The organism is Salibacterium salarium, from assembly GCF_030813635.1.
GTDB lineage: Bacteria > Bacillota > Bacilli > Bacillales > Marinococcaceae > Salibacterium > Salibacterium salarium.
The window spans coordinates 288,358-346,028 of sequence record NZ_JAUSUM010000003.1 but is presented as its reverse complement, the minus strand read 5'-3'; the positions used below and the strand labels follow the sequence as shown (position 1 = coordinate 346,028).

Genomic DNA, 57,671 nt, shown 5'->3' with positions numbered 1-57,671 from the left:
TTGCGGAAACGTACTACGGATGGCAAACAAAAGATGATAAACAAGCAAAAATTGAGGCTGGGAAGGAGCTTTGGGAAGAGGTCGGACCAAGTTTGATAGCTGCAACGGATTATGAAATGTTCCAACTTAATAAAGGATATGGGCCGGTCTTGTTTGTTGGCTTGTTTATTGGAATTGTCTTTTTTGTAGCAGCGGGAAGCTTTTTGTATTTCAGGTTGTATAGTGATCTGGACGATGATAAAGAAAAATTCCAAGCCATTGCAAAATTAGGTCTATCGGAGAAAGAATTGAAAAAAGTTTTGACAAGACAGGTTGCCATTCTCTTTTTCACACCGATGGCCGTGGCTTTGCTTCATGGTGCTGTTGCGCTCACTGCGTTATCGCATCTATTTATGTACAATCTTTTCATCGAAGCTGTTACGGTTCTAGGGATTTTCTTTGTGATACAAGTCATCTACTTTTTTATCGTCCGCTTTTTCTATATAAAACAAATAAAATCAGGAATATAACAAAAACAGCTTCGTGAGGTTAACTATCCTAACCCGTGAAGCTGTTTTTTCATAATTTAGAGAGCATAGCGTTTAAAAAGCAATATCTGTCTAAAGTTACGGTGAGGCTAGAAAGGAAACATCAATCTTCATTTGAGCTTTCACTATAGATTACCCTGTCGTCATGTGTACCTGTTTGTTCTGAGGATATATTTATCGCTGTAATGACAAGAAGAACAACAATTACTAAGAAACTGATAAAAATTTTTGGTGCGGTTCTCACTATCCATCGCTCCTTTTCGTTTTTGCTGACTTAAGTGTAAAAAAGAGCTATTACATCGTCGATCGATTTCACTTACAGTAATCTTACAAAAATGTAAGTCCGAACCTATAGTATCATTTACAGCGGCATTTGTAAGCAAGGAAATGTAATTCACGATGTAAACCGTAAAGCATAAATGGAACCAATGGATAAGTGAAAGACAATGGCTGAAGCAGCAATCAGTCATTTCTTTCATGTTCTTATTATGAGCGTATATAAAAATCATTTCAGGAATTTCTACCTTGTCCTAAGGATAATTAACGAAGGGAGGGCACATACTACACCCACATATGTAGTGAACTTTTGGAGGATACAGATGGAACAGACGAAGAGATGGGACTTGTTAGCATTAGCATCTATTCCTTTAATGATGACACTTGGAAATTCGATGTTAATTCCTGTGTTGCCGTTAATAGAAAAAGAAATCAATATTACACCGTTTCAATCAAGTTTAATTATATCGATTTATTCATTTATTGCTATAGTACTTATTCCAATTTCAGGATACATTTCGGATAAAATCGGAAGAAAAAAAGTAATCATCCCCAGCCTCCTAATTGTGGCAGTAGGTGGAGCGATATCAGCTATTGCGGCTTGGCAGATGGAAACGCCATATGTGGTTATCATGATTGGACGTTTTTTACAGGGGATTGGAGCGGCGGGTGCCTTTCCCGTAGTATTACCGACGGTAGGAGACATGTTTAAAGAAGAAGAACAGGTCAGCCAGGGTCTCGGAATTATTGAAACGGCGAACACTCTGGGAAAAGTATTGAGTCCAATAGTAGGAGCGTTACTTGCGGTCGTTCTTTGGTACATGCCTTTTATTGCAATACCCATTTTATCAATTTTGTCTGTCTTATTGGTTTTTTTTCTAGTGAAAGTACCTAAAACAAAGGAACAGGACGAGCAGGCTAACAAGAATAACACATCGTTTCGCAGCTTTTTGAAAGGCCTGAAAGAAACATTCCAACAAAACGGGCGCTGGCTTTTTGCGACTTTTTTTATCGGGTGTATTTTGATGTTGATTTTATTCGGATTCCTGTTTCATTTTTCAGCATTATTAGAAGAAAAGTATCAAATAGACGGTTATGTTAAAGGGTTAATACTAGCGATTCCGTTGTTGTTTTTGTGCGGTGCTTCCTTTTCAAGCGGAAAGATTATTGGAAAAGAAAAAGGGCGGATGAAATGGTTTATTTTAATTGGTAATGCAATAGCAGCGGTTTCGTTATTTTTTGTGAATACCGAATTCGGATTATTTATGTTCACCTTCCTTTTAACCATAGCTGGTATTGGCATTGGCTTATCACTCCCGTGTCTGGATGCATTAATAACAGAAGGAATAGCAAAAGAAGAGCGTGGATCTATTACATCTTTCTACAGTAGCATGCGTTTTGTAGGAGTAGCTTTCGGACCACCAATTATCGCACTAATGATGAAACATGCGCCTGGCTTTATTTACTTTAGTCTTGGAGGAATTGCTATCATTGCCGCTTTACTCACCTTTTTTGCCATAAAACCGTCAGATGATGAAGAAAAGAAAGAATACGTAACATAATATAACAAATTCAGAAAGGTAAAAGGTTGAGATTGTTATGAAGAGGACAAATAGGATTTCTCGTTATTTTCACGTACCAATAAAGAAGTTAGAACGTTCATCTATGGAAGATACAAATGATTCTTTACTTTTAAATACAATAAATACGTTCTCCGATTGTGATGATCTTACGCGGTATAGCTTAAAGAACAAACAGCTGCAATTTCTTTATTTTAAAAGTCTTATTGACAAGAAAACATATGAACAAGAAGTATTGTATCCTTTCGAAGCTCTAAAGGATGATAACAAAACGGTCAGCGCTTATTTAGAAAATGAACAATTTGAGAACGTGCGTACAAGTGAAGACATTACGGAAAGAATTTTGAATGGTTATATAGCTATATTTCTGAATCAGAGCGAAGCTTATGTCATTAATGCATTTGGTCCAAAAACGAGGTCTATTGAGGAATCGGAGACAGAAACAACGATAGTAGGAAGCCATGAATCATTTATTGAATCTTTAGCTATGAATCTTTCACTGGTAAGAAGAAGGGTGCGGTCTCCAAAATTAAAGGTTGTCTATGTATCTGTAGGAGAAATCTCGCGGAACACCGTAGCCCTTCTTTATATAGAAGGATTAGTTGATATGGAATTGCTGGATCAAGTAAAACAAAAAATTAATGATGTGGAAGTGGATATCGCAGTTGATACTCCGGTATTTGTCCAAATGATTGATGATTTTCCTTATTCTTTTATGCCTCAATATATTACGACAGAAAGGCCTGATGTTGTAGTCAGCAACTTGGCTAACGGAAAAATAGCTGGAATCATGGATAATAGCCCGACAGCTTTTCTTGCTCCTACGAACTTTTTTGATTTTTTTCACTCCCCAGATGATCGTAACCAACGGTGGGCAGTAGGTTCTGCAACAAGGGTATTGAGAATGCTTGCTTTTTTTATAACGTTAACCTTCACTGCATTTTATGTGGCAGTTACGACGTTTCATTATGAAATGATTCCCGAAGCTTTACTTATGTCATTGGCTGAGTCACGAAACAATGTCCCTTTTTCCCCATTATTTGAAGCATTAATCATGGAGGTAACGATTGAATTACTAAGGGAAGCAGGAGCAAGACTCCCTACTAAAATCGGGCAGACCATTGGTATTGTTGGAGGTATTGTAATTGGGCAGTCAGCTGTTCAGGCAGGTTTAGTGAGCAATACGTTAATTATCGTAGTTGCAATATCTGCGATTGCGTCCTTTGTCATGCCAAGTTATATGATAAGTGCAGCACTACGGATTGCGAGGTTTGGATTAATTTTGCTTTCTGGTTTATTAGGGAATTATGGTTTGTTGATTGGCATTATCCTTTTATTGGCTCACTTGAGTACCTTAAGCAATTTATCGACGCCGTATTTCAACCCAGCTTCTCCCTTCCATCCGAAAGAATTAATTAATGCGGTATTAAGAGTTCCTTATGGAAAGAATAGCAGACGACCTACACAAACGCGTACGCAAAACAAAGAGGACGTCAAATCACTGGGGACGGGTGAATATGAATAATGGATTAGGTGCGATTCATCCTATTCAACTGTTTTTCTTAACGTATATGATGCAAACATCTGTTGCTATTTTTATCTTACCGCGTAGCATATCGGAGGCTTTTGGCACGAATAGCTGGATAATGCTGATTGTTCTTTCAGGAATCGTTATGGTGAACATTTTTTTGTTTCAATTGGTATATAAAAAAGGGGATGGTATGTCTGTATTTGAAATAATGAATGTCACCCTTCCTCGAATGATAACGTTCCCTATCTACATTGTGTTTGCTGTCAGTTGGTCTATTTCAGCTTCGCTCATACTAAAAGAATATATTTATATCATTCAACTTGTCGCTTTTCCGACAACATCTTTCATTTATTTATTGAGTGTACTGATTATTGTGGTGCTATTTTTTATGCAGTATCCTATTTATAAAATGATACGCGCCGCAGGAGTATTATTTGGTTTAGCCTCTGTTACGATCATCTTGACTGTTTTTATCTGGCCTGATTTTTCTATTGATAGGTTAACACCATTTATCTTTAAAGGGACGAATGTCTCCTTTGACTGGTTGACAATAATTGATCAATACCGTCCATTTCTCGGGTTTGAACTATGTCTGTTTTTGTTTCCTTATGTAACCAAAGACTCACATTTGTTTCGATCATTTTATCTAGGAAATGCTTTCACTACGTTTATTTATGTTTACACCGTTGTATTGTGTCTTGGCTTTTACAGTTTTGATCAACTGCAACATATCATATATCCTACCTTACATTTTTTCAGCTTTATTGAATTTCCTTTCTTAATTAGGATAGAAAACCTTGTTTACAGCATCTTTTTAGTAAAAGCATTGGTTACGGCTGTCTTTTATTATTGGATTAGTAAACAAGCCATTCAACAAATAATAAAGAGAGAAAGTAAATTTTGGCTCCCGTTATGTATTATTGCTTTTTCTGTTTTTATTACCTACCCTTTTACGACAAAGCAAGAATTAGAATTATCTTTGCGCTTTGCTGGAAGGTTTCATAGTGTGTTGATATTCATTTTGCCCCTGTTACTGCTCCTGTTGCTGTATATACAAAAGAAGGTGAGAAAATGAAAAAGGGATTGTCGTTTGTATTTATGCTTTTGTTAGTTGGTTGTAATGACAAGTACATTATTGAAGAAGTTGGATTTTTACATTCGCTTGGATTAGATGTAGAAAAAGGTTCGGATATGGATGAATATCTCGTGACGGGTGTTATTCCTCAAATTGCTCCCGATGCTAAAAATAATCGAGAACTTCTTACTTCCGTATCGAGCAGTGATAAAGAAGCGTTGTTAGATCTCGCTCGTCAGTCTAATCGGGATGTGGCCAATGGGCAGCTCAGAAATGTTTTATTTGGAAAAGAACTGGCTGAGGAAGGAATTCAAGAAAATATTAGAACCATGAACCGTGATCCGAAATTTGGAACGAGGGTGCAAGTAGTGGTAGTAAACGGGCAGGCAAATGATTTATTAAGTCAGCCTTACACGCAGCATCCAGAAGCTAGTCAGTATATTGATGCACTACTTGAAAAAGAAGCCCGCTTGAATAATATACCGGAAACGAGAATGCATCAATTTACACGTGACTTATATGATGACGGGATTGATCCGGTGACTCCGATATTGAGAAGGGGGGAAGATACAGTAGTGTTGGATGGAATTGCTTTATTTGATAATGCTAAATATGTAGAAAAAATTGATCCAAAGAGTTCTCGGATTTTCTTTTTCTTATTAGGGAACTATAGTTCTGGATCGTTGCATTTGGAATTAGGAAAAGGCGAAGATGATAAAACGATTCAATTATTATTTGACTCCATCCAAAATACTCGAGAAATGACAATCACAAATGTTGACGAAACAGAAAAAATGAAAATAGATATTCAGGTATCTATTAAAGGTTCACTGGTAGAATATAATGGACCATTAGATATAACAAAGCAAAAAGACCTTCGAACACTGGAAACGGAATTAGAGAATAGGGTAGAAAACAGAGCTCGTCATTTGTTATCTGTGCTGCAGGCACAAGGGGTAGATAGCATTGGTGTTGGGAAAAGAGTGCGTAATAGTTTATCCTATGAGGATTGGGAGAGTTTGAATTGGAAAGAGACCTTTCAAAATATCGAAATTAACCCCCATGTGGAAGCTGAAATAATAAATATTGGCATATTCAGTTAGAGGAGTGTCGTTTGCTAAGACGATGTCCATTGTCCGCCGTTGATATGAAAAGTCTGCCCCGTCACAAAACGGGAGTCGTCGGAGGCAAGGTAAACATACGTTGGAGCTAGTTCAAATGGCTGTCCTTGTCTTTCCATTGGATTCCCTGACAGTGTGACTTCGTCTGCTGAAAAGCTTGCTGGAATAAGTGGTGTCCAAATGCGGCCAGGCGCAACAGCGTTCACCCGAATCCCCTTATCCACCAAATTATTAGCCAATGCTCTTGTGAACCCTACATTGGCACCTTTCGTTGCTGTATAATCAATTAGCTGCTTGTTGCCATCGTACGCCACAACAGAGGAAGTGTTAATAATCGAACTGCCTGCTTCTAAATAAGGAAGGGCAGCACGTGTTGTGTAAAAGTGAGAATATATGTTTACTTTAAATGTGTCATCAAACTGTTCATCGCTAATATCAAGCAGACTTAACTGTTGAAATTGAATACCAACATGATTACAAAGAATATCGAGCTGTCCTAATACTTGAACGGTTTCTTCTACAATTTTAATGCATTGCTGTTTTTCTCTTACATCACCAGGTAGTATAAGACAACGTTGACCTAATTCTTCAATCCTATTTTTGGTACGCTCTGCATCTTCGTGTTCATCTAAATAGGAAATCGCGACATTGGCTCCCTCTTTTGCAAAAGCAATAGCAACAGCAGCACCAATTCCGCTATCACCTCCTGTAATGAGAGCAACTTTGCCCGATAATTTCTCACTGCCTTTAACATTTGAATTTTCAATAATTGGTGGGGGGACCATTAACTGTTCTACACCTGGCTGCCGCAATTGCCGTTGTTCTGGTACGGTAATCGGTACATCTGTGTATTGCGTGACCTTTCCGTAGTTAGGATACATAGGGTACTTTTGATTCGCTGTTTTCTTTTTATCAGACGACATAAAGGAACCTCCCGATAATTGTTTTCCATTACCGTATGTCTTTTGGGCAGATGTCGTGCGAAATATTATCTGCAAGAAGAGGACGTGCTCACTGTATGGAAATGCTGAATAAGGTGAAGGGAAAGGTAGGAGGATTTGTTTATGTCGTATGATTATTATGGTACACTCCGTCCGGAAGTACAGTTACTATTAGTCAACCATTCAAATAAACGAGTTGAGTTGTTATATGATGATAACCGTGACACGTTTAAGCTGCCAAAAATAGGACCACGACCGCCGTATTACTGTTATCCACGGTATGAGCCATATTATCCCGTAATATAAAAAAGAAAAAGGACAGCCGGTGAACTGTCCTTTTTACGAAAGATTTTGTTATCCATCTTGTCTAGCCTGCAGCATGTCAATGGCTGAATCCAAATAAAACAAATAAGATGTTTCTTCTTCTGGTTCCACATTTTCTGGGATGAGGCGTAGAAGCCGTTCAAAATTATCAATAGTAATGTAAGTCTCGACTTGTTGTCGGGAAAGGACGCTGTCTACCCAGTCGGTATAATCGAGGAAAAAGTTTATATCATCCATATCATACGTTGTTTGAAGATGCTCTAAATGCAGAAAATTAAATTCGATTGCTTTTTCATAGCCGGTTTCTTCAAATTGATCCCATAGATCAGGGTGAGCGGTATATATTTCTTCTACGACTTCGCGTACTATAAGTTCTTTTGCTCTATCATTCATTGTGAATATCTCCTTTTTGAACCGTACCGTAATCCTGCTCATTTTAACATATGAACAGAAACCAGTGACAACAGATTACAGATTTGCTCCCATGGCCCAATATTTTTCACATACAGGTGGGTTCTTCATGAAATGGATTTATTGTTGTTCATTGTGTACGATGAAGAAAAGGAGGATGGGGGATGGAACAGTCTTGGAATGCAGAGTTATACGATAAAAAACATGGATTTGTATCTAACTATGGTAATGAAGTTTTAGAATGGTTGGACCCAAATAAAGAAGAGCAAATTCTTGATCTTGGGTGTGGTACGGGGGATATCGTGAAAGAACTGCATGATGCCGGTGTGAAAAAGATAAAGGGAATCGATGCCTCAGAGAATATGATCATGCAAGCTAGAGAGAAATATCCTGACTTATCGTTTGATGTGAAAGATGCAACGATGATGACGTTTGAGGAAGAGTTTGATGCAGTTTTTTCTAATGCAGTTCTTCATTGGGTCAAAGAACCGGATAAAGCTTTAGACAGCATTTATCGTTCGTTAAAATCAGGCGGACGTTTTGTTGCGGAATTTGGGGGAAAGGGCAATGTCCAAACGATAGTAGAGGAGATAAAAAAAGAATTTGTGAAAAATTCCATACCATATGACCAAGCACAATTTCCGTGGTTTTTCCCAAGCATTGGTGAGTATACAACATTAATGGAGAAAGCAGGTTTTCGAGTGATTGCTGCGCTTCATTTTGACCGACCTACCAAACTAGAAGGAGAATCAGGACTCCAAAACTGGCTGGATATGTTCGGGCAGTTCATGTTTCAAAACCTAGATGATGATACCATTACACGTATTATGAATAATGTAGAACAGAATCTGAAGTCTGACCTTTGGATTCAAGGAGAGTGGGTGGCCGATTATAAAAGAATAAGGGTGAAAGGGTTAAAAGAATAAAAATATACGAAATGCTGATATTAATGGAGACAGGAAATCCGTATTTAACTATATAGATAAAAAATGTTATTATATAAGAAATAGTACAATGATTAATTGTGAAATTCGAAAGGGGAACAACGATGGCTATTGAAGTACAAGCGGCACCGACACCAAATCCGAATGCAATGAAATTTACTGCCAATCAAACACTTTTTGAAAAAAGCACTTCTCTTAAACAAGGAGACGAGACGGACAATGCGTTAGCTCAAGCATTGATTCAGCTTGACGGTGTAGATAACATTTTCGGAGTGAATGATTTTGTTACGGTAAATAAAACAATGGATGCCGACTGGGATGAACTTATCCCTAAAGTCGAAAAAGTGTTTGCAGAAGCAGAATAATGATTAATACATGAAAAATTGCCCACTTTACATAAGTTGGGCAATTTTTTATAAGTTCGATGTTCACCTGCAGTGCAGCGCAGGACGTTGCTTAAAATCTATTTACAATTATAACCGCTTGTTTATGTTGAAATTATCTTCTAAAAGCAGCCAATTTTGTGGAAATTCCCACCCTAACACCCAATAAAATAAACCGCGAAGGTCAAACTCTTTTACCAAATCAAACTTAGCTTGGATACTTCTCGCATCTTCAAACCAAACTTCATGCTCTGTCCCTTCTTCGTCGTAATAAGTGAAATAGGGGGACTGAGCTGTTGTATCATATTCAATTGCTGCGTTGTACTGAAGGGCGAGTTCTAACGCCTGTTGTGGATCTATAGCCTCAGCCTGAGTCTCCCCTTCTACATAAGGCAATGTCCAGTCATAACCATAAAGAGGAATACCCATCATGATTTTATCTGCCGGTACAACGGAGACGGCGTATTCGATGACCCGCCTCACTTGATCGATAGGAGCAACAGCTTGCGGAGGACTTCCGGTATACCCCCATTCATAAGTCATGAGAAATAAAAAGTCAGCGATTTCGCCTTGAGTCTCGTAATCGTGCCCTGCGTATAAGTCTCCTTCCATACCAGGTTCAACTTGAGGGGCAAGAGCACTTGAGAGAAAGTATCCCCGTTCGTCTAATCTTTCTTTTGCATTTCTCATCAAATTATTATAAGCTTCCCGGTTTTGCGCGCCTACGTATTCTAAATCAAAATCTATTCCTAGAAAGTCTTTTTCATCCATGATAGCAAGAGCCTCATCAAGCATACGATTTTGCAAGGATTCATCCTGTAACACGGTTGTTGCAAGCTCTGTGCTGAACTGACCGTCTTCAATATTTGTAATCACCATTAAGGGAACAATTTGATTCTCCAGTGCTGTATTAATAATGGCTTGATCGTCAATAGGGGTTAGTGTTCCGTCTGGATTCATTTGATAACTGAAGACTTGCAAGTATGTTAAATATTCACCAACATCGTTTATTATATCTTGGGAGTCTTCTCCGGTTATGTTCAAATCCATATAAGCAGCTACCTCTATAACTGGTTTCATTTGTGGAGATGTTGAAATATATAATGGATAACCAACGGGAAGATAGGCGGACATGGGCAAGTTATTTATTCGTAAAATTTGTTCGAAAGGAATCCCATATTGTTGGCTAACTCCCCAAACGCTTTCTCCTGGCATGAGCCAGTGATAGCGGCCTTCAAAAGGGATAACAAGAGATTGACCGACGATAAGACGTTCGGGATTGGGAAGTTGATTGGCATCACTAATCGTTTGGATCGGAACATTGTACATTTGCCCGATATTCCATAACGATTCGCCTGGCCGGACAACATGAATTTGCATAATGACTGCCTCCTTTCTATTTTCTCCTTATGCTATTTTATTTATCATATAGGAAAAAAATGAATGGCAATTTGCAAAATGCAAAACTATTATTCATGCTGTTCGTTTTGTTTATGTACTTCTCGTGCCATCGTTTCTAAAATATAAACAACTGGAACCTGGGTTGTAATGTTTGATCCTTCTAACTTTTCTTCTGTTACATAATATGGAATATTCACATCAGAAATTTTCGATATGGTAGAGTGCTTTGTATTAGTAATACTGATTATTTGACTGCCTTTTTGCTTTAGTTGATGAATATGAGTAGTCGTGTAATTGTTCTCCCCTGACACTGATAAGGCAATCGTAACGCTGTTTTGCAGAATATTAGTATGAATAGGAAAGTGAGGGTCTTTAATATATACAGAAAACTTCCCTAGGCTTGAGAAGTATCGTGCTCCATATTCAGCTAAAATACCAGAACTGCCGATGCCGATAAATATAACATGATCAGCTTTGGTGACAATGTCGGCGGCTGTTTTTATTTTTTCCTCTACATTTCCCGCCAATGTCCTCTCGAAAAATTCCGTCACCGAATGATGGGAACCTTTCAATACCGTTGTTTTATTATTTTCCAAATGTAGTTTCAACTTCACTTTAAACTCGGAAAAACCTTCACAATTCATTTTTCTACAAAAACGTAATATCGTCGTCGTTGACACGTGGGTTGCTTGCGCCAGCTCACGAATCCGCATATATGCCACTTTTTCAGTGTTTTGAGTAATATAGTCGTACAAAGAGGTCTCCAATTCATTGAAGGAAGCTATTTCTTCATTTGTAAACATCAAGCCTTCCCCTTTCGTATTCCATCTATTTCAAATCATAACATAGCCATTCAGAGAAACACACTGTTACATAAAAGAAACTACTAATTTTGGAAAAACACTTTACTACTCAAACTGTATTATTTAAAATAATACAAGTGATACAAATAATGCAATGGTGGAGGGTATACATGACATATTCTGTAGTGGATGTACGTAACGTTGACAAGGTTTATGGAAAAAAGAATGAAAATAAATATCGAGCATTACAAGATATATCTTTTTCGATTCACGAAGGCGAATTCATTGGAATCATGGGGGCATCAGGCTCTGGGAAAACAACGCTTTTGAATGTTATTTCGACTCTGGATAAGGTGACACAGGGGGATATAGAGATTGCTGGGACCAATATTACAGCTATGAATCAAGATGCTTTGGCCGAATTTCGTGCGCAGAAATTAGGTTTTATTTTTCAGGATTTCAACCTATTGGAGAGTATGACCGTGTACGAAAATATCGCACTACCTCTCTTTCTTCAGAATATAACGGGAAAGAAAGGGAAAGAACGTGTAGAAAACGTAGCAGACATATTGGATATCAAAGATATATTAGATAAATACCCCGCCATTATCTCCGGTGGTCAAAAACAACGAACAGCAGCGGCACGAGCACTTGTTCACGATCCGAATATTATCTTAGCGGATGAACCAACGGGAGCGTTGGATTCGAATAATGCTGCGAGTTTACTAGAAACACTTAAGCAATTAAATGAGGACCATAATGTTTCTATTATGATGGTAACTCATGATGCGCTTAGTGCAAGCTATTGTCAGCGAATTTTGTTTTTAGAGGATGGGGATTTGTATAAAGAAATACAACGAACCGGGACAAGAGAAGAATTTTTTAAAGAAATACTCGATGAGTTGGCGGAAGCAGGGAAGAAAAAACTGTAATGAAAAGGGGGGATTTCTATGTTGGTGAAATTAGCTTGGAATGGGATGAAAAGTAAACGAAAAGATTACATTGTACTTTTGACAGGGTTAGTAATGGCAATTGCGATTTTTTATATGTTTCAAACGCTTGCCTTAAATAAAGGATTCACCAGTGATTATGCGATGATTAATTCGATGCAGCTTATCTTTAATGTAGGATCCGTTTTACTTGCTGCGGTTACATTTTTCTATATTTTGTATACAAATACTTTTTTGCTTTCTTTGCGTCAGAAAGAATATGGAGTGTTTATGCTTTTAGGAGCGAAAAAGCGTTACATTAAGAATCTCATGTTCGTCGAAAATATGCTTATCGGTATTATTGCCCTAATCATTGGAGTCGCAGTGGGGATTGGACTTTCTGCACTTGTGGCGCGCTTAATCATGGGACAGATGAATGTATCACTGGATGGGTATCAATCTTTTTATACTCCTTCTATGTTGGTTACATTTGGCTTCTTTTTGTTCCTATTTTTTGTGACCTCTATTTGGAACCACGTTAGACTTTCGAAAATAGAAGTGCTGGATCTTGTTAACGCCGACGCAAAGGCAGATAAAACAGTTATGAAAGAGAAGGCAAATATTATAACGATTATTGCCGGTATCATTTCCTTAATGATAGGCTATGTTTCTCTCATTTTTATGGAACAGTTGCGGGAAATCGGAGTGTTTTCATCAGCTATTATGACAACACTTGGAACCTATTTGATCTTTTCTTCGTTCATACCGATGATTGTGAAATGTCTTAAGTATAATCGCAAATGGAATGAAAAAGGGATACAGTCTTTTACGTTTTCGCAGTTGATGTTTCGAGTACATAGCTTGAAAAAATTACTGGCTACGGTTGCGATGCTGATTGCTTTAGGTGCTGGAGCAATATCTGGCGGGTTGGCTTTTAAAAACAACGGGGAAATAACTGTCGATAGAACAATGGTGTATGATACAACGATACATACCCCAAGTGCAGAAGAGGAAAATATAATCGATAAGATTCCCTTTATCGAAGAGAGTGAGTATCGCTATAAAGCGGATGGTGAATTCGATTATTTTCTAAAGGAAGACTTGGAAGATCAGCGTCCACTTATTAATACGGAAATGGTCAGAGAAAGTACGGAAGTGAAACGTTTAGAAGCGGCATTGCCGGATGAAAAAGATTCCTTAAGAGATGTTCAAGACAAGGCAAGAAATGGTTCGTTTGAAATGGAACATGAATGGTCGCTTTTTTTGAATACTCTCCAAGACACCTACACGAATCAGCCCTTAATTGTTTCTCAGAATGTATATGAAGACATAGAATCAGAAGAACAGACTGTTTTTGTCGGTAAAACAGATGATTTTATGGCCTATACCGATCAATGGGCAGCACTAGATGAGATTAAACAAGAACAGATGGATACGGAAACAGCCGAGGAATCTTATGGGGTGACAAGTAAATACGCCATGTATAAAAGTTACGACACAGTGGCTACGGGAACTGTTTTTATGGGATTTTTCTTAGGTGTTGCGTTTTTGGCTATGATGGCAAGTTGTCTTATGTTTAAAGTGTTGTCTGGAGCAAATCAAGATATTTCAAGATATGAAATGCTGCGGAAAATCGGAGTGAAAAAGAAGCTTTTGGAACGTTCGGTGTATAAAGAATTATTTCTTGTTTTCTTGTTTCCGGCAATTTTAGGTGTCACACATGTTCTCATCGGAATGAATATGTTTTCGTTTATTATTTATGAACCATATTATCGTATTTGGGTATCTATAGCGTTATTTATCCTAATTTACGCACTTTACTATCTACTTACGGTAAAAATGTATAAAGAAATGGTTCTTCCAGACAAGGATGTCTAGTTAACGAGAATCTTTAGTAGTTTTCTAACCTTATGAACTGGGATATGCAAATTTTCTGGCGAATTATGATATTTTAGTGAATAAAGCTGATGATAATGCATGGCTAGAAGCATGGACACAAGTTACTCTTTTTTATGGGATAATCTTTCTCCCAATATCTTCAGGACTTTTTGCTGCATTTGTCTGTCGAACCGAACATCTAAGTGGAGGATGGAAACTTCAATTCTCCCTCCCAATTCCCAAAAAAACGATCTACTTATCTAAGCTGTTTATAGTACTGGCTTTCATATTAATGATGCAAATAATTCTTATAGCTTTTTTTCTCATAGGAGGATTAATTAATATTGATAGTACGATACCATGGTCTTTTCTCTTATCCGCCGTTATCTTAAGTTGGGTGGGGACATTTACATTGGCTACTGTCCAATTATGGTTATCTTTTAAAATCAAAAGTTTCGGTATTCCATTGGGGATTAATGTAATATTGTCTCTATTGGTATTTGCTGCTTATTCATTTCGTGCTGGAATGTTTTACCCGTGGGCTCAACTAGCGTTTGCTATTTCCTCAACAGATGAAAGTCCCGTAGATTCAATGCCAATCTTTACTCTTGTGATAACGATAACTTTTCTTTTGTCTTTCGTTGTCTCCACTTATACATTTAGTAAGAGTGAATTAAAATGTTAATAAGATTAGAAGGAAAACAATGTGTTACATTTTTGAAACAAATCACTATCTACGTTATATGGCACAAGAAACCAGAAAGTGTATGTATTTTTATCATACATCATTACAATATAAGGTGGAGGTGTTATTAAATTATGGGAATTAAAATTGCGACAATAGGCGGAGGGTCTAGTTACACTCCTGAATTAGTAGAAGGTTTTATTAGAAGATATGAAGAGTTACCAGTGCAAGAGCTGTGGCTCGTAGACGTAGAAGAAGGTAAAGAAAAACTTGAAATCGTTGGCAATCTGGCAAAACGAATGATTGAAAAAGCAGGTCTTCCTATTGAAGTTCACTTAACCTTAGATAGAAAAGAGGCACTGCAAGATGCAGACTTTGTGACAACCCAGTTTCGAGTGGGTTTGCTTGATGCCCGTGCGAAGGATGAAAGTATTCCAATGAAGTATGGGGTATTAGGGCAGGAAACGAATGGCCCGGGCGGACTGTTTAAAGGACTGCGTACCATTCCAGTCATTTTGGATATATGCAAGGACATGGAAGAGTTGTGCCCAAATGCATGGCTCATCAACTTCACAAATCCAGCGGGTATGGTGACAGAGGCAGTATTACGTTATTCCTCTATCCAAAAAGTAATCGGGCTTTGTAATGTCCCTATTGGAATGGAAATGGGCATTGCTGAATTAATGGATGTCGATCATTCTCGCGTTCGTATTGATTTCGCTGGGTTAAATCATATGGTGTATGGTTTGGACGTTTATGTGGATGGAGTGAGTGTGAAGGAAAAAGTAATGGAATTACTGTCTGAGCCAGAACATAGCAGTTTTGTAAAAAATATTGAAGGAATGGGGTGGGATCCGGACTTTTTGAAATCCTTAAATGTGATGACCTGCCCGTATCACATGTATTATTACAAAACGGATGAAATGATTGAAAAAAATAATAAGAGTGCAAAAGAAGAAGGAACACGGGCAGAAGTTGTTCAAAAGTTGGAACAAGAATTGTTCGAGTTATACAAGGATCCAGATCTTACAATAAAGCCACCTCAACTAGAAGAGCGTGGTGGAGCCTATTATTCGGATGCAGCCGTTCGGCTAATTACTTCTATTTATACGGATAAGGGCGATATTCAACCGGTTAATACGGTGAATAATGGAGCTATTGCAAGTATTCCTGACGAATCTGCGGTAGAAGTAAGTTGTGTTATTACAAAAGAAGGACCTAAGCCCATTGCTGTTGGAGATTTACCTGTGCAAGTACGAGGACTTGTTCAAGAAATCAAATCGTTTGAAAGAATATCTGCAGAGGCGGCGGTCACAGGTGATTACGGGAAAGCCGTACTTGCTTTAACGATTAACCCGTTGACCCCTTCAGATACGATTGCCAAAGAAATTGTGGACGAGATGCTTGAGGCACATAAACCTTACTTACCGCAATTTTTTCAAAAAACAGAAGCGTAATTCAGTGTTGTCCTAGTGACTAGTGTCGCTAGGACAATTTTTTGTATGTTCGGTAATGAATACTCGAAAAAAGTAGCATAAGAGATATTAGATTTGGTACAGTGAAAAGGTGGAAAATGGGGGAGAAATAGCAAGGTAAGATTTTTAATGTTTAAGTACGAAAGGGCGTTGAAGCCGTGGAGGATTATGTATATTCAGGTTTTTGGATTCGATTATTGGCATTTCTTTTAGATAGCGTTATTTTGACGGTGCCATTTCAATTATTTAGTTATATTATATATGGAACGACTAGTTTACTGGAAAATCAATGGTTATACGTTTTATTCGCGTTAATCGGTACTTTGTATATGGTTGTTTTTCCTGTGACCGGTCTTCAAGCAACACCAGGTAAAGTGATATTAAAGATGAAAATTGTAAATAAAAAGGGGGATAAAATATCGATTTTGGCTGCAACCGGAAGGTACATATTTCAGTTCTTATCTTTTTTTATGCTCGGTATTGGTTTTATTATGATTGCATTTCGTAAAAACTCTACAGGGCTGCATGACTTGTTAGCTCGTACGTATGTTATAAATAGGAGTCAACATTCAAATCGATGATACATGTGTAAGGAAATAAAAGGAGGAGACGCAATTGGAACGATTAGCAGTATTTTGTGGTTCGAGTGAGGGGGCATCATCTGTTTATAAGGAAGGAGCCGTTCTTCTAGGGAAAGAACTAGCTAGACGAAATATCACTCTTGTTTATGGAGGAGCAAGTGTTGGGCTGATGGGAGCTGTAGCAGACGCTGCGATGGAAGAAGGCGGTGACGTTATTGGGGTCATTCCGAAAAAGTTGAAGGACCGAGAAATAGCTCATCCGAATGTGACGGAGTTAATAGTTGTTGAAACGATGCATGAGCGCAAAGCGAAAATGGCAGATTATGCAGATGGGTTTATTGCATTGCCTGGGGGACCTGGTACGTTAGAAGAATTTATTGAAATTTTTACATGGGCACAGCTCGGGTTGCATCAGAAACCATGCGGGCTGTTAAATATTAATCACTATTATGATCCACTTGTTTCGTTATTTTACCATATGACAGATGAACAATTCTTGTCAGAGACGTATCGTAATATGGCGTTGGTCGATGAATCTCCGGTCCGTTTAATAGAGCAGTTTGAAACATATACAGCCCCTGCTGTGAAAACGTATAATAACCGTTAAGCCCGAGCTTAAACAAACGTTTGATTGACCGGCGGGGTTATAAAAAATAAGATATTGAACCAGATTTGGTATCACCCAAAGTCTGGTTCATTTTTTGATAATGTAGTTTCCTTTATTTAAATATAGTAAAATTGTAGGTATTAATAACTATACAATCATGAATTACAGGGGGAATACAGGATAAAATGAGCAGTCAACGGAAGATAGAAACGGTGGAAAGAAAACAACAACTGACGGATGTAGCGTTGAGTCAATTTGCTTTGAATGGTTATCATAAGACGGCTGTTTCTGATGTAGTAAAGGAGGCAGGAGTGTCTCAAGGAACGTTTTATTGGTATTTTAGGAGTAAAGAGGAATCAGCCTTGTACATCATTGAAGAAGGTAAAAAAGAACTGTTGAAAGTATTAGAACAAGGCTATCGAAACGAAGAAGCAACCGTGGAAGAAATGTTGCTGGAGACCAATCGTTTATTTTACGATTTTTTCACTTTTGCCGAGGAAAACCGGAACTTGATGATTCTTCTTTTGATCAAGGGAGTTGGGGCAGATACTCCTATACATAAGGCTGCATCGGAAACGTTTACCGCTATAGAAAAGGCATCTCAACGCAATTTAGTACGAGCGAGAGAGTTAAATCTGCTTCCCCAAAACATGGATGTGTCTATACAATCGACGCTCATTACAAATATGGTTATTGGGACAATTTCAAGCTGGTTATTCGGCCCAAATCTAGATATTAATTATAAACCGGATGTGTCTGCTGAAAAGATGGCAACCAGCGCTGCGATGTTAGGATTTTATGGTATTACAGGGTACTAATTTCTAGTTGTTATCATTTTCATTGGCACGTATAGTAATCGTTTCGTTCAGGGGTTCTCCCTGGTTTGACCCGCCGTTCAAAGACGGAGAGACAGTATAATCGATAACTATTTTATCTTCATGGCGATTCATGGTGTTTTGGGTAATTGTGAACTGTTCTTGATTTTCTTCGAGAGTGATGGTTTTCTCATATCCATTCAATGAAGAGTTTTCTATATAAGTATAAAACATCAACTCCACATCATCGTCGTCTTCCATTTTTTCCATGTTTTCAATCGAAGTTTTCGTTTGTTCTTTTATCCTTTCTGCTTCTTTTGCGAAATGAAATGCCCCCATTTCGGCGAGTTTGTTTAATTGAATATCTTCCTCTGTTTCACTATATTGAGTAGAACTATTCATTATATTAGACATAACTACAGGTACCATAATTCCTATTATTGTTATGGTTAGAAGAACAACTAACATCGCGTAGCCTTTTTGATTTCTTATGTATGAGTTCATTGCTCCACCTCGATATAACCATAGAGTTCGGACTGTGGTTCAGAATCAGGGTTAAAATTTGAATCAGTATAAATTTTTACGTGAACGAGATGAAGTCCTAATTCGTTTGCTTCATTCGTTAATTCGTTATTATCTGTCGAAAGCTCGACACACGAATAATATTGCTTGTCATTTACGTCAAGGACATTTCCGGGACATTCGCTTTCTTCTGGTGGATTGTATTTGATTCTCGTCATTTCTTTTTCTGCCGCATTGACAGCCGTTAGGTTATCTTCGGTTTGTTGAGAAAAGATCATAGACTGAGAAAAGAAACTTAAAAATGTCAGAATGACGATACTTAAAATGGTAATGGAAGCAAGTACTTCAACAAGTGTTAATCCGTTTTGATTTTTCATATATTCACCTTTTTATATATTTTACGTAGTACATGGCGGGGGTTGAAAGATGAAACTATTTTTGCAAAAAGAATCCGGTGTGACATTGATAGAATTATTGCTGACATTAGTTATTTCGTCTATTGTGATAGGAATTGTAACAAATGTGATAGTATCTAGTATAAATTTTAATGAAAAAACCCAGTCTCACGTCGATTTGCGGCAAGAAGCTAATATTATTATTACAGAGTTGAGACAGCAACATCAAGTAGAAGAAGACTATTCTATATGCCCTGAAGAATTAGTTTCGGGTGATCGTTTTCATGCAGAACAACTTAGTATACAAAATAATGAGCAGATGATTACAAATTGTGAAGATACAATCAACCCTCAATATCCGTTGGAAGTCCAGTTCACCTTGGGAGATAATGAGAATAATGAATTTACCATCGATACTATTATTGAAGGGGAAAGAGAAGGAGATATAAACGTAACTATCAATCCGCCAGAAATAGGCGATGATTATCCAGATTATATCATCGAAGAGAATTTGTTTTTATATGGCGGTGAATACAAATTTCAAGGGACTAATCTTAATGGGCCTAATGCGACTATGGTAGTCAAAGGACCGTTGGATATGAGGGAATTCAATGGGGGATCCAACACGAATGTCTCTAATATTTATGTTGATGGATTATTAGATTTTGAAGGCGGGGGACAAAACCTTGGCTCAAAAAATAATCCTGGAGAGATTCACGTAAATGGGGATTTTGACACCGGTGGAGGCAGTCATCATATATACGGCGATGTATATGTGGCAGAAGATTTTAATCTGGAAGGTGCTAATATTCACGGGAATGTCTATGTCGATGGTGATGTGACATTAAGTGACTACTATTCTATGGATGAAGATGCCAATATTTATTATACAGGGTCGTTGTCTTACCCTGATTACTTTGATGAAGCGGATATAGATTCTATTTTTAAAGAAGATTCCGTTGCTGAAGCAAAGATTCCTGAACATGAGATTCCTTCATCAAAATCAAATGGATGGTATGAAGAAAATGGATACACAGAAGAAATCCAAGAAGATGGTATGAGATTGTATGATGATGATGTTTTAATCGAAGACAATATAAACGGGCGTTATCAAGATACATTCACGGATTCGGTTGTTGTAAGCGAAGGCGATATAACCATAAGCGGGGGTAATTTATCAATGACCGGAGTGTTATTTGCTCCTAACGGTAAGGTGACTTTCAAGGGAGCTTCCTTTGATGGAACAGTCATTGCTGAAGAAGGATTTAATGTGGAAAGTGGAGGCACTGATGTTAATTTTGTTTCAGTAGAAGAATATATTAATAATAAAGAGGATTATCCCTTTTAATACATAATTGCTAGAAAAGATGGTGGGAATATGAAAGCATGGAGATATTTTATACATTTTGGCTATCAACAGGCGATGTCGTGTATTTTTCCGGTAGCCATATTTGCCACGCTGGCTGTTTCTAATGTTATAGATATACCATTTTTATATCGGTATGACTTTATTCTGCTCATTTGTCTCATTGTGCAGCTTCTAATGTTTCGTACAGGGATGGAGACTGTAGATGAGTTAAAGGTCATCGGTGTATTTCATATAATCGGATTGACGCTTGAGTTATATAAAGTGCATATGGGGTCGTGGGCCTATCCGGAAGAGGCGTGGACGAAAGTGTTTGGAGTTCCGTTATATAGCGGCTTTATGTATGCCAGTGTGGCGAGTTACATGTGTCAGGCATGGAGACGTCTACATTTGAACTTGCGGGGATGGCCAGTATTTTTAATCACTGTGCCCCTTGGAGCAATGATTTACTTCAATTTTTTCACACATCATTTTATTTTTGATATTAGATGGATATTAATGATTATTTTGGTAATTGTTTTCATACGTACTTATGTCGAATTTCAGGTAGACAATCTCAAGCTGAAGATGCCGCTTGTCTTGTCCTTTTTTCTGATTGGTTTTTTTGTTTGGATTGCTGAAAACATCTCGACGTTATTTGGCGCTTGGCAATATCCAAATCAAGGTGAAGCATGGGAGATTGTACATATTGGTAAAATTAGCTCATGGTTCCTTCTTGTAATTGTCAGTTTTATCATTGTTGCTCAATTGAAACATATAAAGGAACGAAAAGTATAAATTTTTATACCGGTAAACTGAAAGAATATGTTGTTGAGATAATGAATGAAAGGAAGAGAGATTATGCCTTGTGCAGTAGTGACGGGAAGCAATGGTGGATTTGGCCGGATTATGGTACAACAATTATTGGAAATGGAGTATGAAGTCATTGCCGGCGTTCGAAATCTTCAATATGGAAATGCTCTAGTAGAGCGAGCAGAAGCATTGGGCAAAAAAGAATGCTTACACCTTTTTGAGCTTGATATTACCGACACGCAGCAGATTGAAAAACTAGCAGATTTCGTGCAATCAAATATGAAAACATTAGATGTCCTCGTAAATAATGCAGGATACTGTCAAGGAGGCATTGTAGAAGCACTGTCAGAGGAAGAATGGAGGCATCAGTTTGATGTGAATTTTTTTGGGACAGTTAAGTTGACGACGGCAATGCTGCCGATTTTTCGTAAACAGCGTTTTGGCTCCATTATTAATGTTAGTAGTATCAGCGGCTACATGGGTATGCCGGGAATGAGTGCTTACGCTAGCAGTAAGTTTGCATTAGAAGGTTTTAGTGAATCGTTACGTTACGAAATGCTCCCTTTTCACGTTTATGTTTCTTTAATTGAGCCTTCTAGCTATAAAACAGACATTTGGGAAAAAGCACTAACAGATATAAAACTAGCGAGTGTTGATTATAAAACAATGGTGGAAAATCTAGTAGGTGAGGCTCGTCAATCTGTAGAAGGAGCTGGTGATCCTTATGAAATTGCAACATTGTTAAGGGTGATTCTTCAGGCGAAACGTCCAAAGCTGCGTTATCCATTAGGTAAGACAGCAAAATACGCTTATCGTTGGAGGCATTTTCTGCCGAAACAATGGTTGGAAAATATGATTGTAAAACGATTAAACCGTTAGTGAAGTGTTTGATTCAATATATCACGTGGTAAAAACGAATAAGTGTAAAGATAAAAGTTTATAGAAATTGCTTATAGACATTTGGCTGACACATAAGTCCTATAAAGTATGATATAGAAATTAAGTAAGTCTATTACTATTCACATACCAATACTAAAATAGGGAGGAATCCAAATGGATAACTATGAAAATAATCAAAACCACGAAAACCATGTCGAAGAGGAACAAAAGCGTCATAAAAAAGATAGAAAAAGAGCAGGATTTACTGGTTTTATAGGTGCCCTTATAGGAGCTGTCATTGTAGCTGCAGCGATGCCGTTGGTATATAGCGACAATATGTTTTCTACAGATGCCGCAAATGATACAGAAGAAAATCAATCAGCTACCGAAACCGAAAACCAAACATCAGAACCTGTTGCAGAAGAAATGTCGACAGAAAGTGTTAATGTATCGAGTGAAGTAACTTCTGCTGTTGACGAAGTATCAGACGCCGTTGTAGGCATATTCAGTCTGCAGCAGGGAGGGTTTATGCAAGAAGAAGGAGAGGCGCAGGCACAAGGGTCTGGCTCCGGTGTTATTTATAAAACAGAAGGGGATTCTGCCTTTGTGGTTACGAACAATCACGTCATAGATGGAGCCAGCCAAGTTGAAGTTGGATTATCTAACGATAAAAGGGTGGAGGCTGAAATCGTTGGGACTGATGCATTAACGGATTTAGCAGTTCTTCGCATAAGTTCGGAAAATGTTGAAACGGTTGCGGAGTTTGGTGATTCAGACGCCCTTTCAACTGGTGAGCCGGCGATTGCGATAGGAAACCCTCTTGGTGAAAATTTAAACGGTACCGTTACACAAGGCATTATCAGCTCGGTTGATAGAAGTATTCCGGTTGATACGAATGGTGACGGTCAAACAGATTGGACTTCCGATGTGTTGCAAACAGACGCAGCTATTAACCCGGGAAACAGCGGGGGAGCGTTAATCAATATTGAAGGACAATTAATTGGCATAAACTCTATGAAAATTGCACAATCATCGGTGGAGGGGATTGGATTTGCTATCCCGTCTAACACTGTTGTGCCAATTCTTGAAGATCTAGAAGAGAATGGACAGGTCGAACGGCCGCAACTTGGTGTCACTATTGGCTCACTCTCTGAAGTGCCCAGCTATCACTGGCAGGAAACTTTAAACCTTCCTGAGGATGTAGAACAAGGCGTATTTATTAACAGCGTACAAGCAGGATCCGCTGCAGAGAACGCGGGATTACAGCAATATGATGTAATTACAGCAATTAACGGTGAAGAAATAGCGGACGGTCATGCATTGCGTAGTTTTCTTTATAATGATGCTGAAATCGGGGACACTATTACTATTACTTTTTATCGAAATGGTGAACAGCAAACAACAGAGCTAACATTAGATCAAACGGGAACAGAAGCCGGTTAAAAAACAGCACTACCATTTGAAGGGACTGTCCTAAAAAGGGAAGTTCCTTCTTTTTGTATAAAACGAGAAGACGGAATCTCTAGCTGCCAGATTCCGTTTTTCTTATGTTCAAGAGTGAATGAGGTTTTATGTTAAAATAGATGTTTAGAAGCAAGACGGAAGGGCAGGGGGAATATGCTTGATAACAAAATACAACGCATGGTCATTTTATTTAATAGTATTTTGTGTAGGTATATTTTACTATTCGATATATTCTAATATGAATAACACTTGGTTAATAGCACCGCCACATTACATTCTATTTTTGATTAGCATTTTAGCTTTTATATTAGGGGTAAAAGGATGTAAAGATAAAAGAAACAGGTTGGTCAAATTAAGAAGCTGGTTAACAGTGATTGTCTCATCACTTCTGTCTCTTGTAATCCTTTCAGTATTGTTATTATCGTCATTTGCGTCTTCTTTACAAGAAGACGTACATTTTAAAACCATTCATTCCCCCGAAAATAATTATACAATTGATTTTTACCGCTGGGATTCAGGATCTGCGGGTACATTTGGGGTAAGAGGAGAATGGAACGGACCACTTTGGTTTAAAAAAAGAATTTATTATGAAGAAAAAACGAAAAACATTACTGTGGAGTGGACAAATAACGATATGGTATCGATTAACAACCATGCCTTAAATTTAGATGAAGGGGAAACTTATCGGGAGTAGTGTAGTCGTTTCAAACTATTTTCGCAGGCGGCAACTAAGGCGTCACCACTAGCATATTTTATATATATTACCATTATTTATGATACTATATAGTTGTTGGGATATTTAAAGTGGAGGTGAGCACTTTTGTCCAGGCAAACATTCGGTATATTTATGGTTATCGTAGGAGCTATCGCTATGATTATAAATCTATCTTATCTTAAACCTTATGAGTATTATGATGTCATACGTCGACTATCCTATGTCTTATTTATGGTGGGGATATTTATGATTCCTAGTTATTCGAAATCTGAAAAAAACAGATGATAGCTATAGACTTATATGAAATTAGGGCTTTTCAAGTGAGTACATTACCACCTGAGACATGGATTGAGTATGACTTATTACCATGGCAGCGTGAACGCAATATTCCGACCATGGCATATTGTCCGCTTGCCCAAGGCGGAAGTTCGTTGCAAAAACGAATGATGAACAATCCAGATGTTAATAAAATAGCAGAGAGTCATCAAGTAAAACCGATGCAAATAGCTCTAGCCTGGTCGATTAGAAACGGTGATGTTCTCGCCATTCCAAAAGCAGTACAAGAACAGCATATTTATGATAATGCTGCAGCGGCTGCCATTGAGCTTAATGAAGAAGAAATAAAAATATTAGACCGTGAATTTCCTCCTCCTCGTAAGAAAATGCCGTTAGGTATTATTTAATATGTTGAAGACAAGACCTTTTCCTTTTTAGGAAAGGTCTTTTTTATCGTAAAGGCTGCGTGCGATCTGCTCAAAGCGTGTGCTGGGATCGGGGTCATTCAATACCAACCTAGGGCAGTTGAACAGACACAATCATGTGTTACTTTAAAAAAATGTGAAAAAGAATGGGATGACACACTGCTGACACACTTATTTCTCATCATAAAAGTAGCTTGAACAGAGAATAAATAACAGAGATAAAGGTTAATATGATGCAAGTTCTGCTTTTTCATTTGTACGAAGAAAATGTTATGTATCAGGCAGATTTTCATGGATGTTTTGGTACAATCCGTGATGTTTTTAAACGGTTTTAAAAAGGAAATATAGTTATAACATTTTATCGTGTAAGGAGGTCGAAATGATGAAAGGTATCATATTAGCAGGCGGAAGCGGATCGAGACTGTATCCAATGACAAAAAGTATTTCTAAACAATTGTTGCCGGTTTATGATAAACCGATGATATACTATCCGCTATCTGTGTTAATGCTTTCTGGTATTCGGGACATTTTAATTATATCAACACCTCAGGATACGCCAAGATTCCAAGAACTACTTGGAGATGGCAGTCAGTTTGGGATTTCTCTTTCTTATGCAGAACAGTCTTCTCCAGATGGATTGGCTCAAGCTTTTACGATTGGAGAATCGTTTGTTGGTAATGATAATGTAGCTTTAATACTTGGCGATAATATCTTTTATGGACAAGGGTTCACCCCTCTCCTTCAGCAAGCAGCGAATCGTACACAAGGAGCCACTGTTTTCGGATACCGGGTGAGTGAACCGGAACGATTTGGAGTGGTAGAGTTTGATGAAAAACAGCGTGTAAAGTCTATTGAGGAAAAACCGAAAAAGCCGAAATCGGAGTTTGCGGTGACGGGCTTATACTTTTATGACAATAATGTGCTTGATATTGCGAAAAACACCCGCCCTTCGAGTCGAGGGGAATTGGAGATCACTGATATTAACAAAGCATATCTTGAAGCGGGTACATTAAATGTGGAATTACTTGGCCGCGGTTTTGCATGGCTGGATACAGGTACACCGGAATCTCTGTTTGATGCCTCTCAATTTATTGAGACTGTTGAGAAACGTCAAGGCTTTAAAGTGGCCTGCTTAGAGGAAATTGCTTATTATATGAATTATTTAAACAGGGATGAGATGTTGAAAAAAATATCTCAAATGAAAAATAGTGAGTATAAAAAGTACTTGCTGCGAACAGTCGAAAAAAGCCCGTTAACAGAGGGCGTCGGTCAATCAGATAATGAGCATAGAACGGAACTGATGAAATGATGGAACAAAAGACGATATTAATAACAGGAGGGGCAGGGTTTATCGGACTTCACTTTGTCCCTTACTTTGCCGAAAAGTATCCAAATGTGAAAGTTATCAATTTCGATAAATTAACGTATGCCGCCGACTCTGAGGAAATGAACAAATTCAATCACCTTTCGAATCATCACTTTGTCGAAGGAGACATCGGAGATCGGGAGCTATTGGAAACACTGTTTAGAGACCACGATATTCAAGGTGTTATTCATTTTGCGGCAGAATCCCACGTCGATCGTTCGATTGATGATCCTGATGCATTTATCCGTACGAATGTACATGGAACATTTACGTTGCTCGATGTTGCAAAAAATTATTGGATGACCGGAGCTAACCAATTCCGGCCTGGGTATGAACATGCACGTTTTCATCATATTTCGACGGATGAAGTGTATGGAACCCTAGGTCCAGTTGGATTGTTTTCAGAAACATCCCCCTATGCACCGAGCAGTCCTTACAGCGCAAGTAAGGCAAGTTCGGATATGATTGTTCAAAGTTACTATAGAACGTACGGCATGAATACTGTAATTACAAATTGCTCAAATAATTACGGGCCTAAGCAGCATAAAGAAAAGCTAATTCCAACAATTATAAGAAAAGCGTTAAACGCTGAAACAGTCCCGATTTATGGAGATGGTCAGAACATAAGAGACTGGCTCTATGTATTAGATCATTGCAAAGGCGTCGATCACGTATTTCACGATGGGCAAACAGGACAAACCTATAACATTGGAGGAGAAAATGAACGTACCAATCTGTATATTGCCAGAAAAATTTGTGAAGTACTAGATGAATTAGCGCCTGAAACAAAACAAAAGGCTGGTCTAGGAAGTTATAAAGAGCTTATCTCATTTGTCGATGATCGCCCAGGACATGACCGTAGATATGCGGTTGATACTAGTAAAATCAAAGAAGAGCTGGGATGGCAGGCCGACGAAGATTTTGAGTCGGGAATTCTAAAAACGGTGGAGTGGTATGTAAATTATGAAAAATAGTAATCCTCATCTTTCCGTTGTAACTCCGGTGTATGGATGCGGTGAATGCTTGATTCAACTATATAACCGGTTAAAAGAAACATTAGAAAACATCACACGCAATTTTGAAATCATTATGGTAGAAGATTGCAGTCCCGATCAATCTTGGAGTGTGATTCAACAGCTAACAAACAGGGACAGCCGTGTAAAAGGAATGAAACTAGCTAAAAATTTTGGTCAGCATGTAGCTATTACTGCTGGTTTGGATGAAGCAAAAGGTGACTGGGTTGTTGTCATGGACTGCGATCTTCAGGATCAACCAGAAGAGATAGCTAAACTATACGAAAAGACAACAGAAGGTTTTGACGTTGTATTTGCGAGAAGGCAAGTGCGTCATGATACTTTTATAAAAAGATGGGAGTCAAAACTTTACTATAAAGTGTATGACTATTTCACAGAAAATACATCTGATCCTGCTATTGCGAACTTCAGTATATCGTCTAGAAAAGTCATTCAAAACTTTCAACAGCTACGTGAACAAAATCGAAATTTCCCGTTATTTATAAAATGGATGGGATTCGACACGGCTACAGTGAATGTAGAACATCAAGAAAGAGTATCCGGTACATCCTCATACAATTTATCAAAACTAATGAATCTTGCTATAGATGGTATTGTATCGCAATCGAACAAACCGTTGCGATTGTCTATTAAGTTCGGGTTTTTACTTTCACTTGGTGCACTTATATATGGTTTATATTTAATGTACCAGTACTTTTTTATGTTTGAGCCATTGCCGGGGTGGACAAGTTTAATGGTTTCTATCTATTTTGTCGGCGGATTAATTTTTGCCAATCTCGGCGTCTTAGGTTTGTATATAGGCAAAGTGTTTAATGAAGTGAAAGACAGACCTTTATATATTGTGCAAGAATCGGTTGGGTTTCAAGAGGGTAATGTAGAAAAAACAACACCAACCTTACAAACGAAAAATAAACAAGGAGGATTGTGACATGACAGAAGAAATGATTCGTGAAACACCTTGGGATAAAAGAGCATTAGAAATGGATACTTATGAATTACTGGTGCATTCTGAAGAAGCACTGAAAAAAAGTGAAAGCATGGAAGGGCATTTTACAATAAAAGTGGATCCGTTAGACTCGAAAAAACTTCTTCATCAATACGGATTTTATTATACAGATACTTTGGTGACTCCAATTTGTCACAGACAAACGTTCATTCCTTTTGAAGATGAAAAATTAACATTAATGTTTGATGTGAATCGTGAAGATATTATTGCTATTTCAAAAGGAGCTTATGAGCACGGTCGATTCCACCGTGATTTTAAATTAGATCGAAGCGGGGCGGATCAACGGTATGACAACTGGCTGGGTCAGTTATATGATCAAAATAAAGTGTGGGGACTGGCGTATGATGGCGAATTGGCCGGGTTCTTTGCTTTTTCTGAAAATCAGGTACTTCTCCAAGCATTTAAACCTGAATATCAGGGACGTGGCTTATCCAAATATTTTTGGAGTCAGGCTGTCCAAATTTTGTTTGATGAAGGGTATGAAGAGGTAAAGACGTCGATTTCCGCAGCAAACTTGGCGATGATGAATCTAGTGACATCCCTTGGTTTTAAATTCAAGGGTGCAGTCGATATTTATCATAAGCTTAACACGTAGTGCTGGAGAGGATTTTTAGAGTGGGTTATCTTTATATATTTGGAACTATATTTTTCACAGTATACGGGCAGATGATGCTAAAGTGGCGGATTTCAAAATTTGGGAGTCTGCCTGCTGATCTATCGGAGAAAATCGTATTTCTATTGAAACTTTTACTCGACCCGCTTATTTTATCGGGTTTTCTTTCTGCCTTTGTCGCATCACTGTTTTGGATGGCAGCGATGACAAAATTTGATATTAGTTATGCGTATCCCTTTATGAGTTTATCCTTTATGCTTGTCTTTTTCTTATCCATTCTTATATTTAATGAGCCGATAACGTCTTATAAAGTAATAGGACTAATACTAATTGTTGCGGGAATACTTGTGACGAGTCAGTCAGCTTAAAATGTCAGGAGGTGGTTAAGTGATGATTCCTTTTAATAGAGCTCCGGTGACAGGAGAAGAACAATATTACATGACGCAAGCTATCGAGAATAGAAAACTTTCCGGAGACGGCCCTTTTACAAAGAAGTGTCAGGAATGGTTAGAATCCTCTTTTGAATGCCCGAAAACGTATTTGACGCCGTCATGCACTCATGCGCTGGAGATGGCCGCCCTGCTAGCAGATATAAAGCCGGGGGATGAAGTGATTATGCCTTCGTACACTTTTGTATCGACTGCCAATGCTTTTGTACTGCGGGGAGCGGTGATTGTTTTCGTTGATATTCGACCGGATACAATGAATATTGATGAAAATTTGATAGAATATGCGATTACGAGCAAGACAAAAGCTATTGTTCCGGTGCATTATGCAGGGGTAGCTTGTGAAATGGACACTATTTTATCCATTGCAAAAAAACATGAGCTCATGGTGATTGAAGATGCTGCACAAGGTGTGATGAGTACATATAAAGGTGAAGCACTTGGCACGATAGGTGACTACGGCTGTTACAGTTTTCATGATACGAAAAACTATACAAGTGGAGAAGGTGGTGCTCTGCTTGTGAATGATGAAAGGAACAAAGAACAGGCAGAGATTATTCGTGAAAAAGGGACGAACCGATCTAGATTTCTGCGCGGACAAGTTGACAAGTACTCCTGGGTAAACATAGGGTCATCTTATCTTCCAGGAGAGTTGAATGCTGCCTATTTGTATGCGCAGCTTCATCATGCGAATGTTATTAATGAGGACCGTTTAGCCTCTTGGAACATGTATTATGAAGCGTTAGAACCGCTTGCAGAGAAAGGATTAATAGAATTACCGGTGGTTCCAGAGGAGTGTTGTCATAATGCTCACATGTTTTATATAAAAACGAAAGATATTGAGGAACGCACGGCATTAGTGGAATGGTTGAAACAAGATAATATTGTAAGTGTCTTTCATTACGTTCCGCTTCATTCGTCTGAAGCCGGGAAACGGTTCGGACGTTTTCACGGAGAAGACCAGTTCACAACAAAAGAAAGTGAACGGTTGTTGCGATTACCTATGTTTTATGAATTGCAAAAACAAGATATTGAAGCTGTCACGAACAGGATAAGGAGTTTTTACAAGTGTTGAGAGAGAGAACCTGGATTATAATAAGCGTATGTTTAATACTTGCTTATTTATTGCCACTTGTCATTCTCGGGGAAGATGCACATGTGAGAATTCATGATAACTTGGATTCTAATCTAGTTTGGTATAAAACGATGGTGGAAAATGGTGTTATATTTGCTTCGAATGACACAGAAATTCCGACGATAATGAACGGGTTACCGCGCGAATCGTTGAGCGCTGAACTAAGTTTATTTACATTACTGTTTTCTTTGTTTGATCCTTTCACGGTATTTGCTATAAACTTGTTTCTCATGCGATTTGTTGCTTTTTTTGGCATGTACCTTTTATTGAAAAAACATATCCTGACTCATAAAAATGCCAGCCCCTGGATTATCGCTGGAACAGCGCTTGTCTTCTCACTGACAACCTTCTGGCCTTTTGGGGGCTTGAGTTTTGCAGGTATTCCTCTCGTACTATATGCTTTTTTAAACTTGCGAAATCGAACATCAACTTGGAAAGACTGGCTTATCATTGGCCTCGTCCCTTTTTATTCTAGTTTTATCGTATCTTTCATATTCTTCTTAGCGATAATGGGTCTGGTTTGGTTGGTTGATGCTATTAGAACAAAACGCATCAATTGGCTAATGTTCACGGGTGTTGTTGTAATGACGGCTCTTTATCTTATGAAACAATACCGGCTTGTTATTGGCATGTTGTTTGAACAAGGATTCACAACACATCGGGCTGAATTTTCAAGAGGACATAGAGATTTTGAAACGGTCATCAACTTTTTTGGGGATAATTTGCTACACTCTCATTCACATTCGGAATCCTTACATTATCCGTTTGCCTTTTATACAGCGGTTTTTGCACTCTTATTAACATTTGGTGTGAAACTGGTCCGAAAGTGGAGACCATCGATTACGCCATTGAATGCAAGAGAGAAAGCAATACCTTGGCTGTTTCTTTCTATTGTGATTTTTTCCTTCTGGATATCTATTTGGAACTGGGAAGGTATGCGGGTTTTGAAAAATGCGAGTGATCTGATTAATGAATTTAACTTTGGGCGATTCCACTTGTTAAATATCGTTACTTGGTATGTGGTGTTTGCGCTTGCGTTAACGATGATTCAAAAAAGGTTGAAATTCGGAACGACACTTGCTGTGCTACTATTGATCGGTCAAATTGGCGGCGTATTTTCTCAGCATCATGAATTAAAATATAGAGATATTGATTACCCGTCTTACGCTGAGTTTTACTCCGAAGATTTATTCGATGAGGTGCAATCGTATATTGGCGAAGACCCTGCGGATTATCGTGTTGTAAGTGTCGGCATGCACCCTGCTATTGCTCAATATAATGGATTTTACACGCTGGATTTGTATGTGACGATGTATCCTTTAGATTATAAGCACCAATTCAAGGAAATCATTGAAGGAGAGCTTCAGAAAAACGAAACATTAGAAGGATATTTTAATACTTGGGGCGGAAGAGCTTACGTTTTCGCCGATGAACTCGGAAAAAATTATTTATTTACAAAAGATAAAAATAAAACAATCGAAGACTTCGATTTTGGCACGGAAGCTTTTAAAGATATGGGCGGTGAATATGTTTTATCCGCTGTAGAGATTAAGAATGCAGAAGAAAATGGTTTACAGCTAGAAAAAGTGTTTGAAAACGAAGACTCGGTATGGGAAATTTATTTATATAAAGCGGAATAAATATTTCTTTGGAAAAAAGATTGACGGAATTGTTTTCAGTTCTTTTTTCTATTCGTATAATAAAAAGAAGTCGAAAAGGAGCTGAAACAATGAGTACTGCAAACAATTTTGTTCAAAATAGGAAACCGTTAGCGGAAGACATCCCGGAATTAGTAAAGACAGCACGTGGAGATAAACCGGCTTCTTTAGTCATTGAAAATGCGAAAATGGTTAATGTAATCTCTGGAGAAATTCAATCAGACATTGATATTGCCGTGCAGAGTACCCGAATTGCCTATGTAGGAAACGATGCCTCTCATACGATAGGAGAGGATACTGTTCGCATTCATGCGAATGGAAATTATGTTGCTCCTGGATTAATAGATGGGCACTGTCACATAGAAAGCAGTCAGATTACTCCAAAGCAATTTGCGAGAGCGGTATTGCCAAAAGGGACAACAGGTGGTTTTTTTGACGCCCATGAAATTGCCAATGTTTTAGGGTTGAAAGGACTTCGTTTAATGTTGAATGAATTGCGCCAAACCCCGATGGCAGGCTACATGCAAGTGGCCTCTTGTGTTCCTTCTACAAGCACGGACTTTGAGACGAGTGGAGCAAATATTGGCCCCGAAGAAGTAGCAGAAGCTTTCACTTGGGGAGAGGACATGATTGCTCTTGGCGAAGTGATGAATTTTCCGGGTGTCGTGTTTGGCGATGACAAAATGATGGGCGAAATTCAAGAGACGTTAAAAGCAGGCAGAGTGGCGGATGGTCATTACACTTGGCCTAGTAATGATTGGAGAATGTCTGCTTATGCCGCAAGCGGAATCTCAGGAGATCACGAAGTGACAAGTGGGGAAGAAGTAATTGATAGAGTACGCCTAGGTATGTACGCAAAACTTCGTCGCGGATCAGCATGGCATGATGTTGTCCCGACGATTACAGCTTATACAGAGCGGGGGATTGATTCACGCCGTTTGATGTTAGTGACAGATGACAGAAGTCCAGAATCACTCGTGGATGAAGGACATATGGACTTTGTAGTTCGTCATGCGATAGAACAAGGGGTGCCGCCTGTTGTTGCATTTCAAATGGCAACGATTAACTCGGCTGAACGTTTTGGTTTATCTCAAGACATTGGATCTATTGCTCCAGGTAGATTTGCTGACATTATCATGTTAGACGGACCGCTCCCGGAAGTGAACGTTCAAACTACAATTGCTGCGGGTGTTGTTGTTGCAGAAAACGGAGAAATGACAGACGTTTGGGAAAGTGATCCGTACCCAAAAGAAGCGCAGCAATCTGTTCATTTGAATCCGTCTTTTCAAGCTGAAAATTTCAGCATTGAAGCTCCGCATGGAACAATGGATGGAACATATCGTGCACGTGCTATTAAAGTCCGTGAGAATCACGTTGATACGAAAGAAGAACATATTCAAGTGCCTGTTGAGAATGGCGCAGTGGCATTGCCGCAACATGAAGATGTATGCAAAATGTCTGTGATAGAACGTCACGGTAAGGGGGGCAGTCAGTCTAGCGCCCTTTTAACAAACGTAGGATTTACGAAACCGGCGGCATTTGCTTCAACGGTGTCACATGATTCTCATAATCTTATGGTCATCGGAAACGATGATAGCTTAATCGCAAAAGCTGCTAATGAAGTGATTACGATGCAAGGTGGCGTTGCGGTTGTGACAGAGGAAGGTAAGGTCACTCAGCCACTGCCTGTTGCAGGCCTCATGTCTCCAGAACCATTCGAGAAAGTGGCCGAACAGTCGCGGGCCATTAGTCAAGCGCTTGTTTCTGCAGGATGTACGATGAATTACGCATTTATGACGCTTTCTTTACTGGCATTGGTAGTTATTCCGGAATTGAGATTGTCTGATAAAGGTCTTATTCAGCACACCGATGAAGGATTTGTTCACGTTCCGTTAATCATTGATAATTAAATAGTTAATGTAACAGAAGGAGCTGTATCAAAAGTCTACTACTAGCCAAAAAATACTTCACTAACATTTAGGGCTTGCGCTGCAGGCGGACGCTTTCCGCGGGCAGCGCCTCATTCCCGCAGGAGTCGCCGCCTTCCGCTTCTGCCCGTGGTTAAATTCTCTTTATTATAGAATGGAGCTGTACCTTTTGATACAGCTCCTTCTTTGTTTATTAATAATAAAATGAAAAAAAGTTGATAGTATTCTACCATTTTATAAAAAAATACAAGCAGAGAAAGCGCAGGAAAAAAGAAGAAAATAGTCCATAAACCGGTTTATAAGAATGGTAAAGTTTTTATTTTCTATAGTAGGACTATTGATGTGTTTTTGAAAAATCATAGGATTATATATTTTTTTTTAAATAACCTTAAATTGACATCGGTTTTGAATGCGCTTACAATTTTTAATCAATTCAATGGAAAGGAGGAATATTTAAAAAATACTAAAAAAAGGAGAATGATACATGGAAGCTTTGAAACAGGTATTTGCTTTATCAATGTCGACTCTTTTAGTATTTTCCCCTGTCATAACATTAGCTGACAATCATGAGGAAATGATTGATATAACAAGTGATTGGCAGGGAAGTGTGTTTGGAAATAACGGTGGACAAGACGGTATTAATTCTGAAAATTTCGAAATAAAGGAGGACGATAGTACAGTAACTTTGAGAAGTTCTAATGACAAGGGAAAAATTGAAAGTAATGCTGAAGGAATTGCTTATTATTTTAAAAATATACCGAAGGACGCTAATGTTGAAATGACGGCAACAGCTGAAGTGAGCTCCTGGACAGCAAATGATCAAGTCGGTTTTGGCATCATGTTGAGAAGCAATGTTTTGGATAACGAGAACATTGGTGACTTTACAGGTGATTATATTGCGGCAGGTGCTCTAGATCAATCAATGAAAGGTTTTTATAATCAAAATGATTTAGACAGTGTTGTAAAAGAAGGATATGAATTTGATGAGGCAAATACCCCTGCTCCGGATGAAAAATTTAAGTTAAAACTGGAGAAAAATGGTGGTCTATACAGGGTTTCTGTTGGAGACGAAACACAAGTTATAGAGGATTTTGAAGGAGAAGTGGAATACGCTGGACTTTTTACTTCGAGAAATACCGAAGTGACGTATAGCAATGTGTCACTTGAAGTGGAAGAACAAAAAGATATGAAAGAATTGCAGGTAGATTCTAGTGATATGAAAACGGAATATTTAGTGGAAGAGGAGTTGGATACAAAAGGGCTCCGTGTAACGGCAGTGGATGAGAATGGTGAAGAAGAATTAACTTCTAAAGACTATATTGTCACAGGTTTTGACAGTAGCGAGCCTGGAACAAACACCATGTATATTCATTACAATGGGGTTGTAGAAGCTGTAGATTTATCCATTAATGATTTGTCTGTCACAGATATGGAAGTACAGTTTCTTCCGGCTAAAACAACGTATTACCCAGGGGATATGTTTGATTATGAAGGATTAACGATTATGGGCGAATTTAATGATGGATATCAAACTAGGGAGCTTTCCAGTGATGAATACACCATTGTTATTGACGGGGACGAGGTAAAAGAAGGAGATACATTAGAAAAGCCAGGAATGAAAGATGTAACAGTTGTTTCCAAAGAGAATTCAGAGGTTGCTGCCAATTTTCAAATAGAAGTGGTAGATGCTAAAATTACTGGCCTTTATATTAGGCAAGATCCTGAAAAAACGACGTACTTTATTGGCAATGAACTACAGTTAGATGGAATCGTAGTATATGCAGAATATAGTGATGGCAACGAGGTAAGATTGATTAGAGATAGTTATGAAGTTTCTCCGTTAGATACATCCACAGAAGGAGAGAAGCAGATAGAGATTGCTCATAAAGGAGAAAAGGCTCAGGTAAATGTGACCGTAAAGGAAAAGGAAGTGACCGGTCTTGAGGTGACCAACTATCCACAGACAACGTACGACATAGACGAAGAATTGAACATGGATGGTTTGGAAGTTTCCGAGGTGTATGATAATGGGGACAGGCAGGTATTGAACGAAAATAAATACGAAGTCAATGCTGAGCAATATGACGCTTCTTCGCCGGGAGTTACTGAAATTTCAGTGCATCCGAAAACAGAATCGCTTGATCCTGCGTCGTTTAAAGTAACGACCCGAGCGGCAAAAGACCAAGAATGGAACTCAAGGATATTCGGGCAATCTGTCGGCGAAGACACGAATACAGTGAATGTGAACGATGAAGGAACGGTTGACATTCTTGCAGAAGGACCGAGTTCAGGAAAAATAACGGGAGATCATGATGGGATAACGTATTACTATACGGAAATTGATGCAGAACAAGATAACTTTGAATTGTCAGCAGATATTCATGTTAACAACTATGCAAAAGAACCACATGATGGGCAAGAGTCGTTTGGGATTATGGCAAGAGATGCGATTGGTGAACCAAACGAATCCAGTGTTTTTGCCTCTAATGTGGCCGCTGTCGGAGGATACAGCGGTGGAACTACAGCAGAGAATGGCACGCAATTATTTGTGAGAACTGGAGTAGAGTCCTCGGATGGTTCAGGAAGTGAAGGCATTCAAAAAACAATGCTCGACAGTGAAAAGCCTAACTCTGAGAACACGTATCCCGAAACAGATTATAAACTGACGTTGGCTAAAACAAATAGTGGTTATACAGGAAAAATAAATGATGGCGAAGAAGAACTACTGTATGAACCAGAAATTCTTAACGTTCAAGATGACAAAATGTATGTCGGGTTCTATGCTGCTCGTGTGGCGCATATCGAAGTCAGTAATATAGATTTAAATGTGACTGCAGCAGAAACAGATGAACCAAAGGTCGATCCGCCAACGGAACCGACAGAACCAAGTATGGAAGTATTATCTTTAGAAAAGTCATCAAAAACAAATGATTATGAAGTGATGCTTCGTTCTAATGTGGATGGAACTGTGAACCTAAAGCAAGGAACAGAAATAATCGCAAAAGATAACGAATTGGAAGCTGGAGAAATCACTGTGGTAGAAACACCATTGGAAGAAAATGAGAGCACAAACTTCACTTCTGTTTTCCTGCCCGATGATACACAGACACTAACATCCTATGACCAAATAATCACGAATTTTTCAGTAACAAACAGAACGTTTGATGGTGATATATACGTATCTCCTGAAGGGACAGGCAGCGGGCAAGGAACAGAAGAAAATCCAGTTGATTTGGATACAGCTGTCGATTACGTGAGTGAAGGTCAGACCATTATAGTGACAGATGGAGAATATGTCCGCGAATCGAAACTGGAAATGAAAAAGTACAATGATGGCACCGAAGATGCTATGAAAATATTAAAGGCAGCGCCTGATGCAACTCCTGTCATAGATTTTGATAAACAATCTGAAGGTGTAGTGCTAAGCGGGGATTATTGGCATGTGGAGGGTATCGATTTTGCGCGTTCGGCCGGCAATACGAAAGGGTTTGTTATTGGAGGCGACAATAATATCGTTGAAAACAGCCGGTTTTATGAGCATGGTGATACAGGTCTGCAAATCAGCCGGACAGATTCAGAAGAAGATGACAAGTCAGAGTGGCCGTCGAACAATTTGGTATTAAATTCAACCTCATTTGATAATAGAGATCCATCTGAAAATAATGCGGATGGATTTGCAGCGAAGTTAACATCCGGGGAAGGTAATGTTTTCCGGGGAACTATTGCTCACAATAATATTGATGATGGCTGGGATTTATACACCAAGGTCGGAACGGGAGAAATTGGATCAGTACTAATAGAGGACAGCATTGCTTATCATAATGGATTTTTAACGGATGGAACCCAAGGATCTGGTGATAAAAACGGATTTAAACTAGGAGGAGAAGGAGTAAACGTCCCTCATGTCATTCGAAATAGCATTGCTTTTGATAACGGGGCTGTCGGTTTTACTAGCAACAGCAATCCAGGTGTTATTGCCCAAAACAATGTCTCGTTTAACAACGCGGGTGGAAACTTGGACTTCTCTACCTACCCGGATATCGACGAGGCATTTGAACTAGAAAACTTTGTTTCCTATCAGCATGATTATCAAGCAGAGGATGTATATCCAGAATCGTTGGAGTCGGAAACCAACTATTTGTATGATGGAAGCTCGTCGGTAAATTCTTCTGGTGTTGAGCTGACTGAAGAAGATTTCGCCAGTACCAATCCCGACTTTCCATACAAACGAGATGTGGATGGAGATATCGTATGGGGAGATTTTCTTGAATTTAAAAAGTGATAAATAAGGGTGAGAGACAGGTATTTTAGCAAATGCCTGTCTCCGATCACACTGATTACGAAGTTTTATCGGCAAGTAAATATGTGTCTATTTTTTGAACATTGATGTCTGAATTTTTAATTATCACGACAGATTAATTGGTATAAGATTACATTATATATAGAAAGCGCTTTCAAAATTAATGAAGGGGAGAGTGGAAAAGGTGAAAAAACTGTTATTGCTTTTATGTGCTGCTCTTATGGCATCTTTTATGGCGGCCTGTGGTGGTGAAACGGAAGAAGAAGCGGAAGGAACAGAAGAAGAGGCTGGAAATGAGAATGCCGAAGATGGAGAGGATGCCTCCTCAGGAGAGGAAGAGATTACATTACGGATGTCCTGGTGGGGTTCGCAAGGACGTCATGACATGACAAATGAGATTATTGAATTGTATGAAGAAGAAAATCCGAATGTAACAATCCAACCGGATTTCACTGGATTTGATGGATATTTTGAGAAGATGGCAACTCAAGCAGCGGGAGGAAACTTACCGGACATTATGCAACAAAACCACGGTGAGTTTGTAAACCAGTATGCTAATCAAGGTCAACTAGCTGACCTACAGCCATTTGTGGATGATGGAACAATAGATGTAGAAGGTGTTGGAGATACGATTATGCAATCCGGGAAGGTAAATGAAACGTTAGTTGGTATTCCTACTGGTGTGAATGCTCTAGCGGGGTTATATGATCCGGAGATGATCGAAGAAGCCGGTGCCGAAATGCCGCATGAAGATTGGACATGGGAAGAATTCGAAACGATGGCTGAAACCGTTCATGAAGAGACTGGGGAGTATGGCGTACGTTTGATGGAACCAGGTAACATGTTTGAGTATTATGTGAGAGAAAAAGGACAACGTTTATTTAATGATGATGGATCTGGTCTTGGATATGAAGATGACCAATTATTAGTAGATTATTTAACAATGAACAAAGAAATGGTGGACGAAGGTGTAGCACCTGGATATGACACAATTGGAGAAATACAAGGACTTGAAGATGAATTGCTTATTCACCAAGAAGCACCAATTGACTTTAGATGGACGAACCAGTTAGGAACAATGACAGACGCATCCGGACGTACGATTGAAATGACTCCTTTACCTGGAGAGAACAACGACGATGGAATGTACTTGAAGCCTGCGATGTTATGGTCCATAGGAGAAAATTCAGAGCATAAAGAAGAAGCAGCTAAATTTATCAACTTTTATACGAATCAAGTAGAAGTATATGAAATAGCTGGATCCGATCGCGGGGTTCCGATTAGTCCGGAAATCCAAGAGGAAATGTCGGCAGATTTAAGTGAAACAGAACAAAAGGTATACGATTATATTGATCACATCACTGATAATAGCTCACCTATTGATTCAAATTACCCAGCTGAGGCAGCTGAAGTATTGAACTCTCTTGAAGATATAGATGAATTGGTTATGTACGGACAATTAGAACCAGAACAAGGGGCAGAACAGTTTAGAACGGAAGCAGAATCCATTTTAGGTCAATAAAAGTAATGTGGTTCGCGATCCTAAAAGGAATGAAGGATCGCGTTCCCTTTTTAACCATTGATAGCTATTAGAGAGGTGAGTGACATGCAACCGCAAATGGATGAACAAGCCAGATTACAAGAAAACACAGGCATTCCCCCTGGCAAACGCCCAAAGAATTTTTTGGGAATGAAAAAAAGGAAGCCGATAAATGATCGTGAAAATGGAATGGGATATCTTTTCCTTTCTCCTTTTGTTATCGGAACTGTTGGATTTACATTATTTCCCATTTTATATTCACTCTACTTATCTTTTACGGACTATACACTAGGGGGAACTCCTCAGTGGATAGGGTTTCAAAATTATGTAGAGATGTTCAGCAATGATGCAATGTTTCAAAAGTCTATGCAAGTTACATTCCTTTATGCTGGCACAGCAGTTCCTTTAAGATTGGTCTTTGCTTTGTTAATTGCTTTAATTCTTAATAAAGTAGTAGAAATGGTTGGACTATACAGGACATTGCTATATTTACCTTCTGTTGTAGGTGGAAGTGTTGGGGTAGCCATCATGTGGCGCCAATTATTCGGCAATGAAGGTGCAATAAATAGTATTTTAAACACTATCGGATTATCAGGACATTCTTGGTTAGGTGATCCTAATACTGCAATTTGGACACTGGTCATATTGTATGGTTGGCAGTTTGGTTCTTCTATGCTGATTTTTTTAGCGGGTTTGCGGAATATTCCGAGCACATTTTACGAAGCTTCTGCGGTAGACGGAGCAAAGCCTATTCAACAATTTTTTATGATTACACTACCTATGCTTACGCCAGTCATTTTATTTAACACAATTATGCAAACAATCCAAGGATTTATGGCCTTTACTCCTGCTTTTGTTGTTACAGAAGGGGATCCAATAAACAGCACCTTGTTATATATCCTTTATATGTACAGACAGGCTTTTGAATATTTCAATATGGGATATGCAGCGGCACTAGCCTGGGTGATGTTAATTATTATAGCAATATTTACTGCTTTAATTTTCAAAAGCTCGAAGTATTGGGTTCATTACGAAGATAACTAAAGAAAGGAGTAGGGAATAATGGATTATAGAAAAAAGAAACGTCTGAAAAAAATTGTACAACATACGCTTTTGCTGATTTTTACAGCCATTATGCTTTATCCTATCGTTTGGATGGCTGGAAGTTCATTGAAAGAAAGTTCACAAGTGTTTGTAGATTCCCATCTTATCCTCCCTGAAAGCTGGAAGTTTTCTAACTATGTTGAAGGTTGGCAAGGATTTGCAGGCATAACTTTTACGACATTTTTCAAAAACTCCTTGTTCATCACGACGGTATCAACAATTGGCAGCATTATTTTCTCTGCGGTTGTAGCTTATAGTTTTTCCCGCATTAATTTTAAAGGTCGAAAAATGTGGTTTGTAATAATGATGATGACAATGATGCTTCCGTTTGAAATGGTGATGATACCGCAATATATTATGTTTAATTGGGCTGGATGGATCGATACCTATCTACCTCTCATATTACCATCATTTTTTGGGGTACCGTTTTTTATCTTTCTTATTATGCAGTTTATCCGCACGATTCCAAAAGAGTTAGATCAGGCTGCAAGAATAGATGGATGTAATACAATATCGATATTCTTTCGAATTATCGTTCCGCTCATTGTACCGGCTATGATGACGGCTGCCATCTTCTCTTTCTACTGGAGATGGGATGACTTTATGTCTCCACTTATTTACTTGCAGACGCCTGAAAAATATCCAGTTTCTTTGGCACTGAAACTATTTTCTGATCCGAACTCCGTGACAAACTGGGGTGCAATGTTTGCAATGACTACTTTAAGTTTGTTGCCGATTATTATTATTTTCTTCATTTTCCAACGTTATATAGTAGATGGTATTAGTACAAGCGGGCTTAAAGGTTAATATGTAATACTCAGAATGGAGGGTGTCTTGTGAGAAGATATGCTGTTTGCGGAGTCAGCAAGCGTGCCATTGGTATGTTTATCGAACCCATGATTCAGACGTTTTCGAATCAATGTGAATTAGTTGGTATGCTCGATATTGATTCAAAAAGGTTTTCTGTGTGTAAAGAACAGATTCCGGAAACGAGCAATGTGCCTGAATTTGATAGTAATGATTTTGATCGAATGGTTAAAGAAACAAATCCAGATGTCATTATAGTTGCGAGCCGGGATGATACACATGTTGATTATATCTTAAAAAGTCTTCAACACCATCTGGATGTCATTTCTGAGAAACCGATGGCAACAACGGCAGAAGACTGTCAAAAAATTATGGATGCGGAGCGGGAAAGCAAAGGTCAAGTAACAGTTACTTTTAATTATCGATATAATCCGTACCATATGAAGATTAAAGAAATGATTCAAGATGGTAAGCTTGGGCGTATAACGTCTATTGATTTAAATTGGTATATTGATACGTACCACGGCTCTACTTATTTTCAAAGATGGAACCGTTATCGTGAACTTTCGGGTGGATTGTCCATTCATAAAAGTTCCCACCACTTTGACTTAGTTAATTGGTGGCTTGATCAAAAGCCAGAAGAAGTGTTTGCGTTTGGGGATTTAAATTATTATGGCAAAGACAGTGTTCATAATCCTGAAGAGGAAGAAGGACGTCGGTGTTCTACCTGTGATGTACAATTGGACTGTCCTTATTATGCACATTGGAACACTCGCAGCAATAATGCTACGGTTCAAGATGACCACATTGACTCTGACATGAGAAGACGTGAAGGTTACACAAATTATCATACAGATCGGTGTGTGTTTGATTCTGATATTCATATTGAAGATACTTATGCGGCTTCTATCCGGTATGAACAAGGAACGCTACTTAGTTACTCTGTAAATTTTTCATTGCCTTATGAAGGATATCGCCTGGCTATAAACGGAACGAAGGGACGTATAGAAACAATGGAATATCATGCTCCGTCCCGAGTTCCCTTTCCAACACCTGAGCAGACTATTGATTATTTTCCATTGTTCGGGGCAAAAGAAACGATTCATGTGGTAGAACGTGAAGGTGGGCACGGAGGTGGCGATCCGGTCATTCAGGAAGATATTTTCTTAGGGGAAAATCCGAGAAGACCGTATAAAATACTTTCCGGTAGTAAAGATGGCTCTTATGCAGTGACTACGGGAGAAGCAGTCTGGAAGTCTGTGAAAGAAGGAAAACCGCAAACAATAGACGATTTATTGTTAGAAAAGACGGTGAAGTAAAAATAGCGGGAGGGGAATGAAATGGCAGGAGGACGTTTGTTTCAGTTTGTATATTCCCTTTGTCAGTGGATATGTTACTTTTTTTATTTAAATGTGATGTGGATAGCCTGTACTTTGCTTGGAGGTGTGGTACTTGGAATATTTCCAAGTACGGCTGCCTTGTTTAGTGTGGCCAGAAAGACTGCTGTCGGAGAGGATAATATACCGCTTTTTCGAACGTTTTGGAAATCGTTTCGAAAAGAGTTTTGGAAAGTAAATGGATTGGGTTTATCTATATCCTTGTTTGGTCTTCTATGGTATTTTAATTTAAATTTCTTTCGTGCGTTTGATGGGGCTGTTTTTTTTACTTTTAATGTCGTTATGACGATTACCGGCATTATCTTTGTTATGATGTTATTTTATATATTTCCTGTGTATGTTCATTATAATTTAACGTCTCTTCAATATATTAAGTATTCGATTGCGTTAAGCTTTTTAAATATATCTAATGTTTTATTGATGCTTATCACAGCTGTATCTGCATATTATTTCTTTATAACTTTCCCTGGTTTCATCCCGCTTTTTGGGGTTAGTTTCTTTATTCAGTTAAATATGTGGATGTCGTATCAATCTTTTAAAAAAATTGATCGGAAAACATTGTCCGTTCAAGGGAAAGCGGCGTAATAACAAGAGTCACTGCGGGGAGGTTCACATATGTTGCAACGAATGAACTTAATTCTTGAGAAGGCGATGCCATATATGATTCCTGTCATCGTCTTTTTAGGAGTGACGCTATGGAGTGGAGCTCAAAGTTGGGCTCCTTTTGTGAAATGGATATTTGCGTTTATAAGTTTCTCGAGTTGTCTTAGTCTAAACTTACTTCAAGTAAAACAGGCCTTCTCCCGACCACTTCCCATTATAATATGTCTATCTATTTTACAATTCATTATTCCTTTGCTGGCTTATGTGTCCGGCATTGTCTTTTTTTCCGGAAATATAAATATGATTGCAGGGCTTGTGCTTGCATTTACCATTCCTACTGGTGTTGTAACTTTAATGTGGGTAGGACTAAAAGGCGGAAATAAAGGACTTACCTTAGCAATTGTACTTGTCCATACATTATTATCTCCGTTTCTTGTTCCGCTCACTTTACAAGTTTTAGTTGGAGCACAAGTATCTATGGATGTATTCGGATTAATGTCCGGATTATTTTGGATGATTGTATTTCCATCTATTATAGGTATCGTTGTAAATCGTGTGACGAATGGAAAATCGAAAAAACTCGGGACGACACTGGCCCCTTTTTCAAAGGTGGCTATTTTAGTTGTTATCCTTATTAACAGTGCCGTCGTATCTCCTTATTTTCAAACGATTGATGGAACATTGATTTTTCTATTCTTACTCGTGTGGGGAATTGCTTGTGTAGCTTATATAATAGGATTGTTTCTACCGTTTTTATTTAAGTGGGACAAATCAACAGCTATTAGTTTAATGTACAACAGCGGAATGAGAAATACGGGGGTTGGTGCGTCACTTGCGGTAACATACTTTCCGCCAGCTGCAGCGCTTCCGGTCGTTCTTTCGATTGTGTTCCAACAATTTCTTGCTGCAATTGCCGGACGATTCGTTACGTATTATTTTGGTGTTGAACGTCAAGAAAAAAAAGAAGATGAAATGAAAAAAGGACGTAAACTTTCGTCATAGATTTTAATAGCACAGGGGACGTGGTGGACCTTGAACCTGACATACAGAAAATTGGCCTATTTTTTTATTCCTCTAGGAATTTCTTCTAGTTTGACTGCAGTAACTCACGTTATCATAAACGGTACGTTGAGCAGGGGAGATAATGCTGCTTTTATCATCGCATGTTATGCGGTGGCTTTTTCTATGTTTGGAGTTGTAGAAAAACCAATGATTGTATTTCGTCAAACAAGTTCAGCGCTTGTTCGAGATATGAAATCTTTTAAATCGCTTGCTTTCGTCTTTGTATATGTCAGCATTACGATGATTTCAATAAGCATGATTATTAGTTTTACACCTATCGGAAATTGGCTTTTTATTCACTTATTCAATGCGGATCAAAATATGCTTCGTACGATTTCTTTAACGTTTGCAGTGATTTCAACGGTTATTATTTTTTCAGGTATTCGTGGAATTTACCAAGGTATCATAATCAATCATTTAGAGACAAAATGGTTGACGATTGGGGTCATTATAAGGCTTGGAATTATGTTTTTAGCAGCTTTCTGGTTTGTAGCTACTGGGCGTGTGACAAGCATGGCCGGAGCTGCGATTTTTTTGATAGGCATGTTTATAGAATGTGTTATTAGTGTTTGGAAAGGACATAAAATTTTAAAAAATACGGAACTAGATGCTTATACATTAACAAATAAAGATATCATGCCTTTTTACTTGCCGCTTGTCTTGTATTTTTTGTTTCAAACATTGGTGCAGCCGCTCATTTATGTGTTTTTATCCCAAAGTGATAATATTGAAATGAGTATTGCCTCTTTTGCTCTAGCTTTTTCCATCTCCCAATTAATGTTAAGTTTTTTTATGTATACTCATCAAATTGTGCTACAATTTTATCAAGAGGATCGTTCAAGAGTATTTAAGTTTACAATTTTTATTAGTTTAATTCCTGCTCTTCTCTTGATTTTTATGTCTTATACTCCTCTTGGAACATGGTTCATGGAGACAGTGATGGGAGCTGAACGCAATCTTGCAGAGCCTACTATCATAGTTTTACAGTTTTTTATACTGAAAGTTCTTATTTTTCCTTGGGTGGATTTTTTTAACGGATTTATTATGCTCGAGCGGAGAACGAGAAGAATGGTAGCCGCTCAATTGGTGAATCTGTTTATTGTATGTGTGTCTTTAGGTCTGCTCGTGACATTTTATCCTCAATGGAACGGTGTGAATGGAGCCATTGCTGCTTCCGTTGGAGAATTAGCAGGACTTGTTGCGGTCTTAATTATCGTGTACAAAAGTAGAAATCACAATCATGATTCTTCGCAACAAGAACAAGTGCAAGGATGAGAATGAGGGGGTGCTTGTTGCAAGCATGAAGAAAAAATTAACACATCAAAGTGCCATCACTCGTTTTTTGAAAGCGCTTCATCCGACAAATGTTTTTAACCAATTTTCCAAGATACGTAATAAACTATTCTCCCTTACATTTTTATTGATGTTTGCATTTGGAATGATGGGATTGTTAATCTTTCAATTTTTATCAAATATTTACGAAGAAAAGATTTATGAAGAGGCGGCAAATAATTTACATCTTTCATCGACCGTTTTAGATCGTGAGCTTTACAATATAGAAGATTTTTCTTTTAGTATTGTGACAGATCCTAGCGTACAAAACTATTTAGATCAGCTGCGAGCTGACAATATAAGCTACAACACCTATCGAGTACGAACGAATTTAGTGGACAGAATGATTTTATTTGCTAACCAGGAACGATACATTCAATCGGTACAAATTATGGATGCAAGACAAAACATGATGGTGGCAGGATTTACTCCAGATGTGGATATTGATATGGATGAAACAAAAGATATGATCGAGCAAGCTGGGGGTGGGAACGTTTGGCGCAATACAGAACATGGAGAATATTTAGTTGCTGCTAGAGAGATAAAAAAACAAGAAAACTTATCACTGGATCACCTAGGTTACTTAATAATTACACTAAATATTGAAGATCTTATAGATGATACGTTGAATTTTGCGCCAGATAAGAATTTTGTCATTACAAAAGGAGAAGAAGTTGTTTATACGGATAACTTTAAACCGTTTGAAGTTGATTCTTTTTTAAAAACAAAAGAAGCAGAAGATGGATATAGAATAGTAAATGTTGATGACAAAGAATATTTTATTACAGGTCAGCCCTCTCGTTATTTCGATTTAACGTATTATAATGTTCTTCCTTTTGAAGATGTTGATAGTAAAAAGGCAATGATTACTCAAATGATGATTGGTTATCTATTGTTGGTCGTTATTATTACAGTTTTTATTAGCAGGCAGTCAGCAAAAGCTATTTCAAAGCCTATTGAAGAGCTAACACAAAGAATGAAGAAGGTACAAAAGGGTGATTTTGACCAGGTAGAGTATGAAAAAAAGAATTATCTTAAAGATGAAATAGGAGATTTGCAGGAAAATTTTCATATTATGCTTAATAAGATTAATGAGCTAATTAAAGAAAATTATACGAAACAGCTTGTTATTAAGGAAACAGAATACAAAGCCTTACAATCTCAAATTAATCCACATTTTCTATATAATACACTGGATTCTATTCATTGGATGGCGAAAATGAATCAACAGGAGAAAATTTCAACGATGGCAGAGGCATTGGGTAATATGATGAGAAATATAATAAGTAAAAAAGAACCTTTAATTAAAATATCAGAAGAGTTAGAAATAGTAGAAAACTATATAACAATTCAAAAATACAGATATGGAGAACGTCTTCAATTTAAATTAGAAAAGGAACCTGGGGCGGAATATCTCAGTATTCCAAAACTTACGATTCAGCCTATTGTGGAGAATGCTATTCAACACGGTCTGGAAGAAATGATGGAAACATGTACGATTTCTGTACAAATATCCACAGGAGAAGATGATGTACGTATAATAGTTCGGGATAATGGTCCCGGCATAGATAAAGCAACGATTCAAAAAATCCATGAAGGAAAAGTGAAGCCGAAAGGATCAGGTATTGGGTTATACAATATTAATGAAAGGATTCATCTCATGTTTGGAGAAGATGGTGGTGTGAAGATTGATAGGGAAAATGAAGAAGGCACAGCTGTTATTATCACGCTGCCTTTTATGAAGGGGTGAGGGTAGATGTATGAAGTGATGGTAGTCGATGATGAAATAAATATTCTTGAAGGTATTGCGACAATGGTAGATTGGCAAAGTTGTGGTACGTGTTTAGCGAGTAAAGCATATAACGGTCAAATGGCATTTGACATTATACAACAAACCCCCCCTGATATTATTGTGACCGATATTAAAATGCCAGGATTGAATGGAATTGAATTAATCGAAAAAGTCCATTCCTATTTTCCGAATATAAGATTTATTGTTCTTTCTGGTTATGATGAGTTTACATTTGCTAAAACTGCTATGAAATGCGGTGTTAAACATTATCTTTTAAAACCGAGTAATGAGAAAAAAATTGAAGAAGCAATCAAAGAAGTTGTCGCCGATTTAGACATGAATAGTGAAAATGAAGCATTTATCGAAAGCATTCGTACAAAATTGAATAAGGTGATTCCAAAAGCAAAAGAGCAATTTTTGAGAGAATTTATTATAAATAGAAAATATAATATAAAAGAATGGACATATTATCAAGAATTATTCGGGTTGGAGAAGGAATCAGGACCTTTTCGATTAATAGGTTGTGTCATAGATAATGATTTTGAATATGAGCATTTATTTACGTTAAAAGAAATAATGAATAAACAATTAGCAGACTCTCAAAATATTTTGCTTTCTACTATTATTTCTGAACGAATCGTTTTACTTGTGGAAAACAGTGAGGTTGAAGAAGTCATAGAACAAGTGAAGATAGTGAAAAAAGAATGGAAATCATTAACCGGGGACAGCTTTACGACTGCAGTAAGCGGTAAAAGTGATCTTGCCAATCTTCATTTATTATATCAAGAAATTCTCGAAGGGCTGACGTATCGATTTTATTTAGGTAGAGGCGGCATTGTTACTTCAGAAGATATTCAGAATGAGGATAACCGTCCGAAAGGGTTTTCTTTTGACCATGAAAACTTGCTGCTTGCCATACGAAGCGGCAACAAAAAAGAAACAGCAGCATATTTGGAACACTTTTTTGAAGAACTGAAAAAAACCAGACTCGATATTCAAGTTGTACGTACTCATTGTCTGGAATTATTTATGTCGTTTATCCGCCAAACAAGAACAGAAGTTATGGAGGAGATGTTTCAGTATGTCCACCGCTTTCATACGAGTTCGACGTTGCAAGACATTGAAACATTTATAAAACAAATAGCGATAGAAATCGCGGAAGTAAATTATGATGCAAAACGAGAAACGCAAAATCAACTGGTCAATCAAGTGATCGATTATGCGAAAAAGCACCTTGAAGAAGAATCTTTGTCGTTATCTAGTATCGCCTCGGATGTGTTTTATATGAATTCCGATTACTTAGGAAAGTTATTCAAAAAGGAAACAGGACAAAAATTTTCTACTTATTTAATGGAAGAACGCATGAAAACAGCTATTACACTGATTGAGCAATCGGAAGAAGTAAAGATGTTTGAGGTAGCAGAAAGTGTTGGTTTTGGAAATAACCCCCGCTATTTCAGCCAAGTTTTTAAAAAGCATACAGGCTCTACACCAACAGATTATAAAAAAGCTCTTTACCTTAATTGAGTTCCGAATTTGAGAAGTGTCTTCCAGTTTAATAAGACAAAGATGGGTTTTCCTATTATAATATGGATATAAAACCCTCCATCTCGAACGAAGGAGAAATGATTAATGATGAAATCAAACACTTTACATTATTTCCCTAAACCAAAACCTGAACCAGTGGTTGGTCCAGGTGAGTTTTCGATAGCTGCTATAGGTCTGGACCACGGTCATATTAATGGAATGTGTGATAAATTGATAAAGGCTGGTGCGGAATTAAAATGGGTGTATGATTCCGATTCAGAAAAAATGGAAGCGTTTCAAAAAAAGTTTCCTCAAGCAAAAGCAGCGTCTTCCAAAAATGACATTCTTAAAGATGATGAGATTCAATTAGTAGCAGCGGCACCAATCACAGCTACCCGGGGGGATCTCGGACTGGAAGTGCTTGATTCCGGCAAACACTTTTTTACTGCCAAAGCCCCTTTTACAACCTTGGAACAATTAGAAAAAGCAAAGGCAAAAACAAAAGAAACAGGCTTGAAGTGGGCTGTCAATTATAGTGAAAGAGTGGCCGTAGAGAGTGCTGTTTTTGCTGGTCAGCTGATTGAGGAAGGTGCGATAGGACGTGTTGTTCAAGTTATGGGAACAGGACCGCATCGATTAAATGCTATGGGCCGGCCTGAATGGTTTTTTGAGAAAGAATTATACGGCGGTATTTTATGTGATATTGGAAGTCATCAAATTGAACAGTTTATGACTTTCGCGGGAGCAAAAGATGCGAAAGTAGAGCAAAGTAAAGTTGCAAATTACGCTAATAAAAAATACTCGGAGTTAGAAGATTTTGGGGAAGCATCGCTTGTGGCTGACAACGGAGCTATTAATTATTTCCGTGTTGATTGGCTGACGCCGGATGGCTTAAGCTCATGGGGAGATGGACGTACCATTATTCTTGGAACGGAAGGATACATTGAATTAAGAAAGAATCTTGATGTGACGAGAAGTCAAGAAGGAGATCATTTATTTCTTGTAAACCAGCAGGGAGAAAAGTATTTTTCGCTGCAAGGAGAAGTTGGTTTTCCATATTATCACGATCTTATTCTTGATTGTTTAAATAATACAGAACATGCTATGACACAGAACCATGCGTTTAAAGCAGCTGAATTATGTTTAATTGCTCAAAATATGGCGAAGCGAATCGAGTAAAAGGAGGTCCTTATGGAAAATTATATCCGACTTGTTCTCGTCGGAATCGGCGGTTACGGGAATACTTATCTTAGAGAATTATATGAACACTCGATGTTTGACATGATTCAAGGTGTGGTCGATATTTATCCTGAAAATAGTACTTATTATGAAGAAATTAAAGAGCATAACATACCGATTTTTTCCTCGTTAGAAACATTTTATGAAGAAAATAAGGCAGATTTGGCGATTATTTCAACGCCCATTCATTTTCATACGAAACAAACCATTTGTGCATTAGAAAATGGAAGTAATGTTTTATGTGAAAAGCCGATGAGTCCTGTGATAGAAGATGCTAAACGAATGATTCAATTAAAAGAGGAAAAAAATAAGTTTGTAGCAATTGGTTTTGACTGGTCTTTTAGCGATGTTATTCAGAATCTTAAGCAAGATATCATAGCTGGTAAGTTCGGAAAGGCAAAGCGTATGAAAACACTGGTTTTATGGCCTCGAAATGAAGAATATTATGAACGAGCGTCTTGGGCAGGCAAAAAATACGCGCAAGATGGCACGCCTATATTCGATAGTGTTGCTAACAATGCGACGTCTCACTTTTTGCACAATATGTTTTACGTTCTTGGTAATAAACCAGAAGAGAGTGCGCCACTGAATAAATTAACAGCTGAGTTATATTGTGTGAATGATATCGAAACGTTTGATACATGCGCTTTCAAAGGTGTCACTGATGCAGGGACAGAGATTTATTATTTTGCCTCTCATGCTGTAACCGAAGAACTTGGTCCTGTATTTGAATATGAGTTTGAAGATGCAAGAATTTTGTATAAAAAAAATGAGTCGATTGTCGTTTATTTTAATGATGGTACAGAAAAAATATACGGAGAACCAGAGCAAGAACGTTCTTATAAACTATTTCATTGCATTAAAGCTGTTCAAGAAAATAAAAAAGAAACATTATGCGGACCAAATGCAGCACTATCACATGTTTACTCGATTAATGCGATACATCAATCCGTTCCGCAAGCATACCCTTTTCCGAAAGAATTTATCAATTATGATGCTGCTAACAGGATGACATCGGTTGAGGGGCTTAATACTTTACTAAAGCAATGTTATGAACAGTGGTTGCTTCCAAGTGAAACAAAAGAAGCGTCATGGACAAGACAAGGATCTGTAGTATCTACCTCATAATTCGTTATCCAAAAGTACCCTTTTTAACAAAAATGGGTGCTTTTTTTAATGATAACTATCTGTTCGTGATAAGATGGAGGATGGGTTGATTGTAGTAAAGGAGTTTCTCAGCATGAATAAAGTTTTAATTGTTACAGCAGTAGAAGCAGAGAAAGCAGCAGTAGAGTGCGGACTAGACAATAATTCACGCTTTGAAGTTATTGTTGGAGGTGTCGGTTTAGCGGAAGCAGCAGTTAGTACGGCATTTTCATTAAGCCATTCGACTTTTTCCACAGTGATTAGCGCTGGGATTGGTGGTGGGTTTGAAAACAAGGCTGATGTTGAATCGCTGGTGGTAGCAAGTGATATACGAGCTGTAGATATGGGATCAGAGACACAAACTGGTTTTTTATCGTTAGAAGAATTGGACCTTGGAACATCTAAATATGATTGCGACATTACATATGTAGAAAAATGGAGAAAGCAAATCGAAACATTTGGTGTAGATGTTCAAACGGGATCTATAGTAACGACGACTACGACAACGGGCACTGTTCAGACAGCTCATAAATTATTACAAAGGGTACCGGAAGCTAAAGCAGAAGCAATGGAGGGATTTGGTGTTGCAGCAGCAGCTAGAAGAGTAAGCGTACCTGTGTATGAAATGCGGGCGATATCTAATGTCGTGGGTCCCCGTGAAAGAAATGAATGGAAAATAAAGGAAGCGTTAGCTGTCTTAGAGAAGGCTAGTAGAACAATACAGGAGGTTTTTTAATTGAATATAGCATTTTCTTCATGTCCAAACGATACATTTACTTTTCATGCTTTGGTTCATGGATTGATTCCAGATACACCAGAAGTGAATGTTACTTATGCAGATATAGATCAAACGAATTATTGGGCGGCTAATAAAGAAGGCCCGGAAGTAATGAAGATTTCTTATGCTGCTCTACCATGGGTGCTTGATGATTATCGTCTGTTGTCGTGCGGCGGGGCGCTTGGCAGAGGATGCGGTCCGCTTGTGTTAACGGCTAAAAACGAAAAAAATCCTGCCACTATCACTGGTCGTACTATAGCGGTTCCAAGTGATCGTTCTACCGCTTATATGCTGTTTCGACTTTGGGCATCGCAGAAAGTTCCTGATGGTGTTGGGGAAATAAAAATTATGCCGTTTGATGAGATTATGCCCGCTGTTCAACGTGGAGAAGTGGATGCAGGCCTTGTTATTCATGAAGCGCGCTTTACATATCACACTTATGGATTGCATATGCTTCAGGACCTTGGAGAATGGTGGGAAGAAGATACGGGTCTGCCTATTCCGCTAGGTGCTATTATTGCTAAACGGTCAGTCGACCATGAGAAGATAGAAGAATGGATTCGTTCTTCCGTCGATTATGCATGGGAACATCCAGAAGCATCACGTGATTATGTGATGGCTCATTCACAAGAAATGTCTCCAAAAGTTGCGCAACAGCATATAGATTTATACGTTAATGAATTTACGAGAAATCTTGGGGAAGATGGATATGCAGCTATTCAATCATTGCTTGGCAGAGCGTCTGATGAAGGACTAGTACCTGCTTTTCATATGGAAAAGCTCAAATAGAAAAAGGTGAAACCGTCGGCTGTATCTTTATGAGGTGCAGCCGGTTTTTGTTTTTCTAGAAAGAATAGGCACCTATATATAGCAATGAAAGGGACTCGGGGAAGGTATTAAAAAAGATACAAACTTCTTCCTTTTAACTAGGTTCTTTGATATCCCATAAAAAATGGGCAATCTTTTGATCGACAACAGGGTGTTCGTGTAAGCCGGAGTGGGTTGCGTAAACGTCTTTTATGATTGCTTCATTATAAATCGCAGAAGGGACGATATCTTGTATACCGAGAGCACTTGATACGTGAACAACCCCATCTGAATTCTTGTTGTTTATCACTCCTGCAACAGCAAGAACATCAATGTTTTCGTTAAAATTACCATTATTCTGTATCATGGAACGCAACGACTCGGACTCTGGTTTCAAGTCTTTTGTGGCTTCTCCGTAATTAGTGGAAAAGTAATTCTCATCATCTATCCCTTGAAAAGGGGACCCCATGACAACTAATTTATTTACTTCGGGGTAATTTCCTGTTTGATTGTGTAGTAAAAAATTTGTTGCAGTCAGTCCTCCCATAGAATGACCGACGAGATTAACCTGTTTAATATCATACGTTTCTCTAAGTGTAGTCATTATTTTTTGAACCCATAAGGTTTGATGATCTAAACTGGCACGATTGTTTTCAAAAATAATTTGAATAAATGGATTTTCTCCGTCTGACATGCTGCCTTCCATTTGAAGATTCCCCGAGGCAGATACGTAAAACGTTAATCCTTTCGATCCCCAATCATGATAGTCAAATCGATTCAATAATGAATGGAAAGAGCCGGAACCCCCCTTAAAACCGTGAATAAATAAAGTCGGTGTGATATTTTCTGTGTCCATAGAGTCTGTAGGTTTATCATCTATAAAAAAGATTGCTACAAAAAATCCAACGAAAATGGAAAGAAAGAGCAATAATTTTTTTCGGTGTTGAATAAAGTTTTTCTGCATTCGTTTTCCTCCGTAATGTAGATTTATTGTCATTCTACTATAATAACACAATATGTTACAAAAATATTTCTTTTTTGTTACAAAAATAACAAAAAGATGACATCAGGGAAGCGTTATACTTCAAGCAAGCATTTGTATGTACTATGATAGAGAAAAGATTTTCTAGAAAGGGGAGAATGGTCATGTTTTTTAGTAAAACGTGTGGAATGTGTAAGAAAAAAATTCGAGGATATAAGCCGCGTAAATATATAGCTCCTTCTAGTGGGAAAACAGTTCCTGTTTGTAAGATGTGTATGGAGTATGCTGAGAGACGTGCGTGGCCGCGCGCTTAATCGGGTTGACTTTTATAAGAGAGGGCTGCTTCCAAGGATAACTATCGCTGTGAAACACATTATTTTGTTTATCCCTTAAAACAGCCCCCTCAAGAATATGTGGTGTTATAAGTCTTTGTGTATTTCCCTTGTGACGTGTCCTAATTCTGGTAAAATCAGCCGATTCATCGCTAATCGGACGGCCCCTGAGGACCCAGGCATCGAAAAGATTGCAGTATGATTATAAACACCTGCGGTGGCACGACTTAAAATGGAGGCGGAACCGATATCCTCGACATAACTTAAATAACGAAACAATTCTCCGAAGCCAGGCATTTCTTTATCCAGTATATCTCTTACTGCTTCATACGTTGTGTCACGTTTTGATATTCCTGTTCCTCCGTTCAATAAAATGGCATTCACCCTTTTGTTTTCCGCTAACTGTTGAATAAGTGATTGAATGTCCTCGTATTCATCTTTTATAACATTATAATCTATCACACTATAGTCTGATGTTTGAAGTATGTCTTGTATGAGTTGTCCACTTTTATCGTTTGCCGATGTCCGGGTATCGGTTATTGTAATAATCGCACAATTCACGGTGGATGGAGCATCATTTTTATGTTCATGAACGGTCATCCTACAAACTCCTTTGTTTATTATCTTTAGGATTATTATAACATGGTTTAGATGAAGAAAAGGGAAGAAGAATTTACAAATCATTGTGTGTTAAAAAATATATAGGAAAAAAGTCATTTTGTTGGTAGACTATATGAAGAGATTATAAGAGGGGGAAAGGAGGTCTTTAAAAGTGTGGGTGTCCGTTTTATCTGTTTTTTATTTTTTAGTGTCTGGAGCTATTTTTTATTTATCGGTTGAAACATATGTTAAAAATAAGAAAAGTAACTTTCATCGTATCACTGCCCTTTTACTCCTTTGCGTCTCTTTTTTATTTATTACATATTTTTTAAAACTGACTCTTCCTAATACAGTAACAAAAGGGTTAATAGTCTTTCTTGAATTTCCGTTAAGTATTATTAAATTCTGCTTGATTACTGAATGGTTTCGAATGATGTTGACCAGTAAATCTCTTTACCTGCAAGGGTTTTTAAAAAGATGGGGGATGTATTTACCAGCTGTCTTAATTATCCCTCTATTTCCAATAGATGGATGGCTGGTAGAATCAATCGAGCACTATGCACTTGCGCAATATATAGAATTTGGACCTCTTATGCGTGTGTACAGCTATCTATATATTTTGTATGCCGGGTATATTTTTTGGATGTTCTTTCAAGCTAAAAAACGTAGATCGGTAGAGTCCGTTTCGTACCCATTGCTGCAGTATTTTCAAATCGGTTTTATACTGTACTTTTTTTGGGGATTAATATTTGGAGCTTTATTTATTTATGCAGATTTTTTAAAAAATGTACCGCTCCTTGTCATGTATGGGGACTTGCTTTTAATAGGATCTATACAAATGGTTATGAAAAAGTACGATTTTCTCCCTCATTACGAAAAAAGATATCAAATTTTATTTGAAGAATCTCCAATAGCAATCATTCTTATAGATAAACATTTACAAATAAAAGATGCTAATAAACAAACGGAAGAATTGTTTCAAAGAAAAATGAAAAGTTTAATAGGAACCTCCTTGATAAAGTTCGTACCTAGGGAAACATTCAATTATTTTAGAAAGAAATGGCAAATGGCTGGGGAAGGAAGCACAGGGCTTCGAAATTATGAACTAACATTAAAACACTCTGTTACAAAAAAAGATGTTCATTTAGTTCTTGACTCTCAATTTATTGAGTTGGACAACAAAATGATGAAATATATCATGATTCAAGACGTAACCCAGTCAAGGATAAATGAGCAAGAGGTGATGTATTTAGCCTATCATGATACGTTAACGGGTCTTGCTAATCGCTATTCTTTTAATCAAAAAGCAGAAACGTTGCTTGCCCAAACGAAACAATCTAAAAATAACAATCTTTCCTTACTGCTTGTAGATCTAGACAATTTTAAACAGATTAATGACACATTCGGACATGATACTGGAGATAAAGTCATTCAGCATGTCTCTCAATTAATGAAGGATTTGCTTCCTGAAACAGGGTTTGCTTCCCGCTTGGGTGGTGACGAGTTTGCAATTTTATTTTTAGAAAGTGACCGTACAATATCGACAGAAGCTTTTGTGGAGAAATTTCTAAAAAGAATGAAAGAGCCTTTTTGGGCCGAGTTTATATCGATTCCGATTTCGTGCAGTATCGGAATTAGTTATGCAACAGATGAAGTGTATGATGTGAATCAGTTACAAAAACAGTCAGACCGCGCGATGTACACAGCAAAACGCGATGGTAAATCGACCTTTAAAAAATATGGAACATAAAGGCTCTTTCCAAAAAACAAAAAGTAGTCGTGATGATAAATCATTGCGGCTGCTTTTTTTATAATTTACAAAAAACGAACATTATGAAGATTTATAACCAATAAAGTTAGGGAATAGAATTGACAATGCTTGTTTTACCTTCTACAATCAGTGTGTAAATTAATTAATGACAAAAAAGGGGTATTATCAACATGTCTGCTTGGATAGAAAAAAGATTCGGTCTAAACAAAAATAATACAACGACTCGAACAGAAATGATGGCCGGA

Annotated in this window: 55 protein-coding genes (2 of these 55 only partly in view); 46 read left to right on the top strand and 9 right to left on the bottom strand. The window is 38.0% G+C overall.

Going from position 1 to position 57,671, the window contains the following annotated elements; genetic code table 11:
• Nucleotides 1-509, top strand: partial view of an ABC transporter permease gene (locus J2S78_RS13305; RefSeq protein WP_306899310.1) — the 3' end only. The gene continues 1,372 nt to the left of window position 1, outside the view; only the last 509 of its 1,881 coding nucleotides appear in the window; its start codon lies off the left edge, out of view; its stop codon occupies nucleotides 507-509.
• Between the two features lie 121 nt (nucleotides 510-630).
• On the opposite strand, the gene J2S78_RS13300 is transcribed toward J2S78_RS13305, so the two are convergent.
• The gene (locus J2S78_RS13300) at nucleotides 631-771 is read right to left on the bottom strand and encodes a hypothetical protein (RefSeq protein ID WP_306899308.1); all 141 of its coding nucleotides are present in this window, start codon (nucleotides 769-771) and stop codon (nucleotides 631-633) included.
• Nucleotides 772-1,126: 355 nt separating this feature from the next.
• On the opposite strand from J2S78_RS13300, the gene bcbE reads away from it, so the two are divergent.
• Genes bcbE through J2S78_RS13280 form a run of 4 tightly spaced genes read left to right on the top strand, consistent with a single transcriptional unit; the run spans nucleotide 1,127 to nucleotide 6,092 of the window.
• Entirely contained in the window at nucleotides 1,127-2,365 is a 1,239-nt protein-coding gene (gene bcbE, locus J2S78_RS13295; RefSeq protein WP_306899307.1) for a bacillibactin exporter BcbE, read from the top strand.
• Between the two features lie 37 nt (nucleotides 2,366-2,402).
• A complete protein-coding gene (locus J2S78_RS13290) occupies nucleotides 2,403-3,908 on the top strand; it encodes a spore germination protein (RefSeq protein ID WP_306899306.1) in 1,506 nt (501 codons plus the stop codon).
• Nucleotides 3,901-4,989 carry a GerAB/ArcD/ProY family transporter gene (locus tag J2S78_RS13285; protein WP_306899304.1) on the top strand — a complete coding sequence of 363 codons (1,089 nt, stop codon included), beginning with the start codon at nucleotides 3,901-3,903 and terminating at the stop codon, nucleotides 4,987-4,989. The genes J2S78_RS13290 and J2S78_RS13285 overlap by 8 nt, the downstream gene beginning before the upstream one ends.
• Nucleotides 4,986-6,092 (top strand): Ger(x)C family spore germination protein, encoded by a 1,107-nt coding sequence (locus tag J2S78_RS13280; protein WP_306899302.1) that lies wholly within the window; start codon nucleotides 4,986-4,988, stop codon nucleotides 6,090-6,092. The genes J2S78_RS13285 and J2S78_RS13280 overlap by 4 nt, the downstream gene beginning before the upstream one ends.
• Before the next feature lie 14 nt (nucleotides 6,093-6,106).
• Here J2S78_RS13280 and J2S78_RS13275 read toward each other — a convergent pair whose 3' ends face one another.
• Nucleotides 6,107-7,033 (bottom strand): SDR family oxidoreductase, encoded by a 927-nt coding sequence (locus J2S78_RS13275; RefSeq protein ID WP_306899300.1) that lies wholly within the window; start codon nucleotides 7,031-7,033, stop codon nucleotides 6,107-6,109.
• Between the two features lie 141 nt (nucleotides 7,034-7,174).
• Between J2S78_RS13275 and J2S78_RS13270 the strand changes: the two genes are divergently transcribed.
• Nucleotides 7,175-7,357 carry a hypothetical protein gene (locus J2S78_RS13270; RefSeq protein ID WP_306899298.1) on the top strand — a complete coding sequence of 61 codons (183 nt, stop codon included), beginning with the start codon at nucleotides 7,175-7,177 and terminating at the stop codon, nucleotides 7,355-7,357.
• A gap of 48 nt (nucleotides 7,358-7,405) precedes the next feature.
• Here the strand turns inward: J2S78_RS13270 and J2S78_RS13265 are convergent, their stop codons facing one another.
• Entirely contained in the window at nucleotides 7,406-7,768 is a 363-nt protein-coding gene (locus tag J2S78_RS13265) for a hypothetical protein (protein ID WP_306899296.1), read from the bottom strand.
• A 182-nt stretch (nucleotides 7,769-7,950) separates the two neighbouring features.
• On the opposite strand from J2S78_RS13265, the gene J2S78_RS13260 reads away from it, so the two are divergent.
• Nucleotides 7,951-8,712 (top strand): class I SAM-dependent methyltransferase, encoded by a 762-nt coding sequence (locus J2S78_RS13260; RefSeq protein ID WP_306899294.1) that lies wholly within the window; start codon nucleotides 7,951-7,953, stop codon nucleotides 8,710-8,712.
• A 122-nt stretch (nucleotides 8,713-8,834) separates the two neighbouring features.
• Complete coding sequence (locus tag J2S78_RS13255; RefSeq protein ID WP_306899292.1) at nucleotides 8,835-9,095, top strand: NifU N-terminal domain-containing protein; 261 nt, start codon at nucleotides 8,835-8,837, stop codon at nucleotides 9,093-9,095.
• A gap of 108 nt (nucleotides 9,096-9,203) precedes the next feature.
• Here J2S78_RS13255 and J2S78_RS13250 read toward each other — a convergent pair whose 3' ends face one another.
• Both J2S78_RS13250 and J2S78_RS13245 read right to left on the bottom strand, forming a co-directional pair.
• Nucleotides 9,204-10,493, bottom strand: coding sequence for a glycosyl hydrolase family 18 protein (locus J2S78_RS13250; protein WP_306899291.1), 1,290 nt, complete (start codon nucleotides 10,491-10,493; stop codon nucleotides 9,204-9,206).
• A gap of 89 nt (nucleotides 10,494-10,582) precedes the next feature.
• Nucleotides 10,583-11,317 (bottom strand): MurR/RpiR family transcriptional regulator, encoded by a 735-nt coding sequence (locus tag J2S78_RS13245; RefSeq protein ID WP_306899289.1) that lies wholly within the window; start codon nucleotides 11,315-11,317, stop codon nucleotides 10,583-10,585.
• A 170-nt stretch (nucleotides 11,318-11,487) separates the two neighbouring features.
• Here J2S78_RS13245 and J2S78_RS13240 point away from each other — a divergent pair, with 170 nt between their 5' ends.
• The 7 genes from J2S78_RS13240 to J2S78_RS13210 all read left to right on the top strand — a co-directional run bounded on the left by J2S78_RS13240 (nucleotide 11,488) and on the right by J2S78_RS13210 (nucleotide 18,290).
• Nucleotides 11,488-12,249 (top strand): ABC transporter ATP-binding protein, encoded by a 762-nt coding sequence (locus tag J2S78_RS13240; RefSeq protein ID WP_306899288.1) that lies wholly within the window; start codon nucleotides 11,488-11,490, stop codon nucleotides 12,247-12,249.
• An 18-nt stretch (nucleotides 12,250-12,267) separates the two neighbouring features.
• The gene (locus J2S78_RS13235; RefSeq protein ID WP_306899286.1) at nucleotides 12,268-14,124 is read left to right on the top strand and encodes an FtsX-like permease family protein; all 1,857 of its coding nucleotides are present in this window, start codon (nucleotides 12,268-12,270) and stop codon (nucleotides 14,122-14,124) included.
• 76 nt (nucleotides 14,125-14,200) lie between these two features.
• On the top strand, nucleotides 14,201-14,809 hold the full coding sequence (locus tag J2S78_RS13230) for an ABC transporter permease (RefSeq protein WP_306899284.1): 609 nt from the start codon (nucleotides 14,201-14,203) through the stop codon (nucleotides 14,807-14,809).
• 134 nt (nucleotides 14,810-14,943) lie between these two features.
• On the top strand, nucleotides 14,944-16,266 hold the full coding sequence (locus tag J2S78_RS13225) for a 6-phospho-beta-glucosidase (RefSeq protein ID WP_306899281.1): 1,323 nt from the start codon (nucleotides 14,944-14,946) through the stop codon (nucleotides 16,264-16,266).
• 176 nt (nucleotides 16,267-16,442) lie between these two features.
• Nucleotides 16,443-16,865 carry an RDD family protein gene (locus tag J2S78_RS13220; RefSeq protein ID WP_306899278.1) on the top strand — a complete coding sequence of 141 codons (423 nt, stop codon included), beginning with the start codon at nucleotides 16,443-16,445 and terminating at the stop codon, nucleotides 16,863-16,865.
• Nucleotides 16,866-16,899: 34 nt separating this feature from the next.
• On the top strand, nucleotides 16,900-17,472 hold the full coding sequence (locus J2S78_RS13215) for an LOG family protein (RefSeq protein ID WP_306899276.1): 573 nt from the start codon (nucleotides 16,900-16,902) through the stop codon (nucleotides 17,470-17,472).
• A 185-nt stretch (nucleotides 17,473-17,657) separates the two neighbouring features.
• Nucleotides 17,658-18,290, top strand: a complete 633-nt coding sequence (locus tag J2S78_RS13210) for a TetR/AcrR family transcriptional regulator (protein WP_306899274.1) — start codon at nucleotides 17,658-17,660, stop codon at nucleotides 18,288-18,290.
• 3 nt (nucleotides 18,291-18,293) lie between these two features.
• Here the strand turns inward: J2S78_RS13210 and J2S78_RS13205 are convergent, their stop codons facing one another.
• Both J2S78_RS13205 and J2S78_RS13200 read right to left on the bottom strand, forming a co-directional pair.
• Complete coding sequence (locus J2S78_RS13205; RefSeq protein ID WP_306899272.1) at nucleotides 18,294-18,791, bottom strand: type II secretion system protein; 498 nt, start codon at nucleotides 18,789-18,791, stop codon at nucleotides 18,294-18,296.
• Nucleotides 18,788-19,186: a type IV pilus modification PilV family protein gene (locus J2S78_RS13200; RefSeq protein WP_306899271.1), complete on the bottom strand. Its 399-nt coding sequence runs from the start codon at nucleotides 19,184-19,186 to the stop codon at nucleotides 18,788-18,790. Before J2S78_RS13200 ends, J2S78_RS13205 begins: the two co-directional genes overlap by 4 nt.
• 49 nt (nucleotides 19,187-19,235) lie before the next feature.
• Between J2S78_RS13200 and J2S78_RS13195 the strand changes: the two genes are divergently transcribed.
• The 29 genes from J2S78_RS13195 (at nucleotide 19,236) to J2S78_RS13055 (ending at nucleotide 53,723) form a co-directional block, all read left to right on the top strand.
• On the top strand, nucleotides 19,236-20,552 hold the full coding sequence (locus tag J2S78_RS13195; RefSeq protein ID WP_306899269.1) for a PulJ/GspJ family protein: 1,317 nt from the start codon (nucleotides 19,236-19,238) through the stop codon (nucleotides 20,550-20,552).
• Between the two features lie 30 nt (nucleotides 20,553-20,582).
• The gene (locus J2S78_RS13190; protein WP_306899267.1) at nucleotides 20,583-21,347 is read left to right on the top strand and encodes a DUF817 domain-containing protein; all 765 of its coding nucleotides are present in this window, start codon (nucleotides 20,583-20,585) and stop codon (nucleotides 21,345-21,347) included.
• A gap of 63 nt (nucleotides 21,348-21,410) precedes the next feature.
• A complete protein-coding gene (locus J2S78_RS13185; protein ID WP_306899266.1) occupies nucleotides 21,411-22,241 on the top strand; it encodes an SDR family NAD(P)-dependent oxidoreductase in 831 nt (276 codons plus the stop codon).
• Nucleotides 22,242-22,415: 174 nt separating this feature from the next.
• On the top strand, nucleotides 22,416-23,684 hold the full coding sequence (locus J2S78_RS13180; RefSeq protein ID WP_306899263.1) for a S1C family serine protease: 1,269 nt from the start codon (nucleotides 22,416-22,418) through the stop codon (nucleotides 23,682-23,684).
• Nucleotides 23,685-23,862: 178 nt separating this feature from the next.
• Complete coding sequence (locus tag J2S78_RS13175; RefSeq protein WP_306899261.1) at nucleotides 23,863-24,399, top strand: DUF5412 family protein; 537 nt, start codon at nucleotides 23,863-23,865, stop codon at nucleotides 24,397-24,399.
• Nucleotides 24,400-24,525: 126 nt separating this feature from the next.
• On the top strand, nucleotides 24,526-24,705 hold the full coding sequence (locus J2S78_RS13170; protein ID WP_306899259.1) for a hypothetical protein: 180 nt from the start codon (nucleotides 24,526-24,528) through the stop codon (nucleotides 24,703-24,705).
• Nucleotides 24,702-25,103, top strand: coding sequence for an aldo/keto reductase (locus J2S78_RS13165; RefSeq protein ID WP_370871566.1), 402 nt, complete (start codon nucleotides 24,702-24,704; stop codon nucleotides 25,101-25,103). The genes J2S78_RS13170 and J2S78_RS13165 overlap by 4 nt, the downstream gene beginning before the upstream one ends.
• A 400-nt stretch (nucleotides 25,104-25,503) precedes the next feature.
• Nucleotides 25,504-26,430: a glucose-1-phosphate thymidylyltransferase RfbA gene (rfbA, locus tag J2S78_RS13160; RefSeq protein ID WP_306899613.1), complete on the top strand. Its 927-nt coding sequence runs from the start codon at nucleotides 25,504-25,506 to the stop codon at nucleotides 26,428-26,430.
• Nucleotides 26,427-27,461 carry a dTDP-glucose 4,6-dehydratase gene (gene rfbB / locus J2S78_RS13155; protein ID WP_306899256.1) on the top strand — a complete coding sequence of 345 codons (1,035 nt, stop codon included), beginning with the start codon at nucleotides 26,427-26,429 and terminating at the stop codon, nucleotides 27,459-27,461. The genes rfbA and rfbB overlap by 4 nt, the downstream gene beginning before the upstream one ends.
• Nucleotides 27,451-28,449 (top strand): glycosyltransferase family 2 protein, encoded by a 999-nt coding sequence (locus J2S78_RS13150; protein WP_306899255.1) that lies wholly within the window; start codon nucleotides 27,451-27,453, stop codon nucleotides 28,447-28,449. The genes rfbB and J2S78_RS13150 overlap by 11 nt, the downstream gene beginning before the upstream one ends.
• 1 nt (nucleotide 28,450) lies before the next feature.
• Nucleotides 28,451-29,122 carry a GNAT family N-acetyltransferase gene (locus tag J2S78_RS13145; protein WP_306899253.1) on the top strand — a complete coding sequence of 224 codons (672 nt, stop codon included), beginning with the start codon at nucleotides 28,451-28,453 and terminating at the stop codon, nucleotides 29,120-29,122.
• Between the two features lie 20 nt (nucleotides 29,123-29,142).
• A complete protein-coding gene (locus J2S78_RS13140) occupies nucleotides 29,143-29,508 on the top strand; it encodes an EamA family transporter (protein ID WP_306899252.1) in 366 nt (121 codons plus the stop codon).
• Nucleotides 29,509-29,530: 22 nt separating this feature from the next.
• Nucleotides 29,531-30,661: a dTDP-4-amino-4,6-dideoxygalactose transaminase gene (gene rffA, locus J2S78_RS13135; protein WP_306899610.1), complete on the top strand. Its 1,131-nt coding sequence runs from the start codon at nucleotides 29,531-29,533 to the stop codon at nucleotides 30,659-30,661.
• Complete coding sequence (locus J2S78_RS13130) at nucleotides 30,655-32,361, top strand: DUF6044 family protein (RefSeq protein WP_306899250.1); 1,707 nt, start codon at nucleotides 30,655-30,657, stop codon at nucleotides 32,359-32,361. Before rffA ends, J2S78_RS13130 begins: the two co-directional genes overlap by 7 nt.
• An 89-nt stretch (nucleotides 32,362-32,450) precedes the next feature.
• The gene (locus J2S78_RS13125; protein ID WP_306899249.1) at nucleotides 32,451-34,289 is read left to right on the top strand and encodes an adenine deaminase; all 1,839 of its coding nucleotides are present in this window, start codon (nucleotides 32,451-32,453) and stop codon (nucleotides 34,287-34,289) included.
• Between the two features lie 502 nt (nucleotides 34,290-34,791).
• Entirely contained in the window at nucleotides 34,792-38,589 is a 3,798-nt protein-coding gene (locus J2S78_RS13120; RefSeq protein WP_306899247.1) for a right-handed parallel beta-helix repeat-containing protein, read from the top strand.
• Nucleotides 38,590-38,791: 202 nt separating this feature from the next.
• Nucleotides 38,792-40,129 (top strand): ABC transporter substrate-binding protein, encoded by a 1,338-nt coding sequence (locus tag J2S78_RS13115; RefSeq protein ID WP_306899245.1) that lies wholly within the window; start codon nucleotides 38,792-38,794, stop codon nucleotides 40,127-40,129.
• A 168-nt stretch (nucleotides 40,130-40,297) separates the two neighbouring features.
• The gene (locus J2S78_RS13110) at nucleotides 40,298-41,191 is read left to right on the top strand and encodes a carbohydrate ABC transporter permease (RefSeq protein WP_306899607.1); all 894 of its coding nucleotides are present in this window, start codon (nucleotides 40,298-40,300) and stop codon (nucleotides 41,189-41,191) included.
• Nucleotides 41,192-41,209: 18 nt separating this feature from the next.
• Complete coding sequence (locus J2S78_RS13105; protein WP_306899243.1) at nucleotides 41,210-42,058, top strand: carbohydrate ABC transporter permease; 849 nt, start codon at nucleotides 41,210-41,212, stop codon at nucleotides 42,056-42,058.
• A gap of 29 nt (nucleotides 42,059-42,087) precedes the next feature.
• Nucleotides 42,088-43,377 carry a Gfo/Idh/MocA family protein gene (locus J2S78_RS13100; RefSeq protein ID WP_306899241.1) on the top strand — a complete coding sequence of 430 codons (1,290 nt, stop codon included), beginning with the start codon at nucleotides 42,088-42,090 and terminating at the stop codon, nucleotides 43,375-43,377.
• Nucleotides 43,378-43,398: 21 nt separating this feature from the next.
• Nucleotides 43,399-44,040 (top strand): YesL family protein, encoded by a 642-nt coding sequence (locus tag J2S78_RS13095; RefSeq protein WP_306899239.1) that lies wholly within the window; start codon nucleotides 43,399-43,401, stop codon nucleotides 44,038-44,040.
• Between the two features lie 30 nt (nucleotides 44,041-44,070).
• Complete coding sequence (locus J2S78_RS13090) at nucleotides 44,071-45,060, top strand: bile acid:sodium symporter family protein (protein WP_306899237.1); 990 nt, start codon at nucleotides 44,071-44,073, stop codon at nucleotides 45,058-45,060.
• Between the two features lie 90 nt (nucleotides 45,061-45,150).
• Nucleotides 45,151-46,395 carry a multi antimicrobial extrusion protein MatE gene (locus tag J2S78_RS13085; RefSeq protein WP_306899235.1) on the top strand — a complete coding sequence of 415 codons (1,245 nt, stop codon included), beginning with the start codon at nucleotides 45,151-45,153 and terminating at the stop codon, nucleotides 46,393-46,395.
• A gap of 25 nt (nucleotides 46,396-46,420) precedes the next feature.
• A complete protein-coding gene (locus J2S78_RS13080) occupies nucleotides 46,421-48,202 on the top strand; it encodes a sensor histidine kinase (protein ID WP_306899233.1) in 1,782 nt (593 codons plus the stop codon).
• Between the two features lie 6 nt (nucleotides 48,203-48,208).
• Nucleotides 48,209-49,771, top strand: coding sequence for a response regulator transcription factor (locus J2S78_RS13075; protein ID WP_306899232.1), 1,563 nt, complete (start codon nucleotides 48,209-48,211; stop codon nucleotides 49,769-49,771).
• Nucleotides 49,772-49,876: 105 nt separating this feature from the next.
• Complete coding sequence (locus J2S78_RS13070) at nucleotides 49,877-50,950, top strand: Gfo/Idh/MocA family protein (protein ID WP_306899230.1); 1,074 nt, start codon at nucleotides 49,877-49,879, stop codon at nucleotides 50,948-50,950.
• Nucleotides 50,951-50,962: 12 nt separating this feature from the next.
• Nucleotides 50,963-52,138, top strand: coding sequence for a Gfo/Idh/MocA family protein (locus tag J2S78_RS13065; protein WP_306899228.1), 1,176 nt, complete (start codon nucleotides 50,963-50,965; stop codon nucleotides 52,136-52,138).
• Between the two features lie 112 nt (nucleotides 52,139-52,250).
• Nucleotides 52,251-52,892 carry a futalosine hydrolase gene (locus J2S78_RS13060; protein WP_306899226.1) on the top strand — a complete coding sequence of 214 codons (642 nt, stop codon included), beginning with the start codon at nucleotides 52,251-52,253 and terminating at the stop codon, nucleotides 52,890-52,892.
• Complete coding sequence (locus J2S78_RS13055) at nucleotides 52,893-53,723, top strand: 1,4-dihydroxy-6-naphtoate synthase (RefSeq protein ID WP_306899225.1); 831 nt, start codon at nucleotides 52,893-52,895, stop codon at nucleotides 53,721-53,723.
• 133 nt (nucleotides 53,724-53,856) lie between these two features.
• On the opposite strand, the gene J2S78_RS13050 is transcribed toward J2S78_RS13055, so the two are convergent.
• Complete coding sequence (locus J2S78_RS13050) at nucleotides 53,857-54,705, bottom strand: alpha/beta fold hydrolase (protein ID WP_306899222.1); 849 nt, start codon at nucleotides 54,703-54,705, stop codon at nucleotides 53,857-53,859.
• A 437-nt stretch (nucleotides 54,706-55,142) separates the two neighbouring features.
• A complete protein-coding gene (locus tag J2S78_RS13045) occupies nucleotides 55,143-55,655 on the bottom strand; it encodes a MogA/MoaB family molybdenum cofactor biosynthesis protein (protein ID WP_306899220.1) in 513 nt (170 codons plus the stop codon).
• Nucleotides 55,656-55,827: 172 nt separating this feature from the next.
• Here J2S78_RS13045 and J2S78_RS13040 point away from each other — a divergent pair, with 172 nt between their 5' ends.
• Together J2S78_RS13040 and J2S78_RS13035 are read left to right on the top strand one after the other, a co-directional pair.
• Complete coding sequence (locus J2S78_RS13040) at nucleotides 55,828-57,405, top strand: diguanylate cyclase domain-containing protein (RefSeq protein WP_306899218.1); 1,578 nt, start codon at nucleotides 55,828-55,830, stop codon at nucleotides 57,403-57,405.
• Between the two features lie 191 nt (nucleotides 57,406-57,596).
• On the top strand, nucleotides 57,597-57,671 hold the 5' end (the start) of the coding sequence (locus J2S78_RS13035; protein ID WP_306899216.1) for an NCS2 family permease. Its footprint extends 1,230 nt past the window's final position; only the first 75 of its 1,305 coding nucleotides appear in the window; its start codon is at nucleotides 57,597-57,599; the stop codon falls past the right edge of the window.

Excerpts from the sequence above, each read along its gene's own strand:
- J2S78_RS13050 (WP_306899222.1), bottom strand. The coding sequence starts at position 54,705 with ATGCAGAAAAACTTTATTCAACACCGAAAAAAATTATTGCTCTTTCTT.
- J2S78_RS13065 (WP_306899228.1), top strand. The coding sequence starts at position 50,963 with ATGGAAAATTATATCCGACTTGTTCTCGTCGGAATCGGCGGTTACGGG.
- J2S78_RS13245 (WP_306899289.1), bottom strand. The coding sequence starts at position 11,317 with ATGTTTACAAATGAAGAAATAGCTTCCTTCAATGAATTGGAGACCTCT.
- J2S78_RS13145 (WP_306899253.1), top strand. The coding sequence starts at position 28,451 with ATGACAGAAGAAATGATTCGTGAAACACCTTGGGATAAAAGAGCATTA.
- J2S78_RS13090 (WP_306899237.1), top strand. The coding sequence starts at position 44,071 with ATGTTGCAACGAATGAACTTAATTCTTGAGAAGGCGATGCCATATATG.
- J2S78_RS13200 (WP_306899271.1), bottom strand. The coding sequence starts at position 19,186 with ATGAAAAATCAAAACGGATTAACACTTGTTGAAGTACTTGCTTCCATT.
- J2S78_RS13250 (WP_306899291.1), bottom strand. The coding sequence starts at position 10,493 with ATGCAAATTCATGTTGTCCGGCCAGGCGAATCGTTATGGAATATCGGG.
- J2S78_RS13185 (WP_306899266.1), top strand. The coding sequence starts at position 21,411 with ATGCCTTGTGCAGTAGTGACGGGAAGCAATGGTGGATTTGGCCGGATT.
- J2S78_RS13260 (WP_306899294.1), top strand. The coding sequence starts at position 7,951 with ATGGAACAGTCTTGGAATGCAGAGTTATACGATAAAAAACATGGATTT.
- J2S78_RS13240 (WP_306899288.1), top strand. The coding sequence starts at position 11,488 with ATGACATATTCTGTAGTGGATGTACGTAACGTTGACAAGGTTTATGGA.
- J2S78_RS13045 (WP_306899220.1), bottom strand. The coding sequence starts at position 55,655 with ATGACCGTTCATGAACATAAAAATGATGCTCCATCCACCGTGAATTGT.
- J2S78_RS13255 (WP_306899292.1), top strand. The coding sequence starts at position 8,835 with ATGGCTATTGAAGTACAAGCGGCACCGACACCAAATCCGAATGCAATG.
- J2S78_RS13120 (WP_306899247.1), top strand. The coding sequence starts at position 34,792 with ATGGAAGCTTTGAAACAGGTATTTGCTTTATCAATGTCGACTCTTTTA.
- J2S78_RS13205 (WP_306899272.1), bottom strand. The coding sequence starts at position 18,791 with ATGAACTCATACATAAGAAATCAAAAAGGCTACGCGATGTTAGTTGTT.
- J2S78_RS13165 (WP_370871566.1), top strand. The coding sequence starts at position 24,702 with ATGATAGCTATAGACTTATATGAAATTAGGGCTTTTCAAGTGAGTACA.
- J2S78_RS13110 (WP_306899607.1), top strand. The coding sequence starts at position 40,298 with ATGAAAAAAAGGAAGCCGATAAATGATCGTGAAAATGGAATGGGATAT.
- J2S78_RS13105 (WP_306899243.1), top strand. The coding sequence starts at position 41,210 with ATGGATTATAGAAAAAAGAAACGTCTGAAAAAAATTGTACAACATACG.
- J2S78_RS13265 (WP_306899296.1), bottom strand. The coding sequence starts at position 7,768 with ATGAATGATAGAGCAAAAGAACTTATAGTACGCGAAGTCGTAGAAGAA.
- J2S78_RS13290 (WP_306899306.1), top strand. The coding sequence starts at position 2,403 with ATGAAGAGGACAAATAGGATTTCTCGTTATTTTCACGTACCAATAAAG.
- J2S78_RS13225 (WP_306899281.1), top strand. The coding sequence starts at position 14,944 with ATGGGAATTAAAATTGCGACAATAGGCGGAGGGTCTAGTTACACTCCT.
- J2S78_RS13275 (WP_306899300.1), bottom strand. The coding sequence starts at position 7,033 with ATGTCGTCTGATAAAAAGAAAACAGCGAATCAAAAGTACCCTATGTAT.
- J2S78_RS13080 (WP_306899233.1), top strand. The coding sequence starts at position 46,421 with ATGAAGAAAAAATTAACACATCAAAGTGCCATCACTCGTTTTTTGAAA.
- J2S78_RS13285 (WP_306899304.1), top strand. The coding sequence starts at position 3,901 with ATGAATAATGGATTAGGTGCGATTCATCCTATTCAACTGTTTTTCTTA.
- J2S78_RS13280 (WP_306899302.1), top strand. The coding sequence starts at position 4,986 with ATGAAAAAGGGATTGTCGTTTGTATTTATGCTTTTGTTAGTTGGTTGT.
- J2S78_RS13060 (WP_306899226.1), top strand. The coding sequence starts at position 52,251 with ATGAATAAAGTTTTAATTGTTACAGCAGTAGAAGCAGAGAAAGCAGCA.
- J2S78_RS13075 (WP_306899232.1), top strand. The coding sequence starts at position 48,209 with ATGTATGAAGTGATGGTAGTCGATGATGAAATAAATATTCTTGAAGGT.
- J2S78_RS13070 (WP_306899230.1), top strand. The coding sequence starts at position 49,877 with ATGATGAAATCAAACACTTTACATTATTTCCCTAAACCAAAACCTGAA.
- J2S78_RS13095 (WP_306899239.1), top strand. The coding sequence starts at position 43,399 with ATGGCAGGAGGACGTTTGTTTCAGTTTGTATATTCCCTTTGTCAGTGG.
- J2S78_RS13210 (WP_306899274.1), top strand. The coding sequence starts at position 17,658 with ATGAGCAGTCAACGGAAGATAGAAACGGTGGAAAGAAAACAACAACTG.
- rfbA (WP_306899613.1), top strand. The coding sequence starts at position 25,504 with ATGAAAGGTATCATATTAGCAGGCGGAAGCGGATCGAGACTGTATCCA.
- bcbE (WP_306899307.1), top strand. The coding sequence starts at position 1,127 with ATGGAACAGACGAAGAGATGGGACTTGTTAGCATTAGCATCTATTCCT.
- J2S78_RS13235 (WP_306899286.1), top strand. The coding sequence starts at position 12,268 with ATGTTGGTGAAATTAGCTTGGAATGGGATGAAAAGTAAACGAAAAGAT.
- rffA (WP_306899610.1), top strand. The coding sequence starts at position 29,531 with ATGATTCCTTTTAATAGAGCTCCGGTGACAGGAGAAGAACAATATTAC.
- J2S78_RS13270 (WP_306899298.1), top strand. The coding sequence starts at position 7,175 with ATGTCGTATGATTATTATGGTACACTCCGTCCGGAAGTACAGTTACTA.
- J2S78_RS13180 (WP_306899263.1), top strand. The coding sequence starts at position 22,416 with ATGGATAACTATGAAAATAATCAAAACCACGAAAACCATGTCGAAGAG.
- rfbB (WP_306899256.1), top strand. The coding sequence starts at position 26,427 with ATGATGGAACAAAAGACGATATTAATAACAGGAGGGGCAGGGTTTATC.
- J2S78_RS13150 (WP_306899255.1), top strand. The coding sequence starts at position 27,451 with ATGAAAAATAGTAATCCTCATCTTTCCGTTGTAACTCCGGTGTATGGA.
- J2S78_RS13190 (WP_306899267.1), top strand. The coding sequence starts at position 20,583 with ATGAAAGCATGGAGATATTTTATACATTTTGGCTATCAACAGGCGATG.
- J2S78_RS13125 (WP_306899249.1), top strand. The coding sequence starts at position 32,451 with ATGAGTACTGCAAACAATTTTGTTCAAAATAGGAAACCGTTAGCGGAA.
- J2S78_RS13195 (WP_306899269.1), top strand. The coding sequence starts at position 19,236 with ATGAAACTATTTTTGCAAAAAGAATCCGGTGTGACATTGATAGAATTA.